We start from the raw sequence: 57,671 nt of genomic DNA, 5'->3' as shown, positions 1-57,671 counted from the left end.
GATTTTAAAATACTACTTTGTTTCTTTTTAACTAACATACTATATAGGATAATATTCGAAAATAACGTAAGTAGTGTTATTATAATTAAAGTTCTGTTTCCTAATACTACAGATGAAACCAATGAGAATATAGCCCCAAAAAACAATATGAACGAAAGCACTTTATATTTTCTATTTATCCAAAGAATAAAGCTAAAAAATAGCAGACTTGCTACCGGTGTAAAATGAGTGCCTTGCAGAGTAGCGGCCATACCAATATCTGTCCAAATATCAGGTACTCGTCTTTCATATGTATTGGCTCCAAATGTTTTAAAATAAAGTAGCATATTTATTGATCCGTATAGCATATTACCTAATACAATTGTAATAATCGTCTTGTAAATAAGTTGTGCTTCTTTCTTGAAAATTAAATAACCAATAAAAAAACATCCAATCGGCTCTACAACATATAAGAGTAAGACAATTAAATCAATAGTATTATAAATTCTAAATATCAATATATAACTAATAGAAAACAATGATATTAATATCATATCAGCAGTAAGTCTAAAAGTTGTTTTTTTGTATACAGAAATCAGCATTCCCAAAATAATCATTGCAATAACTATATAAATCTCTTTGTTATATAAATTAATTGAAAACAAAAAAAGGGGGACTATCCATAACCAATCAAGGTTCCTTTTTTCTGTTTCATTTATCTGTACTTTGTTTTCTTCAATATTATAAGACATAATCGAGTTCACTCAACACCTTTTATTGAAAATATTGGATATTCAAGTCTCTATTCATTTGAATGTATTTTTATCTATTCAACACATTCAAACTTTTCTCTTATAAATTCCACTATTCTTTTTGCCTGAATATCACTATTCTTTTCATTTAAGATAAACTCCCTTGCCCTCAATCCAAAATTCTTAAGTTCATATTCAGGTTTTGTAAATATTTCTTCTATCTTATGTTTTAATGATGTAGCATTTGTACTCTCAATTGTGTACAAGTAACTATAGTACTCTTCAGGGATCCCTTTCAATTTCGTTGTAAGAAAAGGTGTTCCAGATACCATATATTCGAAAGTCTTGGAAGGGAAGGAGTATGCCGTATACTCCTCATCTGAATTTCTAACATTTATTAACAAAGTAGCCATTTTCTCATATTTAAACACTTCTTCGTGTGGTCTAAATCCAAAAAATTGTATTCTCTGATCTCTTAGACAAATATCATTGATATATTTTTTCATATCACCATCACCGAAAAGCCATAATTCAATTTCATTATCTTCGAGTTGTTCAAAAGCGTCTAAAATATTTTTAATTCCATATTCATGTGATAGAGTGCCAGCGTACATAATTGCTTTTTTCTTTTGTACTTTTGATAACTCTAACTCATTATTATAAATACCTTCCATAACTAGATAAGGCTTATTTTTCGGGTTAACTCTTGTATTCATTGGTTTTGTAAATAGTATATATAGATCATAGTTAGACTCTATGTATTTTACTAATTTTAAATATAAAGGTAATAAAATTCTTTTAATGAAAACAATGTCTTTTTGCCTCTTGTTATTTATAATATCGGTAGATAGATCAGTAAAAAAGTTAGCCCTTTTTATCCCGAATAATTTTGAGATTATTAATATACCTAGAGATAAAGGACTATAATTAAATGAAGTAAGTACCATTTTTTCATTTGCTTTCCGATTTTTAATATGCCATTTCAATGTAATAATCATTGCTTTAATAAAGAAGTTAATTTCTTTAAATAGGGGTAAATTGATATTAGAGATATATGTTACAAAATACTTTTTGTTTATTTTTTTTTCCTCGAATAAAATTTAAGAAACTTTCCTTTCGGGTAATATGGCTCTTGATATAGATAGTAAAGATCCATATCGATATCATTCCTTGCTGAAAACCCAGTAATTAAAGCCATCTCAAACCTATACTGTGCAACGTGAGCAGGCATAGCTTTTATAGTTGATGCTTCTTCAAACCATTCTTTATCACAGGCACTTCCGAAATATAAGATTTTCATGTTATACCTCTAGTACTATCATGAATTGACAGTTGTTGAAATCACGAAAAGAATTCTCTTTTTTGGGCATCTTTAACCTTCCTTATTATACTGTAATATAATTTATGTGATATGAGGTAAACTATTGAGCTTGCTGCAACATAAATTTGGGGGTAGGTAATGAGCTTCCTCATATATTCTTTAGAATTGTATCTACTGGAGTTTTCCATAAATTTTTGATAATTATTGCTTGATAATGCAATCTGCCACAAAGTAGCCCATACCCATCTTGCTGTTCCATATTTCTCATATTTCTCATAAAAATCGGGACGCACCGTCTTGAAGTAGCCTTCCAACTCTTTCATCAACTTGAAGCCATCTATTCTCTTTTCATCTACAAGGCTCATAGCCGAACTTTTTCTTGTTCTATATATATATAGCTGACTCCGGCTGTAAGCTACAGTATCTGAGTGCGAAAGTATTTTCCACATTAGTTCTATATCTTCACTATAGCGATAACCTTCTGCAAATCGCAGTTTATTATTTTCAATAATTTCGCGTTTTACCATAATAAAACATACCCCTGAAACAATAACGTGATATAAAAATTTTTCTAGAGCTTCAAATGATTTTATTAATCTATACGGGTAATATTTTGGGGTGTAAAATCTAATATTCCAATCTTCGGGAACAGATACAGAACTGCACACTACTAAATCACAATTATTCTTAATAAAACTGTCCATCATCTGGCTAAGATACTCAGGACCTACCATATCATCCGCATCAACAAAGCATATGTAATCTCCGGACGCTTTGTCGATTCCTCTGTTTCGAGCACTACTAACCCCTGAATTTTCCTGGTCAATCAATATAATATTCATTTTACTTCTCGTAATGTAATTTCGAACAACAGATGTAGATTTATCCTCTGAACCATCATTCACAATTATTAATTCAAAATCTTTGTATTTTTGATTTTCAAGTGACTCTAAGCAATCTATAATATACCTTTCTACATTAAATAGGGGGATTATAACACTAACCATAATTCCCCCCCCAAACTACTTTGTTAATAATATTTACATAGCTTTGAATTATTTTAACAACTTTTGCTGAAACATTATCATCTATATAATCAGTTGCAAGAAGAGTTCTCTCCCTACTCTCCCACATACTCTTACTTAGTTCTACTGCTTGTACAATATCCCTTTCATTAATTCCACCAATTACAACAGTACCTTTATCTAAAACTTCCGGACGCTCTGTAGATGTTCTAAGTAATATTCCAGCAAATCCAAGCATAGCACTTTCCTCAGATAGTGTTCCACTATCCGATAAAACGCAGAATGAATTCTTTTGTAGCTTGTTATAATCAATGAATCCAAATGGTTGTAAATTCTGAACTAACGGGTGAAACTTAAACCCTCTTTGATTAATAAATTTCATACTTCTAGGATGAGTTGAGTATATTATCGGCATTTGGTATCGCTCAGCTATGTTGTTAATAGCATTCATAAGTGACAGGAAATTTTGCTCATTATCAATGTTTTCTTCCCTATGAGCCGATACTAATATATACTTGTTTGCTTCAAGATTCAGCCTTTCTAAAATATCAGATACCTCTATTTTGGATGCATGTTTTTGTAAGACCTCCTGCATTGGTGAGCCTGTTACAAAGATATGCTCTTTTCTAAATCCTTCTGATAACAAATACCGTCTACTATGTTCAGTATAAGGGAGGTTTATATCGCTTATATGGTCAACAATTTTCCGATTAATCTCTTCCGGAACATTCTGATCAAAACAACGATTCCCTGCTTCCATATGAAAGATAGGTACCTTTAAACGTTTTGCAGATATCGCACTTAACGCACTATTTGTATCTCCTAGTATTAAAAGCGCATCAGGTCTTTCTTTTTCAAGGACCTCATATGATTTTGTAATAATATTTCCCATGGTTTCTCCGAGATTTGAACCAACTGCACTTAAGTAATGATCCGGCTCACGCAGCCCCAATTCTTCAAAGAACACTTGATTCAATGAATAGTCCCAATTCTGACCCGTGTGAACTAATACATGATCAAAGTATCTATCGCAGGCCTTGATACATTCAGAAAGCCTTATTATTTCTGGGCGAGTACCTATTATAGTCATTACCTTCAACTTATCCATTTATTAAACCTCCATAAAATAGGTGTCTGGGTTTTGTTGATCAAAAATTTCATTTGCCCAAAATAATGTGAGTAGCTCTGTTTGCCCAGTGTTTGTTATCGAATGAGAATAACCTGGTGGAATGTCGATAACCTTGAGCTGTTCTCCCGATACCTTGTACTCTAGAACATTATCACCGCTAATTGGACGAAATTTTATTAATGCATCTCCTTCGACTACAAGAAATTTCTCTACTTTAGTATGGTGCCAGTGATTGCCGCGAGTAATACCCGGCTTAGTACGAGAGATGAATACTTGTCCAAAATTTTCGGATTTAATAAACTCAGCTAGCCAACCTCGATTATCATGTTTCATCTCAAGATTATATCCAAAAGTATCTTCGGGTAGATAAGATAGATAAGTTGAATACAAATACCGCTCGAAGTCATCCTGTAGATCCCCCATTACAAGAGTCTTCCTGCTCGTTTTAAATAATTCAATCTTATCTAGTAGTGCTTGTAAAGTTACTTTAAAGCTCCTTTTGATATAACAATATCCGTCAGTTTGCATATTAGCATTACCTATCATAGCATTAATAAACTCTTCAATTATTTCATCAATATAAACAAGGTTAAGTACATTATTTGGGTTATGAATTTCAATTGGAATATCACGAGTTATATTATAACACCAGGTGGCAATAACTGAGTTGTAGTTGGGTTTGCACCATTTGCCAAAAACATTAGGTAAACGATAAACATATACATCAACATCGGCTTCTTTACCATATTTAAAAATAGCTTCTTCTGCGTTTCTTTTACTATTTCCATATGGATTATCTAAAGAAGCTTGAACAGAGGATGTAAAAAGAATAGGTGTTCTTCTTTGATCTTCTTTTAGAATAGCAATTAGTTGATTAGTAAAGTGGGTATTTCCTTGAGAAAATTCTTTAACATCATTAGGGCGATTTACCCCAGCACAATGAAATACAAAATCTGCCTTTGAGGCAAACTCCCTTAGTTGCTCAATCGGTTGGTTAGAACCAAATTTTAGAAGCTCCACCTTCTCCTTTCTCTCCAACGTAGCAACTAAGTTTCTTCCAATAAACCCATTAGCCCCTGTAACTAGTATTGTTTTCATAGAATGGCCTCTATTTTTCTATTGCTCAGTTCTTCTTGAATATAATCAAGTTTTAGAAGCAGTTCGCGTATACGTGGAATATCGAGTTGTTCAGTATTGTGTGAATTATACTCCCAGCCTTGACTAATTCCTTGATCACCACTAATAAAATATTTATCATAGTTTAAATCTCGTGTATCAGCCGGAATTCTATAGTAATCCCCTAAATCTTCTGCATGGGCCATCTCTTCTCGTGTTAGCAATGTTTCATACAACTTCTCACCATGGCGTGTACCGATAATCTTCAACTCACTCTCTGAGTTAAATAGATCGTTTACTGCAACTGCCAAATCACCTATTGTTGAAGCAGGAGCTTTTTGAACAAAAGTATCCCCTTGATTAGCCTTTTCAAAAGCAAATAACACTAGTTCTACTGCATCTTCAAGTGACATTAAATATCTTGTCATATTAGGGTCTGTAACTGTCAAAGGCTGGTTGTTTTTAATTTGGTGGATAAACAAAGGAATTACTGACCCTCTTGAACACATGACATTTCCATATCTAGTACCACATATCAGTGTTTTTTCACCAGTAATAGTTCGTGACTTTGCTACCATCACTTTTTCCATCATTGCTTTCGAAATCCCCATCGCATTAATTGGATAGACTGCTTTATCAGTAGAAAGACAAACTACTTTTCTAACGTTATGAGCTATGGCAGCATTCAACACATTTTCAGTTCCAATAACATTCGTTTTTACAGCTTCCATCGGGAAGAATTCACAAGAAGGGACTTGCTTTAGTGCAGCGGCGTGAAATACATAATCCACCCCATGCATGGCTGCCACAATACTGTTATAATCACGCACGTCCCCAACAAAAAACTTGACCTTTTCGCTCTTAATTTCCTTACGCATGTCATCCTGCTTTTTTTCATCACGAGAAAAAATACGTATTTCTCTAATCTGGGTATTTAAGAATCGATTAAGCACTGCATTGCCAAATGATCCAGTACCACCAGTAATAAGAAGACATTTATCCGCGAACATTATTTATCGTCTCCAAACCATTTTTTAAATGTGTAGTAATAATTTCATAACCTCTCGAAACTGTATAATGCTTCTCCAGAAAACACCTTCCATTATCGCCCATTTTAATGCGAAGGTTTTTCTCAGATGCTAATGTATCAATTACTTTAACAAAATTTATTACATCTCCACTTTCTGCCCAGAGGCCACATTGGGCCTCACATAAAACATCCTTCACATCTGTATTAACATCGGTGGCTGCTGCGATTGGTAAAGCAGACTCCATATAAGCTATTAATCTTGAAGGAAAATTAGGTATGGTAAATCGCGAATCTAAAAAGATTAACCCTACGTCACAGCTCCCCAATACTCGATCGTATTCATCTTTAGGAAGATACTTAATTAATTTTACGTTTGTGTGTCCCTCTCGTCGAATATGGTTATTTATTCGATCATACTCAGTCCCCGAACCAACAATAAGAAAAAAAATATCATTTCTTGATTTCATAAAATCGAGCACTTCAAGGAGGAAACCCATTCCTTGAGGTCGCCCAAGATTCCCGCCATAGATAAAAGCTTTAGAGTCTTTGGGAATTCCATACTTTTTTCGAATCTTAGCCCTACTGGTTTCATAGAAATTTATTGTTGATGGTCTTATACTATTGGGGCACTCTTCAACTTTACTTTTATCTATTTCGGGATTGTGTTTTAAAACATACTCTACATTTGCTCTAGACATACAACCAATATGATCCGACACTTTATAAAGATGTTTTTCTTTTGCTCTAAAATAACGCCAAATTAAACTGTTCTTTTTTATCATTCCCATATCAACGGCATTCTGTGGGAATATATCTTTTAAAAGTAAATAAGTTTTACAATCATCACGCTTCTTTATGTATCTCACTACTTTTTCAAAAGTAATTGGCGGTGTCGAATAAATCACCAAATCAAAATGGATATCCGTCATGTATATTTTTATGGCCCTCAAAAATTGATTCTCTATGAGTAATGTAGAAATACCCTTCTCAAAAACATTAGTTTTGGTAAGATTACCTGTTCTAACCCTCAATACTTTTATACCATTTTCCTCTTTATATTCCGTAGGCTTGTTATAACGACGTTCACGTTGACAGACAACAAATACCTGATCGTTTCGCTCATTAAACTCCTGCATTAAATCGGAATAGATATTTCTATCATTTCCTTCTGGATAAGCAAGAGTTAAGAATAATACGTTCATTATATTTTCACCCTGTTAAAGATTTTTTTGAGAGAGTCAATAACCCTCTCTAATTCGTTATTCGTCATAGCAGACCCAGTTGGTAAACATATACCTCGTTTGAATAATTCTTCTCCTACACTTTTCTTATTGTCTAAATGTGGAAAAAAAGGGCACTCTTTAAAAATGGGCTGCAAATGCATTGGTTTCCATACAGGCCGGGACTCAATGTTACTTGCTTCAAGTGCATCAATAATCTCTTCCGTACTGAGGCTAGAATCCTCATCTAAAGTTATTACTGTGAGCCAATAATTAGGCTTCCCCGCATCTGAAATTGGCATAAATTTAACTGGCAAATCCTTGAGTTCTTCAATGTATCTTTGTCGAATAGCTTTGCGTAATAGAATATGATCGTCTAGTACCATTAGCTGTCCCAAACCAATTCCAGCACAAATATTAGACATGCGATAGTTATAGCCAAAATCTCTATGCTCATAATGTCTTGTCGCTTCCCTTGCTTGAGTCGACCAAAACCGCATTTTATTAATCATGTCTTCATCATTGGTGACAACCATACCGCCACCAGATGTTGTCATGATCTTATTTCCATTGAATGAGAATATACCAACATTACCAAATGAACCGCATTTCTTACCTTTGAAAGTGCTCCCTATTGCCTCAGCAGCATCTTCAATGACAGGAACACCATAATGATTACATATTTGAAGCAAGCTATCATAATCAGCGCTTTGACCATAAAGATCAACAATAATCACCGCTTTAGGCATATTGCATGTTTTTTTAGCCCACTCAAATGCTTCAACTAGAGCTTTCGGTGACATATTCCAAGTGTCTGGTTCAGAATCTATAAATACTGGATTTGCAAATTGATACTTTATTGGATTACAGCTACCTGAAAAAGTAAGACTTGAGCAAAAAACATAATCCCCAGGTCCAACCCCAAAATACCTTAGTGCAAGATGTATACCTGAGGTTCCAGAAGATAAGGCGAGACCATGATTTACCTGAACATATTGACAAATCTCTTTTTCGAATCCATCAACGTTTGGTCCTAATGGGGCTATCCAGTTTGAATCAAATGCTTCTTGTACAAACTTAATTTCATTTCCACTCATATGAGGTGGTGATAAGTAGATCCTCTGCATTTTATTCATCTCCAAGTTGCTTTTTTATTACCGCAGGCAATCCCGCTACCATTACACTATTAGGAACATCGTGAAGCACAGTTGCTCCAGCGGCAACAACAACGTTACTACCAATGTTTATATTATTAGCAATATTGCAGCCCGTACCGACCCAACTATTTTTACCTATATTGACAGTTCCGCATACATGGGTCCCTGGTGATATATGAACTCCATCACCAACAACACAATCATGATCTATACTTGAAGATGTATTTATAATGCAGCCTTCTCCAATACTGGTACCGGCATTAATTACAGTTCCAGCCATTACTACAGTGCCTCTTCCTATATGACTGAATTTACTAACAACACTTATAGGATGTATTAAGAACGGAAGATTAAATCCATCGGTCATTAATCGCTCAATCCATTTTTGTCTTACACTGTTGTTCCCTGTAGCTACAAATACATCAGAGAATTGATCTTTAAACATAATATAGTCCTCAAAACTACCAACGATCGGAAAGCCAAGCACTTCAGTAATATTCTGCCTATCATCTAAGAATGCTATCGTATCCCACTTACCAATCGTTACAGCAATATCGGCAACAACTCTCCCATGCCCGCCTGCACCAAAAATCAACAATCCCTTCATACAACACCACCGTTCTAAGCATTGTTATAATCATTGGAGCTTCCTGTAAACAAGGGCATTGTATTTCCTTGTGAATTATTTATTCCTTTTCTAAATATCACATTACAAATAGTCATATATAAAATCTTCATATCTAATAAAAAACTAATATGATTTACATACCAAACATCAAGTTGAAATTTTTCATCCCAACCAATTGTATTACGCCCGTTCACCTGTGCCCAACCGGAAATACCAGGAGTTACATCATGACGACGTTTCTGCGCTGGGGTATAGTGATTCAAATATTCAATTAGAAGCGGTCTAGGGCCGATGAAGCTCATCTCTCCACAAAGAATATTAAAAAGTTGTGGGAGTTCATCAATACTTGTTTTACGGAGAAATGAACCGACTCTAGTCATTCTTTCCATATCAGAGAGAGGCTCCCCATTTTTTTTTGTCTCAATTCTCATAGTCCGAAATTTAAAGATAGTGAAAATTCTACAGTTTTTACCGGGTCGTTTCTGGCTAAAAAGTATGGGACCCTTGGATTCTACCTTTATAGCAATAGTTGCACCTAACAAAATAGGAGAGACAGCTACAAGCAAGACCGCAGCAAAAAAAAAGTCAGTGGTTTTTTTTACAATAATGTATGGTTTCATTACAGACACCTTAATTGCCCTTAATAATTTCTTTATCAATTAATTTAGATAGGTACTCTAATAAATTATGTTTTAACTCATCATGCTGCAATGCATATTCAATCGTAGTCTTAATAAATCCCAACTTCTCTCCAACATCATACCTAATACCTTCAAAGTTATATGCATATACGGCTTCAATTCGATTCAACCCAGCGATTGCGTCGGTAAGCTGTATCTCTCCACCAGCCCCAGGTGTTAGGTTTTCTAAAATCCCAAAAATCTTTGGAGTAAGAATATAGCGTCCCATTATAGCCATATTAGAAGGCGCCTCTTCTTTCTTTGGTTTTTCCACCAAATCGCTCACACTATAAAAACGGTTATCAATCTCCTTACCATCTACAATCCCATACCTAGAAACATCATCTTCTGCAACACGTTGAACACCAATGACGGATGATTTATAACGTTCATATTGCTCCATCATCTGCTTTAAACAAGGTTTATCGGCCTTTACGATGTCATCACCAAGTAATACCGCAAATGGCTCATTTCCAATAAACTTTCTAGCACACCAGACAGCATGTCCCAATCCCCTTGCTTCCTTTTGCCGAATATAATGAATGTCGACCATCTTGGAAGACTTCTGGACTTCATTCAGTAGCTCGATTTCCCCTTTTTCTAAGAGGTTCTGCTCCAACTCAAAAGAATTATCGAAGTGATCTTCAATCGCTCTTTTCCCTTTACCGGTTACAATAATAATATCCTCAATACCTGACTCCACTGCTTCTTCCACGATATATTGAATCGTAGGTTTATCTACAATGGGCAGCATTTCCTTAGGCATAGCCTTGGTTGCAGGCAGAAACCTGGTTCCGAGTCCTGCTGCAGGAATAATGGCTTTTCGTACTTTCATCCTTTATTACCCCTCTTATTTTTCATTCATTCCTCTAACGAATCCTTATAACTCTTCCCTTGACTCAATCCATATTTGGCCGCAATGGAAATCAATTGATCATATTCCTCTTCGGTTAACTTCTTCAGAATAATTTTCTTTGCTTCCTTTTTCTCTTCAACAGATAATCCATTAGTGGCCATTTTGATGAAAAGCTGTAGCTCACTAGCGCTTAGCTTACTTATGAGCACAGTCATCACCTGAGTCTTTTCCTTGGTGGTAACCGATTGTTCAACATTTTTCGCTTTCTCAGGCGAAACTTCAGCGCTATATTTCAGCTTTTGTCCGGGATCCATCTCTTCCGCATCCGGCTTTGCCGAGGCCCGGATCGTTTGTTCCTGTTTATTCGGGCCGGCATCTTTGTTTGAATTTTCAGTCTTTTCATCCTTAGACGGTCCTTCTGCACCCGTTGTTTTGCTGGATGCTGAGGAAGTGCCTACCTTGCTTTTGGTTTCTTGGGGTTCGGGCAGCGGATCGCTGGAAGCATCCTTTTCAACTGCCGATGGTGAAGTAGCGATGCTTCTTAACACATAGTTCACAGCATAGTTGGAAGCTATATAACCCCCAACACCGAGAGTGACAACAAGAAAAATAACGATAACCAGTGCTTTTCTCATCATAATCCCCACCCTGTTCTTTAATCTGGCTGCTTAGGAAACATTCAAGAATGTAGGAACAATATGCTTTAATTCATCTGTCAACATCGTCCGGTCTGCAAATAATACTTTCTCAAGTTCTTTAATTTCTGACTCTAGTTGAACTTGATTAATTGCAACAGGCTTGCCGATAAAGATCCGGTTATGCTTGGTTGAGCTCAGGCCCTCTTCATTCGTGAGCAATTCTTCATACAGCTTCTCGCCCGGGCGAACGCCTGTAAATAGTATTTCTATCTCATCATAAGGCTCGAATCCCGAGAAACGAATTAAGTCTTCCGCCAACTGAACGATACGAACAGGGGTCCCCATATCGAGTATGAAAATCTCACTGCCTTGCGCAAAAGCCCCTGCTTGAATAACCAACTGTACCGCTTCCGGAATAGTCATAAAATAACGAATCATCTCCGGATGGGTGACGGTGACCGGTCCCCCCATGGCAATCTGTTCTTTAAATCGGGGAATCACACTACCTCTGCTGCCGAGTACATTACCGAATCTTACGGCAACAAATTTGGTCCGGCTTGTTTTATCAAGAGATTGTATGATCATTTCTGCGATTCTTTTGGTCGTCCCCATAATGCTGGTTGGATTCACCGCTTTATCCGATGAAATTAAAACGAATCGCTCACAGCTGTAGCGATCCGCCGCTTCAGCTACGTTCCTCGTGCCGAACACATTATTTTTGATCGCTTCCGCAGGATTGCGTTCCATTAACGGTACATGTTTGTGGGCTGCTGCATGAAATACGACTTCAGGTTGGAATTTAGCAAAAACCTCATTAATCCGTTCGCGATCCTGAATATCGGCAATGATCGATTCTATATGAAGATTAGGAAAAATCCTTTTCATTTCCATCTCAATTAAGTAAATACTGTTCTCTCCATGACCTAGCAGCAACAACTGTTTAGGTAGAAACGGGGCTATCTGCCTGCACAATTCAGACCCTATAGAGCCTCCTGCGCCGGTTACTAAGATCGTTTTATTTTCCACATAATTCGCAATGCCTTCCAAATCAACGTTAATAGGATCTCTGCCTAGCAGATCCTCGACTTCTACATCCCGGATTTCCTTAACTGTTATAGATCCATCAATGAGTGCATTAATCTTAGGAATGATCTTGATTTTCGCTTTAGTTTCTTTGCATAGTTCAATGATTTCTGACGTTGCTTTTCTTGTAAGAGATGGAATGGCAATAATAATTTCATCAATATGTAATTGCTCAACTGCATTAACGATATTCCCTCTGGACCCGACTACCGGAAGGTTGAGAATACGTTGGTTATGTTTATTTACATCATCATCAATAAACGCTACCGGATACAGCTTGGCTTCAGGGGTACTAGTCATTTCCTTGGCGATAAGCACTCCACAATCCCCTGCTCCTATAATAAGTGCTTTCTTGTAGTGAGTTACCGGCTTGTATAATTGATCTCTTACCAACCGCCATGTAAATCGGGACCCACCGACAAGCAGTAGCATGGTCTCATAATTCCGCAGTACAATAGCTAAAGTAATTTGTTCGAATGTTATAGCATAAACCGCAATATAAGAGATTAAACTCCCCATTGTAACTGCTTTGAATATCGTTACCAATTCACCCACGCTAGCATACTGCCAAACTCTATTGTAAAGCTTGAAATAGCTCATCATATATGTACAAAGGATCGTCGAGACTACCCCATACAACATTGCCTGAACTAATAATTCTTGGGGAACGTATACACCATAACGAATATAGTATGAAGACAAAATACTCATCCATATGATAAATATATCAATTAAAATCATCGCCGATATTCGTCGTCCCTGGCCCATGTCCATCCCCCGTTATTGTTCTCTCTTATTCTTTGGTTCCGTAGTAATAGTAATAATAAGCTTCAGAGCTTTTGCGGTTCATATTGTTAAGTACTACGCCTAATATCCTTGCTTTCACATAATCCAGATTCGCTTTTGCTTTCATCGCAATCTCACGCTTCACCTTGCCCGAATCAATAACCAAAACAACGCCGTCGCATCTGGATGCTACGATCTGCGCATCCGTCACGGCTAATGCCGGCGGAGTGTCGATTAATATCATATCGAACTGTTCCTTGAGCTCATCCAACAGTACTCCCATTCTTTTTGAAGCTAACATCTCTGAAGGATTAGGAGGAATAGGACCTGATGTAATTACAGATAAGTTAGGAATCTTCGTTTCTCTTATAACTTCATGGAGAATGCCTTTGGATGAAAGTGCATTGGTTAAACCCGCCCGATTCGTTAAGTTAAAAGTATGGTGCATAGTAGGCTTACGCAGGTCGGCATCGATAAGAACAACCTTCATATCCGATTGAGCATAGGCGACAGCCAAATTCGTAATGGTCGTCGATTTACCCTCTCCCGGACCTGCTGAAGTGACCATGATGGTCCTGATCTCTTCATCAATGGCCGAGAACTGAATATTCGTCCTCAACGTTCGGTAAGCCTCCGAAATGGGCGACTTGGGATTATCATGCGTAATGACAGGCCGATTATTGGTTGACGGTAACACGAGTCGCTTCACCTGCCTGTCGTGATTGGGATTTGGTAGAGCTATGGTTAATTAGATCCTCTTCTTCAATACGGGCAATCATAGCCAAAGTGGGCAGCTCGAGGAATTGTTTGACATCATCTTCTGTTTTGATAGAATCGTCAAAATATTCAAGCAGGAATACTAATCCGATTGCAGCCATTAAAGATACGACGAAGCCAATCGCTATATTAAGGCCCGGATTGGGTTTAACCGGAATCGGTTTGTCGATAGGCGTAGCTTCGTTCAACAAGGATACATTATCCACTTTCATAATGGACGGGATTTCTTTCTGGAACACCTTGGACACTGCATTCACTATATTAGCTGCCTTGTCATATGACAGGTCTTGAACGACCAAGGTCATGACTTGGGTATTGTTAACCGAGCTGACCTTCACCTTCTTGATCAGTTGCTCGGAAGTTAGATTAAACTCCGGGTAATCCTTCACCACTTTATCCATAATTCGTGGTGTCTTGATAACTTCTTTATACGTATCGATTAATCGAATATTCAGATTGATCGAGTTGATGTCTACCTGATCCAAGCCTGGTCTTTCATTGGATTTGTTCACTATGAGCTTGGTTGAAGCTTCATAGACCGGTTGTATAAAAAAATAACTTACAATCCCTGTTGAAACCGTGCACAGCAGCACAATGGTAATGATTATCCAGATCCTCTTCATGATGATCTTTATATAATCCTTAAGATCCAGCTCCATTATTGACCTCCATTCATCGAAAAACAGCCATTAAGCAACAAATCTCTTGTTGAATCGGCATTTTTTGCAAAAGCAAGAAAAAGAAACTGTAAACCTCCCCGCAATGAAGAGGAGGTTTACAATATTTAAAAGTTTATTTATTTAACAATCGATAAATAACAACAGCTGCTTGTGCACGAGTAGAGTCGGCATTCGGGTTGAATTTGTTGCCTTCTTCCCCCACAACAATCCCTTGTCCTACAGAAAGTGCTACACCCGCTTTTAAAGAATCGTGAATTGCTTTTGCATCATCGAAGTTTTTCAATGCGCTATCAACGTCTGCAGTAACCTTAACTCCATTTACAGCTTGCAATGCTCTCGCTGCAATAGTCGCCATTTCTGCACGGGTGATTTTACCGTTAGGATCAAACTTGCCTTCTTCTCTTCCGTTAACCAGACCGCTCTTAACAGCAGCTGCCACATACGGCTTAAACCAATCCGAATCGTTCACATCTGTGAAGCTCGCCTTAGCTGAGGCATCCTCAAGACCAAAAGTCTTGACGATCATTTTGGCGAATTCCGCACGGGTTACGGTACCGTTAGGTACGAACTCTTTATCGCCCCGGCCTTCCAAAATACCTTTTGCTGCTGCAACTTCAATCTGACGTCCTGCCCAAGCTTTTACAGAAGCCGTATCATTAAATACAACGTTATTTTCAACGACTGTATAAGTAGAGAAGGAGTTTCTGACTGCACGCAGCTGTTTGTCCTTAGCGTTATATTTACCGCCGTAGAACTCCAGTTTGCCGTCAACGATCTTGGCAAGCACTAGCTTCTCTGTATCCAATCTAGATGAATCTTCAATCGATAGACGAAGCTCAACCGGATTCGAGAAGGTAGTCACCTTCGAGCCATTCGATGTGAATTCAAATTCGAAGACACCAGATGCTAACGGGAGCTGAGTTACACTCGTAGCTGCAGACGTTTCCTTTTTGCCAACTGTTAATGTTGTATCCGCATTAAAAGTCCCAGGAGTCATTGCAAGAGCAAGACCATTCATGCTCAAAGCAAGCTTGTCAATTCCATTCTCCTTGGCTGTATTGAACAACTCCTTGGAAAGAGGAACTTCCAGAGATTTGGCCGTAATAGCGCCAAGATTAAGGTTCAATTCCAGCTTCGATGGAGTCGCGTTAGGATCCAGTTCTTTTAAAGAAGCAAAGAGTTTTTTGCTTTCATCTGCAATATCTTTGATTTGTTGAACAAGTGCTGCTACATCGAGTTTTGCAACCGCCTTATCTCCGGATACCGTAATTGCTGTCGAGAGATCCACGTTGGTGATTTTAGCAATTGTCTCCGCGACTTGTGCTTTAGCTTGATCCAGGAGCTGCTGTTTTTTGTCACCTGTTGCATCCTTCAGTTGTTTTTTCAAATCCTCCAAAGACTTTTGAGCATCTGCTACGGCTTGTCCTACGGAGCCTCCAGTGCTTGGGCTGATGGCGCCCCCACCTCCGCCTCCGCCACCTTTGCTTCCGCTACCGCTAGATGTAGGTGTGAAAGACAACGAAACTTCTTTTCTGACTAAGACCAAACCGTCAAGATGAGTACCTGGTAAATTTAATTTCCCTTCAAGAACCGTTGTTTCCAAACCGGACACGTTCATGCTGAGAGCAACTTTGCCCTCCTCATACGATGCTGAGATTCTGGCATTAGAAGACGTCCATTTAAGAATGTTCGGCAGCGCTTTCCCTAGGATTGTGAACTGGTATTTCTGTTTCAATGAGTTCTCGCTGTAATCCGATGTTCTAGCAAATGTAGTATTTGCTTCTGAACGAAGCAGAGCAATGGCGATATTCGTCGTGGCTGCACGATCCTTATCCACCGCTCCAACGATTTTATTCGTCACCGCTGTGACATCCTCTACTGTAATACCAATATTACTGAGCACTTTACTGAATTTAAGGGTTTTGTTATCCATCACATTGCTTGCTGCAGCTTTAATGATATCTTTCATATCTTTTTCTTTAGCTGCAAGCATAGCCAACTGTTCAAAGCTTAAATTAGCAATCTGCCCTTTCAAAGCCGCCTCTGTTGCTGTAGCGAATGCAACCGCATCATCGATAGTCAAATCCTTCGGGTTAACGCCGCCTAGAATAGCAAGCTGCTTAAGGATCGGTCGGAGCTCTTTACGGACCAGCGCATCTTGCAGGCCGGTACCGTCGCCCTTTTCGTCCGTTATTCCTTCGGCATTAAAGAACAAGCCAAGCGAACTGAACAGCTTCAAGATATTTTTTTCGGATAACTGATCAAACTGACCCGAATCATCAGATTCACTAATTTTCTTGTTTACTCTAGAAGTAACTTCGCTTACTAGAGCAAGATTAGAGTCATTATTCCCCAAAGCATTGAGTTCAGCCCTTGCTTGACTAATCGGAGCTTTCTCCTCATCTGTCCACAAGTAGCTGTAAATTTTATTCAATTCATCCGTAATGGTTTTCACACCTGTAGGCGCAGCAGCCTGGGCTGTACTAACACCGATCTTCTCCAACAAGCCTTGTGTACTCATTGGAAGGCCTGCCAACGAACTAAACACCAAGCTCGCAGCCATAGTGGAAACGACTAACTTCTTCTTCATTTTCATTCCTTTCATCACCCCAAGATCATAAGTTATGTATGTACGTTAATACGTTAAGGATTAGTTGGGCCTTTTCCAGAAAAATCAAAAAATAGGATGATCCGTAGATCCCCATGTGCTGAGAAGTTCAAACACTTATAGAAAATTAACCCAGTTAATAGTACCATTGACTCATTCAAATTGTCAATGATTTCCGTCTTTTTGATTATTAGTTCTAAATTACTATTAAAACCTTTCATTAGGTTTTGCCTTCGAGCAAAGGATCTTCTATATTCTCACTAAATACTAACCTGATTCTGCTTTTTAGAGCTCCGAACCCGAGCTCTCATTTAACGTTGAAAACTCCGCTATTAGTCCAAAAGACCTATTTTTAAACCAAATGATGACTACACATATCTAGGGACAGGTTTTGGACCTGGTTGTCTAATAATCCATTAGAAGTAGAACGTCCTTGAGCTACGACATCAGCTATAACTATAAAAATAAAAATGCACCGCTGCGTATGGGTAATCTGGTTGTAATGATACTCCCATTATCCCTTTCCTCACTGCGGTGCATTTTTGCTTTACACGCTTAATCAAAATATAGTCTACTAGCCCCAAAACTTCCACCACGTCTTCGTCTTCCATGCTGGCTGAGAGACATTAATGTCCTCATGACTTATAAGTTTTACGGCATTTTCTTTATAGCCATGGACCAGATCATCTCCGAATTTCTGGGCCAGCATGGAGTACGCCTGACGCAACCCGAATGCCCTATTTTCTATATTATGGGCATCAGATGCAACAAAATGTACCATACGATGCTCGCATAATTCGAATGATAGTTTTTGTATTTTTTTACCAAATAATCCGTTGATAGAGTGACTGGTTATTTGAGCGAGAGCACCCTGCTGAATCAGATGTTGCAGCTTCGAGGGGTCGGATGCCAATTCCATGTTTCTTTCTGGATGAGCTATGACGGGTACCAAACCCATAACTCGCAGCTCATGAAACAATGCTTCTGTTTTCTTGGGGATTTCTCTAGTAGGAAACTCAATTAATATGTATTTACTAGAATGTAGAGTGCCAGCCATATGGCTATGAAGATCCTCCAATAAGTTGTTGTAAACCCGAATTTCCTGTCCAGGCACCACAGTCAGCGGAATTCCCCGCCCTCTCAATACTTCGTTCACTTCATGAACGGCATGTTCCACCTGCGTCCAAGGATTATCATATTTACCATTGGCATGATGCGGAGTAGCAATCAGTGTATGTATCCCCTCCTCCACAGCAGCTTGCGCCATTTGCACTGTCTCTTCCATATCCTGTGCTCCATCATCTATACCAGGAATTATGTGTGTATGAATGTCGATCACGTGCTATTCCTTCCTTTCTTTTCATAGTAGTTCATGCTGCTAGTTGCTTCATATATTGAAAGAATTGCATACAGAAAAGATTTTCCTAAACAAAAGGAGCCAAATGGGATTGTATAATGGACACCTCCAGTACACACCCACATAGCTCCATTTGTCAAAAGTAGTAGACTAGGCTTCTTGTATCTTTTGTTTCCTTCATCATGTATTGTTATCGGCAGAAACAGTAGTTAATTGTATATGCAAATTATTGAACAGTTGCACTTATAAGAAAACCATGGGTATTCGTATTAATTCCCGTTAACTCTATCTGATAGGCTGTAATCTTAGAGCTTCATATACGCGATCGAATCATATCCTTACGCCGATATACACTGAACATAATCCCCATCGCTGCCATCTCTGCCAGCAAATGGCTTCCTCCGTAGCTAAGAAACGGGAGAGAAATACCCCCTAATATAGGAAGCACACCCGTCGACATCCCGAGATTCCAAATAAACTGTATAGCAATCATACTTCCTAGGCCACTGATAAGTGTTTTGCCGTAGCGTTCTCGTACATTGCCTATGACATGGAGCATTTGAACAGCAAACAAAACAGCGCATACCACAACCACCGTACCTCCAAGCCAGCCCAAGCTGTATACCAGATAGGTAAACAGATGATCCGTATGGATTTCAGGAAGCCTGGTATTCACTGCTCCCAAACCATGTCCCCACCAGCCTGCGGAACGAATAGCTTGATTCATTTGGATGTACATATACCCAGCACCATCAGGGTCTGCATAAGGGCCCCAAAAAGCGGAGAGGCGTCTCACAGCATTCCCCGATAAGCCGACTAGTGTTACAAAAAAAGCTACAAGCATTCCTACCGGAAGTAAAATATCGCGCAAACGTTTCGTCGCAGAGTAAAGCACTATCAGATAGGAAACAACATACAACAAAATAGAGGATAACGACGGGCCAAGCATGTACAGAAGTGTTGGTATGCCCAACAGAAGCAAGTGCTGCTTCCATGTGGAGCGCGGGCTCAGATCCCTATTGTGCAATAGGCCAGCGGCCGCAATAATAAATAAATACACACTGGTCGTCATCCAATCCAGTTGGATAGGACCGAGCGAAATATAGGCTTTCATCCCGTTAACCTGTCTACCGAATACAGCGGTACCTATCGAAATCAGTACTGTGCCTGCGTAGATAAACCATGAATAATGCAGCATCCGTCGATAATCAAAGAACAGGAGTGCGATCATAGCAACAAGTCCTATAGCAGTGAACTCCAGCTTTTTCAATAAAAAAGGAATCTCGGAACCAGCTCTATGCTTCCCCGCATAGCTCAATTCAACCGCATACATAGCAACGAATGAAATAAGAAGCAATACCGTCACCCAGCCAATAAGACCCCAAGGAATGCGAGGTTTATGTACCTTATTCAACTCCGCCCCTACAGCCGATGGTTCCCCCATCTGACTCACTGCCCAGCGGGCCGCGTCCTCTTCGCTGCTGCCTTCCTCAAGCTTCAAGCTAACCAGCTCTTCCAGATGATCCGCTATTTCCTGCCGTATGTCTTTGTGCAGCTCTCTTGCTTTGACCTGTCGAACGACCGAAGCCAAATAATCGTCGATGAGTGGATGGTTGTCCTTTTTGATCATCCTTGTCCCTCCCCAAGCACACGATCAACCGCATTGCGGAAAAACCGCCATTCCTGTTTTTTTTCTTTCAGCTGCTTCCTCCCGCTATCGGTTATTTTGTAATATTTTCTTTTGCGTCCTTCGGCTTCATGCCAATAGGCGTCCACCCACCGCTCTGCCTCCATTCCATGAAGAATGGGATACAGCGTCCCTTCTTTCAGTAAAAAGGTTCCGTCCGAGCTGCGCTCCAGCTCCTTGATTAATTCATAACCGTACCGATCCTGTCTTTCCAGCAAAGTGAGGATTAATGTTCCCGTACTTCCCTTCAGTAATTCTTTGTTGACATTACTCATGGTAAAAATGGCACCTCCAGTTCTCTCTTAATTTGTTTGTCAGTTAATACTTAGTTTATCTATGCATAGTAAATCTAGGTATATAATATCAAAGATAGGCGGCATATTCAATTCAACAAAAAAACAGCCGGTATATAAGGAATTCACCTTAAAATACCGACTGCTATTACATAAAAATTATTTCACCAGTTGTCCACGGGTTACGCCGAGCTGGTTCGTCGCTTTGAGCGTCTTCCAAACCTGCGTTCCGCTGATGGTACCTTGCAGAGAACGCTGATACAGATCAATAACTTCGAGCACTTTCTCTGGTGTCTCCTCCAAAAACTCCACTCGGAAGGTAGACACGCCAAGATCCATGAAATTACGTACATATTCCGCACCGGATTGTTCAATCGCATTGTATACCGTATTCCGGCAGCCTTCATCCACGCGAACCGGATGGGACATGCCCACACGGTCCTGCAGCGATACACTGTGATCCTCACAAGGGCGACCGCAGTTGGTATAGTCGGTTCCTTCGCTCAGGAATGTACAGTAAACACAGTGCTCTGTATGGAACATAGGCATATGCTGATGGATTACAACCTCCATCTTGGATGTGTCGGCTACCTGCAGCAAGTCAACCATTTGCTGAATGTTCAAATCGTATGACGGCGTCACTCGGCTTAAACCCGCTTCCAAGAACAATGCAGCCGTCTTATGATTGGCAATGTTTAAGGAAAAGTCTCCGATTAGCTCCGGATGGCGCTCATTCGGATGCTCCATGCGCTGCTTCATATAATAGTAAACAGCACCTGTATTGCGCACCAGAACAGCGTCAGGTTGTAAGTTGGTGATGTTTTTGAAATAGCCGGTTTCTCCCGGCATATGAATCCGCGGAGTAGCAAGCGCAATGCGTTTCCCTGCAGCCCGTGCCGCCTCTACCGCAGCTGGGAATTGTTTAATAAATTCAAAGTCTGCATATACCATATCCACATTGGTCCGCAATGCAGCTCGTACCTGTTCAAGATTACGGCACAATGCAGTTAGGCGCGGCGCCGTTGGAGCCTCCTGTTTAGACGGAGCATCTGACAGCACTTCAACTGGACGCTTAATATACTGACGCGGGTTCTGACGCAGCGATTCCAATTGTTCCACAGCGCGGCGGCGCATGCCGTTCAGCTCACGCATCGGTACGATCAGAGCTCCATCCAGCTGCACATCAAGCTGACCAAGCTCGAAGATCGTTCCACCCAGCCGGCCGAATTGATCTTCGAACAGCGCTGCATCCATCGGGCGTTTCTCCGCCTGTACGAGTGGCAGCTCGGAATCAATAGACACGGTATAGCCCGTTAACTCATCAGTCCATTCGCTCTGCAATAATCCTCCAAGCGTACCCTTTACTTTGATAGATACAGGAAAAGTACGGTAAGGCTTATCCGTCTCAAAGGACTGACGAAGCCGCTTGTCCAGATGCGGATCATTCGTTTTCCAAATCCGATCCCCTACATGCAGACGGTTCAGGTTCACATCGTTACGACCTGGGATAATCTCAATCAACCCGCCTGGCGCTTCGCCTTCTACCTTTATACCTTTACGGCGGATATCATAGACTCGCCCGCCCTCTTCTTTTTTCGTAGGATCCCCAGCATCGAAACAAATACCGTCGCCGCGTTTAACCGGAGCTTCCAGTTCGCAAACAACACCATCGCGCAATATTTGTTTTACACGCCCCAAATATACCCCGCGGCTCTTCGGATAAGTTCCCTCAACCAGCTTCTTGTTGTTCGTTCCTTTAAGGAAGCCGTAGGTGAAGCCGCGCGAGAAGCTCTGTTCAAGCTCACGCAGCTCTTCCTTCGTCGGCTTGGCGTTCCCGTCTTCAAAATAACGGTCGATAGCCTTTCGGTATTTGCTTACTACGTTCGCTACATATTCAGGGCTTTTTAACCGGCCTTCAATTTTGAAGGAGGTAACTCCCGCTTCGATTAATTCAGGTACGAGCTCCAGTGCCGCCAGATCCTTAGGTGACAAAAGATAGGCAATATCGCCCATCGGCTTTTGCTCTCCGTCCACCATCAAATCGTACGGCAAACGACAGGCCTGCGCGCATTCTCCACGGTTCGCCGATCGGCCTCCCCACATCTCCGAGGTCAAGCATTGACCGGAATAAGACACGCACAATGCCCCATGGACAAAAACTTCCATTGGAAGTTTGGCTTGGTCACCGATTTGTTTTATTTGCTTCAGGTTATTTTCGCGACCCAGCACGACCCGTTCTATATCAAAAGGTTTGGTAAATTCAACTGCCTCCGGCGAGGTTATCGTCATTTGTGTAGACCCGTGAATCGGAAAATCCGGCGAAATATCGCGGATCATTTTGACCAAGCCCAAATCCTGTACGATAACCGCATCAACACCTGCATCGACACAAGCTTCGATCAGCTTTCTAGCATCGTCAAGCTCATCCTCAAAAACGAGAATATTGAATGTCAAAAAACCTTTAACCCCGTACAAGTGCAGAAAAGACATAATGTCCGGCAATTCATCCGTAACAAAATTGTTCGCTCTTGCGCGAGCATTAAATTTCTCCACACCGAAAAACACTGCGTCCGCCCCATTGGCGACAGCCGCACGTAAACAATCCCAATCTCCTGCAGGCGCCAACAGCTCAACATCTGATTTTTTCAACTTCATATTATATTCATTCCTCCGAATGCTATTCCGCTTGTTCATTTTATCGCTTCAACTATATAGTGTACCAGAAATGGAGGCTATAAAGCTAACAAAACCAGCAAATGGCAGAGGAAAATAGCATTCTATTTTTTAACCAGTGTCTCCCATGATGTCATAACTAAACCGTTCGACTATCAAAATAACAACTATTTTACAAGCCAACCTGCTGTAAATACCAGAATACCTATAACGACAACAACAATCTCGGTCCATACTACAGAGCGTTTCATCAACCAAACAACAGACAAACTGAACAGGCTTTGTATTGGAATCATAACAATCAGAAGCGGTGGGTGATGGACTAATAACAGCATCGTAAAGTCAATTGAAACGCTCTTGAAGCTTCGTGTAACAGCCTTTAAGACACGATATCGGGCCTGCCGACAAAAGTTAACAAAGACCGCCATCCATGCTATAATTGCAAGGTAGTCCAACCCAGAAGTAATTGAGGGATTTCATGAAGTTAACAAAAGCCCGGATTGCAGGCGCCGTTATCGGTATTCTGCTCATCCTCGCAGCGTGGTTGGCCGTCTCCGACAAGGAACTGTCCGTTCGCATGCTCTATGTATCGAACGGCGACAGCTTCGACTCGGCAGCCTACGGTCAGTTTAAACAGTCGTTAGTCGCCAATTTGCAATTGGAACGGCGCAGTTTGGATAAGCTTTCTCTTAAGCAATTGAAAAACTACGAAGCCGTCTATTTGGATCCTTCCCTTCATGAAGCGATGACAGACAAGCAGCGTGAGCTGCTTCAAAGCTATGTATCGCAGGGGGGGCATTTGTTCCTTGAAAATGGATTGGCCGCGGATTTTCCGTTGGCCTTTATCGGCGCGAAGGAGCTCGTAGAGCTTTCGCCGCCCAAAGCCCTTGCCGTCAGTACGGCAAAAACGGCATCGCCTGCAGCAGAGGCATTCACTTATCCTGATGTCGAGCTGAATTTGCAGTCGATGCAGCAGTTGTTCAGGCAGTTCATGGACAACTATATTAATCATGACGGATTAACCGATCTGCAAAAATTCTCTTGGGGGAAGGGTTTGATCCCTTCAACCGCAGAACCCATGGTATCGTTAAATGATAAGGCGCTGTACGCCTTGAATCGATATGGCAAAGGAACTGTGTTTTTCAGCAGCGCTCTTCTGCCGAATCGCTTCTACATTACTGGTTATGACATGAGCAGCGGCATGGACCCGAGCCTTGGATTCACCAAGCTCGCGGAAGAAACGAATCAAGCCAAGAAGCCGACCGCGGGCGCGCTATATTACGATCGCGGACAGCTCCCGCTTGAGCCTTACTTTCATTTCACCTTTAGCGCAGGGAGCGCGCTGTTCCGGAGCGAATACGTATCCTTCGTTTCCAAAGAAACGCTTGGCTACAGCGTCAAAAAAGTGCTCGGACCTTACGGCCGACCAGCTATGTCTCATCAAAATCACTTCGAAGCTATAGAAGCGATTCGGGACGGAGAAGGCATTCAATGGGCGGAGCTGTTGAAAAAGTATAATCAAGTGCCGTCCTTTACACTCGTTCGTTCCTCCTTCCATTGGGGACGCTGGCAGGAATCGCTGGCCGTCCACTTGAATACGGGAACGAACGACAAGCCCGCCTTCATCGGGGAAACGCCGAACTCGTTTTATTCGAGCGGCACTCGCGTCATAAGTGAAGGTATGCCGATTCAGCTCGCGCTGTATCCGGACTATCGTTCGCTTGGCGATCCGATCGATAAAGCTTTTAGAGCTTATCCTGCGATAGCGGACTTGAACGGAGACGGCAAGCTGGACCTGATCGTCGGCTCAGCCGATGGCACCATCTCCGCTTACACGAACACCGGGCTGAAGCCGGACGCCTACGCCGGGCAAATGCTGCCCGACGGCATGACCGCGCCCGATGCCTTCGGCAAGCGCGAGCCGCTGCGGCTGAAGAACGGTCAGCCGCTCAAGACCGATGCGTACGCCAGCGTCGCGGCGTACGACCTCACCTGCGACGGCCAGCCCGACCTGATTCTCGGGCTGGCCGACGGCACGCTCGCGGTCGCCTATGGCGAAGCCGGCGGCACGTTCACGGAGCCCGCCCCGCTATTGGCGGGCGGCAAGCCCATCCGAGCCGCGGCGCCAGTGGCTCCGGCTCTGGGTGACGTCACCGCCGACGGCGTTCCCGACCTCGTGGTCGGGGATGCGGATGGCGGTGTGACGCTCTATCGCGGCCACCGCACAGCGGGCCGCGGCGGCGCCGCAGGCGCTGGCTCGGGCTCCGGCACAGCCGGGGAGCCCATTGCCTTTGACGCCGGCAGCTTGCTGTTCAAGCTGCCCGCTCGATTCGCCGCGCCGTCGATCCGTGACATGAACGGCGACGGTCGGCCCGACCTCGTGGTCGGCAATCTCGAAGGCGACCTGCGCATCTACTTGCAGCAGGCTGATGGAACGTGGAAGCCTTCCGGTGTAGTAGAAGGCGCTACAGTGAACCAACTCGGCAATCATGCTCTCGTTGGCGGTCACAACTCCGTACCGCTATGGTACGATTTGAATCACGACGGCAAAGACGATCTGATCGTCGGCCAATTGGAATTCGGTATGCCGATTACCGTCGACGATCCGAAGTTCCCTTATGCAGAGCAGCTGAAAGCCTTTATACAATACAATAAAGATCATTACCTTGAATTGTTCCCGCATACGTTTGTCCATAATTTTACGAGCGACCAGCAGGAGAAGGAAGAGATTGCTCTACAGCAAAAGTCGTTCAAGACATTAGACATTCCGTGGAACATGCCGGGAACGAACCAACACACTTGGCGGATCAATAACCCTGACCGCACGCAAACGTTGAACAACGAGCGCGGCGCCGGGATTTGGTACAATTTCGGTTTCCGTCCATCTAATATTCCGAACGAGCCTCGGCTTGGCGTTCAGTACAATTGGGGCTTCCCATTCCTGATGACGGATCAAGGATCGTCCGAGCCATCGAATCCGCCGATGCTATTAAGCACTCCGGCACCTGTGCTTCGGCTCGGGCAGTATTCAACCGAGGATTTGTTCCAATCGTATATTAATATGGACTTGCCTATCGATTATTTCGAGCATATCGAGTACAAACTTCCAAATGGCGTAGCCGGTCCAGGTGGGTTGCTGGAATTCGTTAAATATTTGGACCAGATTCGCAATCAATATAGCTATAACTTTATGAAGGAACCACAAATGGCTCGAACGGTCCTTAATACGTTAACGACGCAAACTACGGTGTACCGTCCATGGATCGAAGTAGTACTGGATCATATGAAACGCATAGTTGGAGTACACACGGAGCCATCCATTCGGATCAAACCTTCAACGAATAACGTGCCTGCTCAAGCAGCGGAATACAAAGGTACACTTGGAGTCGTTATCGAACGGGGACAAGCTTACGTGGACCGTCCAGTTTCTACGGATGCCGACGTGTTTAATTCGCTTAACAATAAGCTGTACCTGGGTGTGCCGCAGGCAACAAAAGTATGGTTCGGCAGCAGTGATGAGAACCGACTGCATCTGCTTCGTTCCAATGTGCCTTACAAGCTGGATAAACAGCAAGGCCAATGGAAGCTGGAGTGGCTATCGGACGGCATGCAGCAAATTCAGCTGCAAAGCTCGAAACCTCTCACTATCGAAGGTGACCAGCTCCAAGTAGACCACAAGGAGGGTGAGGGCACGTATACTGTGACCCATTTTGGCCCGCCGACAACGATTACCATCCGTTACTAATGATACAAGTAGGCTTAATCGACTTAAATTAAGGCAGATAACTTCCAGCTATGCGGAAGAATCCTGCACTGATAGCTTCAAGAAATGACCCGCCTACTTTCTCGTTACCGAAAGATTCCCGCAAAGCTCCGGCTATAGCGGGAATTTCTCGCGTTACGAACCCAAAATCCGATGTTCTTACAAAACTTAAATAAGTGAATCCAAGGGGGACTTTTTATGCAAGATTTGCTCCAACAGCTCGAAGAGCATATCCGCAACCGCTACGAAATTGAAGCGGACGATGATGATTTTACCGTTGACGTACACTTGTTCGATTACGGCTATGTTGATTCTATCGGGGCTACGGCGCTGATTGCTCATATCGAGAAAACCTACAATATCCAAGTAACGAATCAAGACCTAATGCTTTATTCTATGAATACAGTGCGAGAAATCGCCGATTTCATTCAGACTAAGACTGCGAGGTAATAAACTATGGAATGCGTCGTATCCCTAGAGGGATTGGCTTCAAGCCAACACGGACAACTGAAATACGCCGCCGCCTTCATCGACGAGCAAATCAGCGAAATCCGAATTGATGATAGCAACATCTACATCACCCACGAATCGACAAAAGGCAACGAAGCGATTGAAGCGCACGTACGCCGCTTGATTACCCGTTTTTCACAAGGTGATTTCGGCTTCAAAGAGAACATCTTATTCGAACATAAAGTAGACACCCCTTATGAGGGCGATATTATTTCCGAGCTTGTAGACCGTAAAATCATTAAAGTGCTAGAGCCGGGATTGTTCATTTTCCGTGAGCCGTTCTCGAGTCTGATGCGCTTTTTCGACTATTCCTTTGTGACCAAAGTGGCTAACCGCTTTGCAGGTGTCAAAGAAGAATCCTACCCTGCGGTCATTCATGCGGATACATTGAATAAAACGAACCACTTTACCTCGTTTCCTGAGCATATCCATTTCCTTACCCATCTTCGCGAGGACCTCGACATTATCGAGACATTCTCCCAATCGATCCGTGAAGCCGGAGGCTGGAAGCAAGACGGTCCTTTGGATCTGAATGCAACGATGCCGAAGCCGAAGTTTACAATGAATCCATCGACATGCTACCACTGCTACGAAGGACTTCAAAACGAAACTTTGGAAGGCGAAGGCGTTATCGTTTCCGCTATCTCCAAATGCCACCGTTTTGAATCTCGTAATCATAGCGATTTTGGTCGTTTGCTCGACTTCAGCATGCGCGAAATTATTTTCGTAGGGAAACCGGAGTTTGTCAAAGAAAACCGTCTTCGCTCTATCGAGTACATTAAGGAGCTTGCCGTTGAATGGAATGTAGATAGTATGCTGGAAATCGCTAATGATCCATTTTTCACTAATGATTTTCAAACAAAAGCTTCCTTCCAACGGAATCAGGAAATGAAATATGAGCTTCGTTTGACAGTTCCTTACGTGAACAAGTCGATCGCCTGCAGCTCCATCAACTTCCACAGCAATACGTTCGGTACAGCATTTAATATTAAAATGGGCAAACGCAATGCGGTTACCGGCTGTGTCGGCTTCGGAATTGAACGTTGGGCATTTGCATTCTTGGCTCAATACGGGCTGGACGAATCGAACTGGCCTGCCACCTTCCGTGAGCAGTACCACACTTGGCAGCAAAAATCGTTGTAAAGATGTAGGTTCCTTATGAAACTGAGCGCTTTTTTTCGCAAAAACAGCTTTGTGCTGCTGCTGCTCGTCGTCTTCGTTCTGTCGGATCTTCTCATCAGCATGTGGGATCCGATGGCGACGTCGCGTCGATTTTATAAAAACGACTTTACCAAAACGTTATATCACCATCAGTGGCTGGATCATGGTCCCACGTTCTTTGGCAACTCGGCGGTTACCGGTGCTTATATCGAGGAGAAGTCGAATGCCAAACTAATAGAAATGGGACTCTCCTATGGCAAGCTGACCGATCTGAAAGCAATTTTGGAGCGGCAGCTTTTCCATGTTGATGACGAGCTGGTGATCGGTATCGACGTCCACACGATGATCGATAGCTTGGACACCGACCCTACCTACCAGTGGTTCAAGCCATGGTACCAGCCCTATGTGTATGCCTACCGTGATTATTTCCGGGACACAGGAACGGAATTCGCTTGTGCGATGTATCAAGGCCTTCTGAAGCAGGATGCTGCAAGTCTCAAAGGCTGCGCCGCTTTTCCAGAAACGTTGAAGCTGAGTCAGCATCATCCATTGGCTTACCAGCCGCGTTGGATTGATAAAGAGCTCTATTTCGGACAAACAACCGATGAAGAGCTGAAAAAGAAATGGACGGAATACGACCAGCGCTTCGGTTGGATGTCACAGAACGATTATAAAGACAACCTGCAAGCACTCGACTGGATTTTGGCTTACGCCAATGAGCACCAGCTTAAGGTCCGTGTTATTTGGATGCCGTGGAATAAGGGGTATGAGCTGCCTAGGTACATGCCTGGATTGCAAGAAGAGGTTAATCGACGACTAGCTTCCTATAATGTCCCTGTACTGGATTTGCTGCAAAAATACGACAAATCACTCTTTCACGATCTTGTTCATTTAAGCCGCCAGGAGGGCGCACCGGTATTTACGAAGGAGGTAGACGCATGGCTCCTTTCGCTCGCAAAATCATCGAAGTGATTGTTTATACGGCAATGCTGATTATGGTGCTGATCTATTTTACCGGAAAAGGTTTGTTTATCTACGAGGGATTTTAAACGGAGTGCTTCCTTAAGGAAGCTCAACCTATGCTTTCGAAGTTAGTTTTACTACGGAAAGCTCTGTAGTGCTTACGAAGTTAGCTTTCCTATCGGAAAGCTCTAAGGAGTAAACCTATGTTTTTTATGAACATGAACGCGGTCATGGCGCTCATCGGAATGATCATCGTCCTGGCCCTCACCCGTTGGTGGCCGCATAACAAGCGAATCCTGCTGCTGGCGTTCAACCTTTGTTTCTTGCTGCTGTTCAGCAAGAAGCTTTTTCTCTTTTACATCATCTATACGTTGTTGAACTATATGAGCTTCTTATGGCTGTGCCATGTGAAAAAGTGGCGTTTATTCTGGTTCATTCTGCTGATCGTTCTGAACGTAGGTGCTGTTTCGGGGATAAGGCTCCTCGGCATGCAGTCGACGGAGAGTCCTCTTTTTGATGCCGTTATTGCACTTACCTTGATCTATAACGTGCTTAAGGTCATCGACGCTCATTATTTCGCTTACTTTTTCGGCAAGGATGCCCGAGCTTCGGTCATTGACTATGTGAACTACATTTTGTTCGTTCCCACCTTTACTTCTGGGCCGATCCTGAAGTTCCGCGACTTTATGGCCGATGCCAAGAAGCCTTATCAGGTTAACTCTAGTCAGGTAGAGGAAGGGATTAAGCGAATTATTCTCGGCTTGTTCAAAAAGCTCGTTGTCGTCACCTGGATGACAGATGTGTTCCATCATGTGCAGAACCAGGAGCTTTACACACACCAATCCATCTTTTTGATGATTTGGTTCTATATTATGCTATTCTTCGACTTTTCGGGGTATTCCGACATTGCTATTGGGTTTGGTCGGCTCATGGGTTACACGATACCGGAAAACTTCAAGAAGCCCTTTCAATCGCCCACGCTCACCCAATTTTGGCGCAACTGGCATGCAACTCTCGGCGATTGGTTCCGCGACCATATCTTTATGTTCTTTACGCGAAAAGCCCCAACAAAGTGGATGGGCGCAGCCCTGTCGATTCTCATTATGGTGCTCATAGGTCTGTGGCATGGCTTCGGCTGGATCTATTTTTTCTATGGACTTTATCATGGTATTGTCATTGCCGTAGAGACTTTACTGGGCAAATCGACCGTGAACAAGAAGAAAGTATCCCGAGCCTACTTCCTCTACCGCTGTGCCCTTACCCAGGCTATTGTAACGCTCTCCGTTATCGTATACAGCGGCAACATCGATACCGTGTTGAAAATTTACCGTGGGTTGTTCCACCTGCCTTTTTAAATGAAGGCTATTCGCCTCGAACTTAAAAAGAGTCTTTCGTTCACTCACAGGAACGTCAGACTCTTTTCTTTTACTCTAGTACAGGGCCAAGTAGCGTTTGCCCGGATTCGCTTTGGAATATAAGTACGCTTCCGTTCCGACGACCTCAATCCGTTCCAAAGAATCCACATCCAAGGAACCGCCCTGCTTCTCATCCCCTTTTGCTTTCAATGCATAAATTAACTGCGGAATCATTTTGTGGTCGCTTGAGACGAAAGTAACCGGAATTTCCTTATCTTGCAGCCGGATTCTCAAGCTGATTCCTCCTTTTCTAACGTTTCAGCATTTTGAACATTTCCTGTCTGCAGCAGACCGGAGAATACAGTATCCATTTTCTCACTGCTTGGTGTTTGCGAAACATGACAATGAATTTGATTATTGCCTGACGCCGAAATAAATACATCGCCGATATGCTGGTACACTTGGTTATGGTCCTTCTTATGAATGTGTACATTGCCCGACTTGATATCGATATTAAGCGAAATTTGATTGGACAATTCGACCAAGCATGTGGACTTTTTAAAGTGATTAGGGAAACGAAGCCATTGGCCAGAAACCGTTTCAACGATTTGGGTATCTTTGCTATACATATTTGATCCGCCCTCTCTTCAAAAAGTTTTGACATCCCGCGATCGACCGACACCGCCGCTGCCTCGGCTGCTCTATGCACCTCTTTTCCTCCGGATTTTGGCGCCTTCATTATTGTACTGGATACGCCATGCAAAGAAATGGGAACGCTGTCGAGACAAACTGTCGAAGTTTATTTTTTTACTGTAATTTCCACGTATCTTGGCTTGTCCTCAACTTGCACTAGGAGTGGAGGCCAAACAATGCTATAATCGAAATTAATCGCGTACACGCGTACATTTTTTATTTTTTCGGAGGTGTCACATGAAATTAGGCGTTTTTACGGTACTTTTTGGCCAAAAGCCTTTCGAAGAAGCATTAGACTTTATTGCATCTAAAGGACTGGACGCGGTTGAATTGGGGACTGGGGGATATCCTGGCAATGCTCATTGTGATCCGGATACGCTCCTTGCTGATGATAGCAAATTGAAGGCGTTCAAAAAAGCGATTGAGTCCCGCGGTTTGTTCATCAGCGCTCTGAGCTGTCATGCAAATCCACTTCATCCCCAGAAAGCCATTTCTGAAGAGCATCAACAATTGATTCTAAAAACCGTTGAGTTGGCCGAGAAGCTGGAAGTACCTGTCGTCAATACATTCTCCGGCTGCCCTGGCGATCATGAAAATGCTAAATATCCTAACTGGCCTGTAGCTCCTTGGCCGCCTGATTATCAAGAAATTTTGGATTGGCAGTGGACTAATAAAGTCATCCCTTATTGGACCGAGACCGGTAAATTTGCTTCGGACCGTAATGTGAAATTTGGATTGGAATTGCATGGTGGCTTCTCCGTTCATACTCCAGCAACTCTACTGCGTCTTCGTGAAGCGGCAGGAGACGTTATCGGAGCGAATCTGGATCCAAGTCATATGTGGTGGCAAGGGATCGATCCGGTTCAAGCCATTCAAATCCTTGGCCGTGCAGGCGCCATTCACCACTTCCATGCCAAAGATACGACCATTGATCCAATCAACGTCAATAAGCACGGTGTGACCGATATGCAGCCTTATACAGCGATGCTGGATCGCGCTTGGCAGTTCCGTAGTGTTGGCTTTGGACATGATCTTAAAACGTGGGCGGATATCATTAGCACTCTTCGCTTGGTTGGCTACGATTACGTTGTCAGTATCGAGCATGAGGATGGTTTAATGTCCGTGGAAGAAGGATTTACCAAAGCAGTACAAAACCTGCAGCAAGTCCTCATCAAAGAACCACTTGGTGAAATGTGGTGGGTGTAGCCCGTCTTCGCTGTCATCTCAAACGAAAAGCCCTGGTCTCCATGAGATCCAGGGCTTCTTTACCTTATAGAGCGTTCCTATAGGCTTGTGATAAAACTACACATGCATTACAGCCGCCGCTTATTTCGCCGCAGCAGTTGAAGTTATTGCTCGATTCCGTTCGATGATTACAATTTGTCCATCCAGTTCATGACCATAACGACGTCCATTATCAAAAACACGATCAAGCTGATCGAGCCGAAGCCGATGGCAAAAGGATTTTTCTTAGCAGCACTCAATAAACGTACTACGCCGATAGCAATAACAATCGTAAATAAAATTACGAATATGTCAAAACTGTCAAATTTACTCGCTGCTTGCGCTGCCTCTTCAGCCAAAAACATCGAGAGACCTCCTTCAATGTACAAAAATGCTTATTTTCTATCTTATCTTGAGTCGACATGAAGTGCAAGCCATAAATAGGAAGTGTAACAAGTTTGTCAACATTTCCTGATTTTATAGTTCTTTTGCTTACCCCTAGTCGATTAAAACTAACATTATTGGATGCAATAACAACACAACCGCTCCTATTGGATACCTAGTCCCAACAATTCGTTATCGATTTACGTATTCTCGTAAAAATGTTACTATTATGGTATTCTTTTTCATACTAAATTAATCGGATTTACGCTTTAAAGGAGGAGCATTTACAACATGGCTTATGAAGCAATTTGGGCGGCCGACCCATCCAAGCTCAGTAAGGTTGAGCTGCAAAAGCTGGAAAAAGACGGTCTAGACGTTATCCGCACCATCATTGAACAATACGCTCACGAAGGCTACGATGCCATCACAGAAGACGATATGAACCGCTTCAAATGGGCCGGTGTGTATGAGCAGAAACCAAAAGACGGTCATTTCATGATGCGTGTTCGGATTAATTCCGGCATCATGACATCCGATCAAGCCCGTGCAATGGCATCCATCGCAAAAGATTACGGACGAGGTCTTGTAGACGTTACGACTAGACAAGCCATCCAGTTTCACTGGCTTCGTGTTGAGAACTTGCCCGATATTTTCAAACGTCTGGAATCGGTAGGCCTCTATTCTTTCGAGGCTTGCGGCGATTGCCCGCGTACCGTTGTTGGGAATCCTTTAGCAGGAATCGACAAAGATGAGCTTATGGATACAACGCAGTTGGTTAATGAAGTCAACGACTTTTTCTTAATGAACCGTGATTTCTCTAACTTACCGCGTAAATATAAAATGTCCATTTCTTCTAATATTTATAACTCCGGTCATGCGGAAATTCAATGTTTGGCGTTTACTCCTGCTACCAAAGTTATTGACGGTCAAGAAGTAGTCGGATTCCATGCATGGGTTGGCGGCGGTTTATCAGCCAAACCACATTTGGCCAAAAGATTGGATCTATTCGTAAAACCGGAAGATGTTTTAAAGGTTGCTACTGGTGTAACCACCATTTATCGTGATCACGGTTACCGTGAAAAACGTCATCATGCCCGTCTGAAATTTCTTGTGGCTGACTGGGGTCCGGAGAAATTCAAAGAAGAGTTAATTAAGCTTATCGGCGACATGCCTTCTCTTGGAGAAGATAAGGTTGTAGGCTGGAAAGCCGCCTATTTCGATGGTGTTCATCCACAAAAGCAAGATGGCTTGAATTATATCGGACTGAGCGTTCCGGTTGGACGTCTGGATGATGCAGAGCTTACGGAGCTGGCTCGTATTGCTGATGAATACGGCGACCAAACGATCCGTACTACTGTATCGCAAAACATTATTTTGTCCGGTGTACCGACAGAGAAAGTGGAGGCAGCATTAGCCGAGAAAATTTTCGAGCGCCTTACGCCGAATCCAAAACATTTCTTAAGCCGTACCGTATCCTGTACCGGCAACGAGTTCTGCAATTTGGCTGTTGTAGAAACCAAGAAAAGAGCCGTTCTCGTTGCTGAATATTTGGATGCACACGTTGAGTTGGACGAAGAAGTTCGTATTCATTTTATCGGCTGTCCTAACGCTTGCGGTCAGAAGCATATCGCTGACATTGGCCTTCAAGGTGCCCTCGTTAAGACGCCTGAAGGTATGGTAGAAGCGTTTGATATCGCGGTAGGTGGTATTCTTGGCCCAGGTGCACAATTTAACCAGGTGTTGAAAGGCCGCGTTAAAGGCGATAATGTAGGGCCTGTCCTAGCTCAGCTGATTTTGTATTATAAAGAAAATCGCAGTGATGATGAAACCTTCCATCAATTCGTTACCCGAGTAGGCATTCCTACCTTCCAAGACAAATTGACTTCGATTCTGGCTTCCTAATTACTGCATCATAGAAAGCTTGGTTCTCTTCTATGGGGACCAAGCTTTTTTGTACACAAAAAATCGCTCAGACCCGTTAAAGTCTGAGCGACAATTCGTTTTATACCACAACGTCTTCCATCTGCTTGACTCGCTGTGCATAATCTTCCGATCTTGCCTTATCTCTCTCAAGAATCGGCTTCAAATACCGTCCAGTATAAGAGCCTTCCACCTTCACTACTTCCTCCGGTGTTCCTGTGGCAACAATCGTTCCACCCTTACTTCCGCCTTCCGGACCCAGGTCGATCATGTAGTCCGCGGTTTTAATAACATCCAGGTTATGCTCGATGACAAGAACCGTTTCCCCGCTCTCTACCAAGCGATGCAAAACCTTTAACAGCCGATCGATATCGTGAATATGAAGTCCCGTTGTAGGCTCATCCAGTATATAGATCGTCTTGCCAGTGCTTCTACGATACAGCTCAGCAGCCAGCTTCACGCGCTGTGCCTCACCACCGGACAATGTGGTCGCCGGTTGTCCCAAATTCATATAGCCTAAGCCAACATCCAGTAGCGTTTGCAGCTTACGATGAATACGCGGAATGTTTTTGAAGAATTCGCACGCGTCCTCGATAGTCATATCCAGCACTTCCGAGATATTCTTCCCTTTGTAGTGAACCTCCAGCGTTTCTCGGTTATAACGCTTGCCCTTACATACTTCGCATGGGACATACACGTCAGGCAAGAAATGCATCTCAATCTTGATAATACCGTCACCGCGACAAGCCTCGCAGCGGCCGCCCTTGACGTTAAAGCTAAAACGGCCTTTCTTATAGCCGCGTACCTTCGCTTCATTCGTCGCCGAATACACGTCACGAATATCATCGAAGACACCTGTGTACGTAGCCGGATTAGAGCGAGGGGTCCGTCCAATCGGAGACTGGTCAATATCGATCACTTTATCGATATGCTCTAGTCCGACGAACTCTCTGTACTCACCAGGACGTACCTTAGCCCCGTTCAGTTCCTTGGCTAATGTTTTATATAACAGCTCATTGATGAGCGTACTTTTACCAGATCCAGATACGCCGGTGACGCATGTAAATACACCTAAAGGAAACTTCACGCTTACGTTACGCAGATTGTTTTCTTTAGCACCCTTGATTTCAAGCCATTTGCCGTTAGGCTTACGTCGTTCTGCACCGACAGGGATAAATTTCTTGCCGCTTAAATATTGGCCGGTTAGCGATTCCGGATCGGCCATAATTTCCTTCGGAGTCCCCTGCGAGACGACATTGCCTCCGTGAATACCAGCCCCTGGCCCGATATCAATAATATAATCGGCTGCCATCATCGTATCTTCGTCGTGCTCAACGACGATCAAAGTATTACCCAAATCGCGCATATGCTCGAGTGTCTTGATCAAGCGATCATTATCTCGCTGATGAAGGCCGATACTCGGCTCGTCAAGAATATACAGTACGCCCATCAAGCTGGAACCGATTTGCGTCGCTAAGCGGATCCGCTGAGCCTCACCGCCAGAAAGCGTTCCTGCTGCCCGGTGCATCGTCAGGTAATCCAGCCCTACATTGACTAAGAATCCGAGCCGAGCATTAATCTCTTTCAATATTAAATGAGCGATCTGAAGCTCTCTATCATTCAAGCTCAAAGATTCGAACCACTCTTGTGAGTCTCCGATCGATAAGGAGGTCACATGGGCAATATTTTTACCGTTGATCGTAACCGCGAGTGTCTCCGGCTTCAAACGCTGACCTTTGCATTTCCCGCACGGCTTGGAGCTCATATAAGTCTCAATATGCTCTCTTATTCCTTCTGAGAACGTATCGCGATAGCGGCGCTCCAAATTCGGAATAATCCCTTCAAAGGCGACCATAGCCTCTTTCTTATGGCCCATATCATTTTCATAACGGAAGCGAACCTTCTCGCCGCCTGTACCATGGAGAAGCTTCTTCATTTGTTCCGCTGTAAGCTCGCTTACCGGCACATTCCTAGGAATCCCGTAATGCTCGCAGACGGCTGCCAGAAACTGAGGATAGTAGTTGGACGTACTTCCTGCCCAAGCTTCAAATGCGCCCTCTTCAATTGTTAATTTTGGATTCGGCACTAATAGATCTGGATCTACGATCATTTTACTGCCTAATCCGTCACAATCGGGGCAAGCCCCGAACGGGCTATTGAAGGAGAACATTCTCGGAGCCAGCTCTTCCATACTGAAGCCGCACTCCGGACAAGCCAGGTTTTGGCTGAACAGAAGCTCTTCTTGCTCCAATATATCGACGATAACGCGGCCGTTACCTAGCTTGAGTGCAGTTTCCAGTGAGTCTGCCAGCCGCGCCTGCACATCGGCTTTGACAACAATACGATCCACAACGACTTCAATGCTGGACTTTTTGTTTTTATCGAGTTCGATTTTATCCGATAAGTCCATGACTTCTCCGTTAACACGGACACGCACAAAGCCCTGCTTCTGAATATCCGCAAGCAGCTTCGTGTGTTCACCTTTACGTCCGGAAATAATAGGAGCCAATATTTGCAGACGTGTTCGCTCCGGATACTCCATAATCCGGTCTACCATCTGTTCTACGGTTTGTGAAGTAATTTCGATCTTATGATCCGGGCAATGAGGACGGCCAATCCGAGCAAAAAGCAGCCGGAGATAGTCGTAGATTTCCGTCACCGTCCCTACAGTTGAGCGCGGGTTGCGGCTGGTCGTTTTTTGATCAATGGAAATCGCCGGAGATAGTCCTTCTATAGAATCAACGTCAGGCTTATCCATCTGCCCGAGGAACTGCCGCGCATAGGCGGACAGCGATTCTACATACCTACGTTGGCCTTCTGCATAGATCGTATCGAATGCCAGCGATGACTTACCGGAGCCGCTAAGCCCCGTCAATACAACAAATTGGTCGCGTGGAATCGTTACATCAATATTTTTCAAATTGTGCGCTCTCGCGCCCTTGATTACTATATTGTCTCTGGCCACTTACCTTCCACCATCCTTCATATTTCAACGGAGCTGACATCTGCTTAAATTCCGTACTCACTTTGATGGAGATCCGCCATTTCCGAGTTCTTATAAATCCATACCCTACCCAAACTTTGCAGCAAATAAAACAATCTATTTCAACATTATACCCACTATAGCTCTGCCTTTAACTCCATAACGGCATCACGGAGCTCAGCGGCACGTTCAAACTGCAGGTTTTTGGCCGCTTCTTTCATTTCCTGCTCCAAACGATCGATTAGAGACATACGATCTTTCTTAGACATCTTCGCCTGCTTCACATCAGTTAAATAATCCGCCTTGGTCTCGGCTACCTTAACTGCCTCGATGACGTCGCGTACTTTCTTTTGTATCGTCTGTGGAGTAATTCCATGCTTCTCGTTATATGCAGTCTGGATTTCACGACGACGACTCGTCTCACGCATCGCTTTATCCATAGAGTCGGTTATCTTATCGCCGTACATAATCACTCGACCATTGGCATTCCTTGCCGCACGACCGATAGTCTGAATCAGCGACCGCTCTGCACGGAGGAAGCCTTCTTTATCTGCGTCAAGAATCGCTACCAGCGATACTTCCGGCAGGTCCAGCCCTTCTCTCAGCAGGTTGATACCGACAAGCACATGAAATACGCCAAGCCGCAGGTCACGCAGTATTTGCATTCGCTCCAGCGTCTTAATATCGGAGTGCAAATAACGTACCTTAATGCCGATCTCCTTAAAGTAATCCGTTAAATCCTCCGCCATCTTCTTGGTTAATGTGGTAACTAATACACGTTCGTCCTTACGAATCCGGTCCTGAATTTCTCCAAGCAGATCGTCTATCTGCCCTTTGGTCGGACGAACCTCAATCACAGGATCTATCAAGCCCGTCGGACGAATAATCTGTTCCACCATGTCCGGGCAGTGCTCCAATTCATACGGTCCTGGGGTTGCTGAAATATACAGTGCCTGGGTCACTTTCTTCTCAAATTCCTCGAATCGTAGCGGCCGGTTATCCATCGCAGAAGGAAGACGAAATCCATGCTCTACTAGTACTTCCTTACGTGCTCTATCCCCGTTATACATCCCTCGGATTTGCGGAAGAGATACGTGCGACTCGTCTACAACAATTAGCATATCGTCTGGGAAGTAGTCGAACAAGGTGTACGGCGTCGCTCCACGTTCTCGGAACGTCAGTGGTCCTGAATAGTTCTCAATCCCCGAGCAGAAGCCCATCTCTTGCATCATTTCGATATCGTAGCGAGTCCGCTGCTCCAAGCGTTGAGCTTCCAGCAGCTTGCCTTTTCCGCGAAGTTCCTCCAGCCGTTCCTCCAACTCGCGTTCAATATCTACAAGTGCCCTTTTCATCGTATCCTCATGGGTTACGAAGTGAGACGCCGGGAAGATGGCAATATGATCTCTCTCGCCCAGAATTTCGCCCGTTAGGACATCAATCTCCGTAATCCGTTCGATTTCATCACCGAACAGCTCCACACGAACCGCATGCTCGCTATGTGAAGCCGGGAATATTTCTACGACGTCGCCCCTTACACGGAACGTGCCACGGACAAAATTCATATCATTACGCTGATATTGAATGTCGATCAGTCGATGCAGTATTTCATTACGCGAACGTTCCATTCCAACACGCAGCGACATGACCAGATTGCGATACTCCATCGGAGAACCCAAGCCGTAAATGCACGACACGCTCGCAACGATAATGACATCGCGGCGCTCGAACAACGAGCTGGTAGCCGAATGTCGCAGTTTATCTATTTCATCATTTATACTCGAGTCTTTTTCAATAAACGTATCGGATGAAGGAATGTAGGCCTCTGGCTGATAATAATCGTAGTAGCTGACAAAATATTCAACCGCATTATTTGGAAAAAACTCCTTCAGCTCACTGCACAGCTGCGCAGCCAACGTCTTATTGTGAGCAATTAACAGTGTAGGCCGATTTAACTTCGCGATAACTTGAGCCGCGGTAAAGGTCTTCCCCGTTCCTGTCGCTCCGAGCAGCGTCTGATGCTTATTCCCCGCCTGGATGCTTTCTAAAAGCTTCTCTATAGCCTTCGGCTGATCTCCCTGAGGAGAGAACTCGGATACCAGCTCAAAGCGCTTATCACTCATCACTACATCGTTCATTTCGTCACCGCCTATTGAAAAAGATCATTTTCTATAAACTTTTGCCCAGATGTTTCCGATAAATACTATGCGCCTCATCGACGCAGGTTGACTCCGTTCGACTTTTTCCTTAATAGGAATATTTGTTCCCATATATTATACCTTTTTTCAGCTTATGTTGCAAACGCATAAGTCTTCCACTTATACGCTGCATCTACAGCAGGAAGAACGGATTTTTAAACAAAAAAGCATTCTCATTTACTCGAAGCAGGGGTGGTACGAAAATGGATTTGACAACAATTATAGGTATTGTATTCGGCGTGGGGGCCCTAATCGGCGGGTATATGTGGGATGGCGGGCACATTTCTGCACTGATAGTCCCAAGCGCCATGCTGATCGTTTTCGGGGGGACCATTGGGGCTGTAGTTGTAAGCTTTCCGATGTCTACATTGAAAGAAACGGGTAAGGCGCTTAAAATGGCGTTTAAAGAAACGAAACGTGATCCAGGCACTATTATTGATGAACTCGTCGATATGGCTACCGTTGCCAGACGTGAGGGCGTGCTTGCTTTGGAGCAGCGTGCACAAGAGCATTCCAACGATTTTTTGCGTGATGGCCTGATGATGGTTGTTGACGGTACCGATCCTGAATTAACAAGACAAATTTTAGAGCTCGAAATGGATGCTTTGGAGCATCATCATGAAGGCTGGGCCAAAATTTTTGAATCCGCTGGCGGTTTTGCGCCAACCATGGGGATCATCGGTACGGTAATGGGCCTTATCCACGTATTAGGTAACCTGTCCGAGCCGAGCACGTTAGGCCCTGCTATCGCGGTTGCTTTTGCAGCTACCTTGTATGGTGTAGCATCCGCGAACGTTATTTATATGCCGCTTGCCCAAAAGATCAAAGTCCGCAGTAAAGAGCAAATCTCCGAAATGGAGCTTATGCTGGAGGGGATTTTGGCGCTGCAAGCTGGTGAAAATCCACAGCTGATCAAGAAAAAATTGAAATCGTTCCTACACCAAGAGCAGAAGAAACCGGAAAGCGAAGGTGATACCGGTGGCGAGGAGAAATAAAAAACACGCACCGCATGAGAATCATGAACGATGGTTAATTACTTATTCTGACCTGATCACACTTCTGTTGGTTTTCTTTATTATCATGTACGCTATGAGTAAAATCGATAATGAAAAGTATACCGTGCTAGCCTCTGCGCTCAGCTTTGAATTTAAAAAGTCCGATACGGTCATGCCTCAGGGCGAGGGCGTTCTCGGCCGTGTAAGTACGGCTAAGGCTCAAGAAGGCGAAAAAACCGAGAACAACGACAAGGATAAGAAGGAACGCGAAGAAAAGGAACAGCGTGAAAAACAGCTGGAGAACCTGCTCGAGAAAATACAGCAGTACATTCAGCAGAACAACCTGCAAGCTCAGGTGTTTGCCGCCAATACGCCTCGAGGTGTTGCGGTTACGTTGAACGATTTGTTCCTATTTGATCTCGGGAAAGCTGAGCTTAAGAAAGACGCGTATCCGATTCTGAATCAGTTAGCCAGCTTGTTCCCGACTTTACAAGACACAACCATCAGCATTGAGGGGCATACAGACAATCTGCCATTGGCAACCGGTTCGCTGTATAAGGATAACTGGGGGCTCTCGAATGAACGATCCCTTTCCGTTCTCCGCTATTTTGTATACAACGATGGATTGGATCCTAAAAAATTCATGTCTACCGGATATGCGGACACACGCCCTGTCGCAGACAATGATACGGTGGAGAACCGCTCCAAAAACCGTCGTGTTGAAATTGTCGTGTTGAGAGACAAAAACTGATTCCATCCTTTATTGAATCTACCTTGCTAACAAAAAACATGCTGCATAAAAAAGAGCTGTCGGAATGAAATCCGGCAGCTCTTTCTTTTGTTCATTAACTTTACATCGGTTTTGTACCGGAAGGCTTGCTAAGCAGGCCGACCAGCTTTTTCCGCATATAAGCAAATATATGAGTATGCTTCTCTTCAGCATAATACATGGCATCTTGATCCGGGGCCAACAAAATACCTAACTGATGGTGCTCCCCAGAGAACATAGCCCGCTTCAAAAACTTACTCTCGCCTTCTAAATTCAATACTTCCAGCTTACAAAAGGCCGAATTCATTTGCATCGCCTGATGCAGCTCGCTTTTCGTTCTTATAGATACGCCGTTGACCTTGTGAATGATCTCCCCCGGTACAATGTCGAGCTCAGCCGCAGCACTTCCAGGCAGCACAGCCAAAACCTTCAACCCTCGCTGATCGTGTACGAAAATCGGAGTACGCTTGGCCTCATCCCAACGACTGTACAATAGCAAACCTTCATGCAGCGCTATACAAAGGATAGAGGCTACCAGAGTCATTACAGGCCACTCATGAGCAATTATCGCAAACAACAAAACCAGACATGCATATACTGCCAAAAGCCGAGCGCTCATTCGCGCCTTCTGTTGGGGAAGTCTGGACATCGTTAATTCGGCAAAGCCGATCATGACAGGGAAGCCGACGATGGTCCAACCGCCGCTCCACAAATTTCCCCCTAGCAGTGGTGTCCAAGGGAGAGGATTTGCACTTCCTCCTTGAAGCGGTACAAGCAAGAACAAGGCAATGGGCCAAAAACCTTGCATGTGATAGCCGCCGACGATTTTGCCGCGCTTGCTCTCATAAAACATGGGTGTGGCTGTTCTAGCACCCTGCATTCGAACTAGTAGCGCCTCGACCAGATGAAGCACCGCTACAAGGGCAAGCAGCGCTGGCAGATTCAGGCTCAGTATAGGGTCCAGTAACCATGCTGGCATTACATTCGCCAATGCATCTATAGAAGAGCTTAGCACCTGAAGCACACCGATAACACCAACTGCGTAGGCCCAGCACAGAAAACGAACACGGAATAAGATGAGAAGCAACGACAGGATCCAAAGCAATATGACCGCCTCGGGCTGAATCGTGGCTCCGACTACAGCCATTAGCACAGAGGCTGCCAGCCCGCCTATCCATCCCCAAAGCAGTGTCCGCCAGGTTTCGGATATCAGCGAGTGCAGCTTAGTGTGGAACAGCTTGCGCTCAAACTGAATCTGCCTTCTATATTGAAGCACAATAAATAGAATCCCTACATAATAGAACGGATGCGCGAGCAATTGCAGCAGGGCCCTAAGCCCATGATAAGCTATATCGGCTAATATGTTCATAAGGCTGCTCCTTCTTGTAACAGGGATAAACTGATTCAAACAAAAAAAGAAAGAAAGCTGGACGAATCCAACCTTCTTTACCATTCGACGCTTATAACCCGTTTTCCTTCTGTATTCCCATTTTTCCCATCCAGCCCTTATTTGGTAATAGCTGTTTGGACTTGTTGAACTGCTGCTTTCAGCTGCAGATCGTTTTTAGGATCTTTGATTTCCGTCAAAATTGCTTTTTCCAGCTGATTAGCCGTCTCTACATCAACTTCACCGGTCACCGGCAAGTTATGAAGACGCTGGAACGATTTTACGGATGCCGCTGTTTTTTCACTGAAATAACCATCTGTGCGATCCGGGTTCAAACCGACTCCGGACAACATGATTTGCAGATTTTTAACGTCCTCGCCTGTCGTATCAGGCTTTAAGGTAGCTTTCTTGGTTAATGGAGCCACTTTAAAGAAGGTCGGCTGTTCGACAGGGATATCCGGTGTGATTCCTTTTTTATGAATCCATGTACCGTTCGGCGTCAGCCATTTGTATACGGTCATCTTAATATTGCTTCCATCGCCCATTTCCTTCTCGAACGGTACCTGTACTGTCCCTTTACCGTAAGAAGTTTCTCCAACCAGCTTACTATCAGCCGAATCATGAAGGGCTCCTGCCAATATTTCCGAGGCACTCGCGCTGCCTTTGTTCATAAGAACGGTAACGGGATAATTTTTGCCTGTTCCTTGAGAAGGAGTATCCTCCTGCTTACCTTTGCGATCCTCAATCTTCACAATCGGCTTCCCTTTAGCTATGAAAGGCTCTACGATCTCAACTACAGCCTGCAGCAAACCGCCCGGATCGTTACGAACGTCAATAACAAGCCCCTTCATCCCTTTGGCTTCCAGGTTCTTTAGCTCGTCCTTAAAGCGTTTAGCCGTATTGGTTGAAAATTGACGAATTTCAATTTTTCCGATGTTTCCTTGAAGCATCTCGGCATAGACCGTTTCTACATCAATGTCATCACGAACTACGATCATTTGAATAGGTTCCTGCGTACCTGGACGCATGATTTCAAGCTTAGCCTGCGTACCTTTTGGCCCGCGGATTTTCATAACAGCCTGATTCAACGTTAGCCCGTCCAATTTCTCGCCATTCACTGACATAATGACATCCTTCGCATGCAAACCGGCTTTTTCAGCAGGCGAGCCTTTGATAGGCGCCACAATCGTGACCTTGCCGTCTTCGGTCGATACTTCAGCACCAATACCTTGAAACGAAGAAGTAATGCTTTCATCGAACTGCTTAGCTTCTTTTTGATCCATATACACGGTAAAAGGATCTTCCAATGTAGCCAGCATCCCATTAATCGCTCCGTTGACGACCTTCTCATGATCGACCTCGGATAAAAACTTGTTCTCAATCAACTGATACGTCGTCGATATTTTGTTAATGTCCTTGGTTGTCAGCCCGGATTTCACCGTTCCTGAAGCGCCGCCATCCTTACCGACTCCGGCTAGCATAGATGGGTTTACAATCGTAAGCGTCATAATGCTGCTGGCGAACATAGCCAACAAAATAAATGCCAAAACGGTACGTCCCTTAAATGTCATTACCCTGTATACACCGCCTTTGTTCGTGCCTTGGTGAACTCGTCTTTGTATTATATGACAAGCTATTAGAAATTATTAACAGCGGTTTTATTTTAAGTATGGCTTCGGATCTACCGGTTCCTCATTAATACGTACTTCGAAGTGCAAATGGTTGCCAGTGGATTCGCCTGTGGAGCCGACTTCTGCTACTTTTTGGCCCCGTTTCACATGATCGCCTTTCTCTACCACCGTGCCTCCATTGCGAATATGTCCGTACAACGTCCAATAACCGTTTCCATGGTCTATAATAACCGTGTTTCCATAGCCGCTCCACCACGAAGCAACAATGACTTCGCCTTCGGCAGCTGCTAAAATATCGGTTCCGTTAGGAGCACCTAGGTCAATTCCCTTATGCAGCTTTTTAGCACCGGTGAACGGATCGGAACGATACCCGAAATCCGATGTCATTGGCGCCACTTTAGCTAACGGATAGCCGAATTTGCCACCGGAGGATGTCGCCGCAGGCGCAGAAGGAGCCGCCGTGCTGCCTCCGCCGCTGCTGCCGTTCGTTTTGGCCTTTGCAGCGGCGGCTGCTGCAGCTGCTGCCGCCTCAGCCGCCGCCGCTTTACGCTTGTCCGCTGCCAAAGCTGCCGATTTGCGGGCATATTGAAGAAGCTGCTGCTCCTGATCCTCGCTGATGTCTTCCAAATCCTTTTCTTTTTTGGCAAGACTAGCGATCTTGACTTCCTTATCCTTCTCCTTGGACACAAGACCCGCTTTGATCGTCGCAGACTGATTATAAAGGTCGCTTACCTTCTTTAACTCCTGCTCAATCTGGTTTTGTTTGACTTCCTTCGTTTCCCGGTCTCGCTGGTTGGCCTGCAATATCTCCTTATCCTGGTTGACAATAGCCTTTAATGCGTTCATTCGATCTAAAAAGTCTCCGAAGCTCGTAGAGCTCAACAGTACGTCCGCATAAGATACAACACCGTTCATATACATAAGGCGCAGACGAGATTTTAACAATACATCGCGGGCCTCAATTTGCTCTTTTAGTTCATCCAGCAGTTTGCTGTTTAGCTGCAAATCATCCTTAGTCGTGGATATTTGGTCATTCAGAGTATTCAGCTTGAGATTCTCAGCCTCGATCTGCTTAATGATACTTTTAACCTCGGCTTCCACCTGCTGCTTATCCTGCTGCACTTTACCAATTTCATTTTGCGTATCGGCAGCCTTTTGCTGAGTAGTATTCTGCTGTTTTTTCAGTTGATCCAGCTGCTGCTGAATCTTTTGCGATTCGGACAAAGCAAAGGACAGCTGCGGAACAAGCAGCGTGCTTGCCATCCCTGCGGTAACGATTAGTGACAGAACAGACTTCTTCAACTTTCGTTTCCTCCCCAACTAGATTCATACTTTAGCCAGGCACTGGCCCAAGCCCCTTCACGATTAGGTTACACTCGCAAAAACTTACGCACCGACAAGGTGCTGCCAAAAATACCAATCAATATACCGATTCCAAGCAGCAAACTCGGCATCGTGTAACATATTTGATTAAACGGAAGCAGCTTTATCATCAGTAAGTTTAAATCCAGCTGCGTTGAAGTCATCAATTCCCAGTAGCCATAGAGCAAAATGGATGTTGGGATAATAGAGCCTATAATACCAAGCAGCGCGCCTTCAATAAAAAACGGCCAGCGGATAAAGGAATTCGTCGCTCCGACAAGCTTCATGATGCCAATCTCTCGACGCCGTGCTACTATGGTCAGCTTAATCGTATTTGCGATAAGGAACATCGCCGTCAAAGCAAGGCCCGCCACAAGAATAAGGCCGATATTACGCACAATTTCGGTAACCTTAAACATCGTTTCGACGGTTCCTTGTCCGTAGCTAACCCTATAGATCGGCTTCGAAGCTTTCCCGTTATTTAGATCATTAATTTGCTGAGCTACCGTACCTACTTGACGGGGTTCTACCACTTCTACCGTAAAGGAGTCATTCAAGGGGTTGTTATCTCCATCGAAGCCTTCCAGCAGCTGCTTCCCGCTATCTCCCAGCTTCTCACGCAAGTAGTCAAGCCCCTCATCCTTCGAAATGAAGGTCACTCTGTCCACATTGGCAAGAGAGGAAATCTCTGTTTGCAATGAAGGAATTTGCTCCTTCGTAATGTTCACATCCAAATAGACACGAATTTCTACCTGCTGCTCAATTTGCTGAGCGAGGTAGTTCACATTTAACGTTAACAGCAAAAACACACCTAGTATTAATAGCGATATGGCAATCGAGCTTACCGAAGCGAACGTCATCCAGCCATTGCGGATCACATTCTTACCGCCTTCCCGTAAGTGGCGGAAGCCTGTGTTAATCCTCATAGCCGTATTCACCCCTAACTTCATCGCGGACAATTTGTCCATGCTCAATGGCCAGAACGCGTTTGCGCATCGTATTTACGATTTCTTTGTTGTGTGTTGCCATGATGATAGTCGTTCCACGAAAATTGATCTCTTCCATAAGCTTCATAATATCCCACGATGTATCAGGGTCCAGATTTCCAGTCGGTTCATCAGCAATAATTACCGAGGGATTGTTCACAATAGCTCTTGCAATCGCTACCCGCTGTTGTTCTCCGCCCGATAGTTGCGACGGCAAAGAACCCGCTTTTTCTTTAAGCCTGACAAGGTCCAGTACCTCTTGCACACGCTTGCGGATTAATTTCTTGGGAGCTTCGATAACCTCCATAGCAAAAGCGATATTTTCATATACAGTTAATTTAGGCAGCAGCCGAAAATCTTGAAAAATAACGCCGATATTCCGTCTTACATAAGGAATCTTGCGCTGCTTCAGCTTCTCCAAATTAAATCCGTTTACAAAAATACTCCCCTTAGTCGGTCTCTCTTCTCTATAAATCAATTTCATAAAGGTCGATTTTCCTGCGCCTGACGGACCTACGACATACAAGAATTCATTGCGGTCCACCTTGACATTAATGCTTTTTAAAGCCTGACTCCCATCGGGATACGTTTTCCAAACGTCATGCATCTCAATCACGGTATCACATCCTGAATTTTTCGCTAGCTTATATCCATTCGACATAAACAGGTAAAATCCTTTACACGTAAAAGATTTTCAACACTTTTTCACAATTACGCCAGCATTTTTTGTAGAAAACACGAATGATCCCGCAGGCAAATTTTCGAAATGTCGGCATATACATCAATATGTACGAGCAGAACTTGTCACACGGAACAATGGGTAAAAGGAGACGAAACCGATGACGCTTCAGCGTATGTTTTGGGTGCGGGTGCTGCTAGGCTTGCTGCTGTTTGCAGGCGCAGCTTGCGCGACTTTGGTCTGGTACGGCACACAGCGCACACTTCCCGCAGGGTTAACGGTAGATAACTGGGAGGTTGGCGGGATCCCGATTACCGAGTTCGGGCGACAGCTTGAGGATAAAAAAATGCTGCTTCTGCAGCAGCCGGTCCGTATGGTCAGTAAGCATCCTGATGTTCAACTGCAGCCGGCAGATTGGTTGCTGGAACAGCTGGGACTTGAGCTCCCTCTACAGGATGTGATTAATCGGCTTCAACCGTTGAAGACGGGTTCAGTATTTCAAAGGGCTGTCTACCGATGGCATATTCGAAATGAAGAATGGCCCCTCACCGCTTCGTTCGACGCAGCCAAGCTTCACGCGACTTTAATGCGCGGTTTCCCTGCACTATACAATAAACAACCTGAAGACGCCCAAAGGATAATAGGTCCGAATGACATGATCAGCTATGTCCCCGAAACATCGGTCATGCGCATCAATGAGCCCGAACTGATGAATCAATTGCAGCGAATCCTCCCCTCTATGAGAATCATTGGTTGGACGGTTGGCGCGGATGGTCAACAGTTTGCAAACCATTCAGAAACGGAGGGGAACACCCCATCGGAAGCTGCGGTACAACGGGTTAAAGCGGGGGATACTGCCCTTACAGCCGTATCTCCAGCAAGCAGATCCCCGTTCCTCATTGCACTTCCTTTTGTAAAGGAGGAGCCTAAACTGAATGTTAGTATGCTTCAGGCACAAGGCATCGAGCGTAAGATCAGCGAATTTACAACGTCCTACCCACAAAACGGCGAAGGCCGGATTCACAATATACGTTCTACAGCCCAATCCATCCAAGACGTATTATTACAACCAGGGGAAACGTTCGATTACGCAACCTATATTACCCAGACAGAAGCTAAATTTGGCTTCAAGGAGGCTCCAGTCATTCTCAATGGCAAGCTGGTACCCGGTATTGGTGGCGGGATCTGTCAGGTATCCTCCACGCTGTACAATGCGGTGCTGCGGGCAGGCCTGCAAATCGTCGAACGGCGCAATCATTCATTGCCCGTCAGTTATGTGCCACTCGGGCAGGATGCCACGTTCGCCAGTGGTCATATCAACTTTAAATTTCGTAATAATACGGCGAAGTACCTTTTGATTCGCACTTACACGGACGACCAACGGATTACAGTAAAATTATTTGGGCAAGCTCCAGCCGATATTACCTACGCCATCGAATCAACTACTATCGAAAAGCTCCAACCCTCGATCAAATATGTATTGAATCCGACACTCCCTAAGGGAAGGAAACAAACCATCAGTACAGGTAAAACAGGTTATGTTGTGGATACGTACCGGATCAAAATGCAGAACGGAGTCGAGGTAAGCAGAGAACGAATATCCCGCGATACCTATTCCGCCCAGCCTACGATTATTGCGACGAATGAAGGTGGTGCTATCGAGCCAAACAATCGCCAGCCCGAAGCTCCTCTGATAGAGGATGGTGTAAAGGGGCCGACGTTTAGGTAAAAAACAAAAAGTGGTTGGACAGAATTAAAAACTCTGCCAACCACTTTGTTTTGACTACTCACTTAGACAGTTTATATTACTGGCTCTTATTACTAAACTGCTCGAACCATTCGTTCGTGCTGTTGAACACAACCTCGGCACGCGCGATAGCTTGGCTAACTTGGTTGCTCGCCGTACCGCCGTAAACATTACGAGCATTAACGACTTGTTCCGGCTGCAGTACGTTGTAGATGTCCTGTTCGAACAAGGTGGAGAATTGGTGGAACTCCTCTAACTTCATATCCAATAGGAATTTTTCGTTCTGGATACAGTAGAGAACCGTTTTACCAATGACTTCATGCGCTTGGCGGAAAGGCAGACCTTTATTAACCAAGTAATCAGCAATATCCGTTGCATTGGAGAAGTCCTGATTAACTGCTTGACGCATACGATCCTTATTTACCTTCATGGTGCTGACCATTGGGGCATACAACTGAAGGGCGCCTTGTAGCGTACGAACTGTATCCAGCATCCCTTCTTTGTCCTCCTGCATGTCCTTGTTGTAGGCCAGAGGCAAAGATTTAAGCACTGTCAACAAACCGAACAGGTTTCCGTATACACGACCGGTTTTGCCGCGAACGAGCTCCGGTACGTCCGGATTTTTCTTTTGAGGCATAATGCTGCTTCCTGTACAGAAAGCATCATCCAGCTCGATGAAATGGAACTCCGTGCTTGACCAAAGAATGAATTCCTCGCTCAAACGGGACAAGTGCATCATGATCATCGAGGCGTTGGATAGGAACTCGATGATGAAATCGCGGTCGCTGACTGCATCCAGGGAATTTTCATACACGCCATCGAAGCCCAACTGTTGAGCTACGAAGTGACGATCAATGGGAAATGTCGTCCCTGCCAAGGCTCCCGCTCCAAGCGGCAGCACGTTAATCCGTTTGTAGCTGTCCTGCAGACGCTCGATATCGCGTTGGAACATAGACACATAAGCCATCAAATGATGAGCGAACAAAATCGGCTGAGCACGTTGAAGATGCGTATAGCCTGGAATGATCGTATCCAGGTTGTTCTTGGCTTGCTCGATCAGCGCTTCTTGAAGCTTGTTCAGCAGACCTACAAATTCTACAACCCGCTTGCGCAAGTACAAGTGCATGTCCGTAGCCACTTGGTCGTTACGGCTGCGTCCCGTATGCAGCTTACCACCTACAGGGCCAACTTCTTCAATCAACGCTTTCTCGATGTTCATATGGATATCTTCATCGCTAACGGAGAACTCCATCTCGCCGCGGCGGATCGTGCCCTGTACTTTCAGCAGGCCATCCTTGATCTTCTCCACATCTTCTTGCGGCAAAATCCCGCATTTGCCCAGCATCGTTACATGAGCCAAGCTGCCTTGAATATCTTCTTCAGCCAGCTCTTTATCGAACATGATGGAAGCTGTATATTCCTCCACCAATTGATCCGTTTTCTTTGTAAATCGTCCACCCCAAAGCTTTGACACGGCTGCTGCCCCTTTCTAAGAGCTTTCCTTTAGGAAAGCTAACTTCGTAAGCATTACTGAACTTTCCGTAAGAAAGTTTTCATCGTAAGCATTACTGAACTTTCCGTAAGAAAGTTTTCATCGTAAGCATTACTGAGCTTTCCGTTAGGAAAACTAGCTTCTTAAACATTTGCTAGGCTTTCCTAACGGAAAGCTATCATCGTTCACCCTTTTACGTGATGCAGGGCTTCCCTATGGTTGTCCACAAGGAAGCCCGTTTCACCAAAGGCCGCGGTCTACACGGCCATAATCACCAATTACTTCTTCGCGTTTTGTTCAACGCCAGAGGACACTTTCAAGCGAAGCGCGTTCAGACGGATAAAGCCTGTTGCGTCGCCTTGGTTGTAAGCTTGCGTAGGATCAGCTTCCATCGTTGCGATGTCAGGATTGTACAAGCTTACCGGGCTTTGTACGCCCGCTCCGATTACATTACCTTTGTACAGCTTCAAACGCACAGTACCTGTAACGTTCTTTTGGCTTTCATCCACTAACGCTTGTACTGCCAAACGCTCAGGAGCAAACCAGAAGCCGTTGTACACAAGCGTCGCATAACGGGAGATCAAAGAGTCACGCAGGCTCATAACTTCACGGTCCATAGTCAAGGACTCCATTTTACGGTGAGCGGTGAACAGGATCGTTCCGCCTGGAGTCTCATATACGCCGCGGCTCTTCATGCCGACAAAACGGTTTTCAACCATATCCACACGGCCTACACCATGCTTGCCGCCCAATTCATTCAGGCGTTCCATGACTTGAAGAGGAGTCATGCTGTCGCCATTCAAGCCAACACAGTTCCCTTTTTCAAAATTCAATTCCACATATTCTGCTTGGTCCGGAGCATCCTCAGGATCAACGCTCAAAACGAACATGTCTTTGTTGGATGTCGCGCTTGGATCGAACCAAGGATCCTCTAGCATGCCGCTCTCAAAGCTGATATGCAGCAGGTTACGGTCAGTGGAGTAAGGTTTAGCAGCAGAAGCTGTTACTGGAATTCCATGCTTTTCGGCATATGCGATCATTTCCGCGCGTCCTGGGAACGTTTCACGGAACTCATCCAAACGCCATGGAGCGATAACGTCGAGCTCAGGTGCCAAAGCAGCTGCAGTTAGCTCGAAGCGTACTTGGTCGTTACCTTTGCCTGTTGCGCCGTGAGCAATAGCCGTTGCGCCTTCCTTGCGTGCGATTTCAACCATACGCTTAGCGATCAATGGACGAGCGATACTCGTTCCGAGCAAATATTGACCTTCGTATAAAGCACCCGCTTGGAACATCGGGAAAATGAAGTCTTTTGCAAACTCGTCACGCAGGTCATCGATATAAATTTTGGAGGCTCCGGTTGCCAAAGCCTTCTCTTCCAAACCATCGAGCTCGTCCTTTTGTCCGATATCCGCAGTAAATGCGATAATTTCCGCATCATACGTTTCTTTTAACCATTTTAAAATAATCGATGTATCCAAACCGCCCGAATAGGCCAGTACGATTTTTTGCTTTGCCATTGTGTTCCGCTCTCCTTTATTATGCAAGTCCGCACACAGTGGACATGAACGGATCATGCCCACCGCTTCTCAACAGACTCATTATAGTAAAAAATTACATGATAGCAACCATAATTGCTTTTTGCGCATGAAGACGATTTTCAGCTTGGTCGAAAATAATCGAGTTCTCCCCGTCAATAACGCCTTCGCTTACCTCTTCACCGCGATGTGCAGGCAAGCAGTGCATGAACAGGTAATCCTTTTTCGCTAGCTGCATCAGCTCTTCATTGACTTGATAATTTTTAAAGGCGATCTCACGCTCTTTTTGTTCTTCTTCAAAGCCCATGCTCGCCCATACGTCTGTATAAACAACATCCGCTCCGGCAACAGCTTCCTTCGGATCATTGCCAACGTACAGCTTGCATCCGTTTTGGCTAGCCACTTCCTTAGTAGATTCGACGATACCTTTATCAGGCTCGTACCCTACTGGAGATGCGGAAGCAAAGTCGACACCAAGCTTGGCAGCCATCATCATCAAGGAATGCACCATATTGTTGCCATCCCCAATGTAAGCTACCTTCAAGCCTTTCAAAGTACCTTTATGCTCTAGAATCGTTTGGAAATCCGCCAATGCCTGGCAAGGATGCGTACGATCTGTTAATCCGTTAATAACCGGAATCGTAGCTCCTCTTGCCAAATCGATTACCTTGCGATGCTCGTAGGTACGAATCATGATGCCGTCCAAATAACGGGACATCACTTGAGCCGTATCCCAAATGGATTCGCCGCGTCCGATCTGCAGATCGTTTTTACTCAAAAAGAGCGCGTGTCCTCCCAGTTGATACATACCTACTTCAAAAGATACACGTGTACGTGTCGACGATTTCTCAAAAATCATCCCCAGCGTCTTTCCCTTAAGCGGTTGGTACACTTCCCCTGCTTTTTGCTTCCGTTTCAATTCGATTGCCAGATCAATCAAATATTGAAGCTCTTCCGATGTGTAATCGGCAACGGCCAGGAAGTCCCGTCCTCTCAAGTCGATTGCAACAGGCTGTTCGGTTCCTGCCAATGTAATCGCCCCTTTCAATTATGAATTTATTATCCGATAGCTATCTCATCGAGAAAGCTTATGTTTACCTAACCCATCGCTTATACAGCGGCTGCGGCTTGTTTGCTTAATACCGAGCAGACCACTTCGAGTCCACGATCGAGATCTTCTTTGGAAATGAGTAAGCTTGGCGCAAGACGAATGACATTAGGTCCAGCAGATACAACCAATACCGCTTGGTCTTGAATTGTAGTGATCAGGTCAGCCACAGGCTGCGTGCAGCCAATGCCGATTAGCATTCCCAAACCACGAATCTCTGTCACCAGTGGATTCCCTGCCAGCTTCTCTTTCAAGGTGTTGACGATATAATCGCCAAGCTCGGCTGCACGTTCAGACAGCTTCTCTGCAAGCATCGTTTCCATCGTAGCAATACCGGCTGCCGTAGACAAATAATTGCCTCCAAAGGTTGAACCGTGGCTGCCTGCGGAGAATGCGCTGCGCAGCTTCTCTTTACCCAGCATAGCACCGATTGGCATACCGCTGCCCAAACCTTTTGCCAGTGTAAAAATGTCCGGCTCTACGCCATAATGCTCGTAAGCGAACATTTTGCCCGTACGACCAACACCGGTTTGGATTTCATCAATGATCAGAAGCAGGCCATGCTGCTTGCACAGCTCTGCTACACGGGTTACAAATGCAGGCTCAGCCGGATTCACGCCGCCTTCCCCTTGCACCATCTCCAGCATAATTGCGCATGTTTTAGGCCCGATTGTTTTCTCCAGTGCTTCCGCATCATTGTATGGCGCGTAGACAAAACCTTCCGGTAGAGGCGCAAAGCCTTCTTTTACCTTATCCTGTCCAGTTGCCGTCAATGTCGCCAATGTACGTCCATGGAAAGAGAGGTGGAAAGTAATAATTTCGTATTGGTCCGGCTTACCGAGTACTTTATTAAAATAACGGCGTGCCAGCTTGATAGCAGCCTCGTTCGCCTCAGCTCCGCTGTTGCAGAAGAATACGGCATCGCCACAGCTATTGTCAGTCAGCAGCTTAGCCAGCTTTTCCTGATTCGGAATATGAAACAGGTTGCTCGTGTGCCACAGCTGGTCAACCTGATCCTTCAAGCGTTCCTTCACCTGTTTGGGGGCATGCCCCAGGTTCGTTACCGCCAAACCGCACATTAGATCGAGGTACTCTTTGCCATTCTCGTCCCAAAGACGGCTGCCTTCCCCTTTCACAAATGCTAGCGGGTAGCGCCCGTAATTCGGAAACAATGAATTAGCTCCTTCTCCCATGCTGAATCACTCCTTTTTCATATAGGTGATAACTTAACTATTTATTTCACAATTCGCGTTCCGATAGCAGCGCCCTTAATGACCTTGCTTAAAACCTCCGGCTCTGCTCCGTTCACGATAATGACCTCACGAACTTTTCCTTGAATGCACTGAACCGCTGCGCGAACCTTCGGAATCATTCCGCCATAAATTTCACCGCTAGCGATCATCGCGTCGATCTCCTGTACCGTTACGGAAGGAAGAACCTTCTTCTCGCCGTTCATAATGCCCGGCACATCCGTTACAACGATCATTCTTTCCACGCCCAAATACGATGCCACAGCACCTGCCGCCGTATCTGCATTAATATTATAACGCTGTCCGCCATCCGCTCCAAGACCGACAGGCGCGATAACCGGCATGTAACCCATTTTTACAATCCCTTGGATCAACTCTGCATTGACATTCGTCACGTCGCCCACAAGACCCACTTCGTGCGCGTTCGCCACAGGCTCCGCTTGAATAAGATGACCGTCTACTCCAGACAAGCCCATGGCGCGAGCGCCGGACAGCTGAATTTTGCGAACAATCTCTTTATTGATTTGGCCTGACAAAACCATCTCAACAACGTCAAGAACAGCTTCGTTCGTTTTACGCAAGCCGTTAACAAACTCGGTTTCGATACCCAGCTTCTCCAGCGTGGACGAGATCGCCGGACCGCCACCGTGGACGATAACCGGAATAATCGCCTCATCCTGAAGCCTCTTCATATCCAAGAAAAAAGAATCCGGCAGCGCCGCCAGCGTACTGCCGCCACACTTCATCACAAAACACATTGCGCTCATGTTTCGTTCCCCTTTATATGTACGGTTCGCCTCCCGAATTCTCTGAAGCCAATCGGAAGACGTCCCGTTTGCTTATCTTAATTTAGTGAAACTCCGTTTGGTGTTTAAGTCCGGTATGCCGCATTGATACGAACATAATCATAGGTTAAATCGCAGCCCCATGCCGTTGCTGTCTCAGAGCCCATGTTCAAGTTCACATGAATTTGCACCAGCTCGCCCTTCAAGTACTCCTCAGCGCGATCTTCGTCGAACTTCACTGGACGGGATTGCTCCAGCACCACAATATCTCCCAAGCGAATGTCGACTGTCTCTGTGTTAACCGGCTGTCCTGCGCGGCCTACCGCCGCAATGATACGGCCCCAGTTCGCATCTGCACCGTAGCAGGCTGATTTCACCAGGCTTGAGCCGACGACCGTCTTAGCAATCGCACGTGCAGCATTCTGTGACTCAGCACCTGCCACATTCACCTCGATCAGTTTCGTAGCCCCTTCACCGTCGCGAGCGATAGCTTTGGCCAAATACTCGCCTACGAAACGGAAGCCCGCTTCGAACGCTGCCCAATCGGGATGATCTGGCGTCAGGCTATCATTGCCGGCCATGCCGCTTGCCATAACGACAACCATGTCGTTAGTGCTTGTATCGCCGTCAACTGTAATCATGTTGAACGTAGAGTCTGTCACACCGTTCAGCAGCTTTTGCAGCTGAGCGCTCTCGATGTTTGCATCCGTCGTCATAAAGCCAAGCATCGTCGCCATGTTCGGATGAATCATACCCGATCCTTTAGCTGCGCCAGCGATATGTACCGTTTTGCCCGCCACCGTCAGCTTCACGCAGGTCATCTTCTGAACCAGGTCGGTCGTAAGAATCGCCTGACAAAAATCTTCTCCTCCGTCTACTTTCACTTCAGCAGGAAGATTCTCGACTCCGCTCAACACTTTAGGCATCGGAAGAAGTTCACCAATGACACCTGTTGACGTAACGCCAACATGATGCTCCGCTACGCCAAATGCTTTTGCAGCTGCCGCACGCATCGAGCGTGCATCCTCTTCGCCTTGTTTACCCGTGCAAGCGTTGGCGTTACCGCTGTTAACGAGCATGGCTTGCAGCTTGCCGTCTACGGCAATGCTGTCTTGTGTCACGCGCAGAGGCGCAGCCTGAAATGCATTCAGCGTGTAGACGCCCGCAGCCTGAGCCGGTACCTCGCACACAATGACGCCGAGGTCATAACGATTTGTTTTTTTCAACCCACAATGCAAGCCGCCTGCACGAAAGCCTTGTGGTGTTGTGATCGAGCCTTCCGGCACGACAATAAATTGATCTTTCACCTTCATCTTCTC

48 protein-coding genes (1 of these 48 only partly in view) are annotated in these 57,671 nt (G+C 44.6%); 10 read left to right on the top strand and 38 right to left on the bottom strand.

Features of this window, described 5'->3' with window-relative positions; translation table 11 throughout:
* The 22 genes from QMA13_RS00770 to QMA13_RS00665 all read right to left on the bottom strand — a co-directional run.
* Window positions 1–731: the 5' portion of a hypothetical protein gene (locus QMA13_RS00770; RefSeq protein WP_282938856.1), read on the bottom strand. 568 nt of this gene lie to the left of the window's left edge; 731 of the gene's 1,299 nt are visible here — the first part of the coding sequence; its start codon is at window positions 729–731; its stop codon lies beyond the left edge, outside the window.
* Window positions 732–805: 74 nt separating this feature from the next.
* On the bottom strand, window positions 806–1,729 hold the full coding sequence (locus tag QMA13_RS00765) for a glycosyltransferase (protein WP_282938855.1): 924 nt from the start codon (window positions 1,727–1,729) through the stop codon (window positions 806–808).
* A gap of 77 nt (window positions 1,730–1,806) precedes the next feature.
* A complete protein-coding gene (locus tag QMA13_RS00760) occupies window positions 1,807–2,031 on the bottom strand; it encodes a hypothetical protein (protein WP_282938854.1) in 225 nt (74 codons plus the stop codon).
* 41 nt (window positions 2,032–2,072) lie between these two features.
* A complete protein-coding gene (locus QMA13_RS00755; protein WP_282938853.1) occupies window positions 2,073–3,059 on the bottom strand; it encodes a glycosyltransferase family 2 protein in 987 nt (328 codons plus the stop codon).
* Window positions 3,052–4,185 (bottom strand): non-hydrolyzing UDP-N-acetylglucosamine 2-epimerase, encoded by a 1,134-nt coding sequence (wecB, locus tag QMA13_RS00750; RefSeq protein WP_282938852.1) that lies wholly within the window; start codon window positions 4,183–4,185, stop codon window positions 3,052–3,054. Before wecB ends, QMA13_RS00755 begins: the two co-directional genes overlap by 8 nt.
* A 3-nt stretch (window positions 4,186–4,188) precedes the next feature.
* A complete protein-coding gene (locus QMA13_RS00745; RefSeq protein WP_282938851.1) occupies window positions 4,189–5,304 on the bottom strand; it encodes a polysaccharide biosynthesis C-terminal domain-containing protein in 1,116 nt (371 codons plus the stop codon).
* Window positions 5,301–6,332, bottom strand: a complete 1,032-nt coding sequence (locus tag QMA13_RS00740; RefSeq protein ID WP_282938850.1) for a polysaccharide biosynthesis protein — start codon at window positions 6,330–6,332, stop codon at window positions 5,301–5,303. Before QMA13_RS00740 ends, QMA13_RS00745 begins: the two co-directional genes overlap by 4 nt.
* Window positions 6,319–7,554: a glycosyltransferase family 4 protein gene (locus QMA13_RS00735; RefSeq protein ID WP_282938849.1), complete on the bottom strand. Its 1,236-nt coding sequence runs from the start codon at window positions 7,552–7,554 to the stop codon at window positions 6,319–6,321. The genes QMA13_RS00740 and QMA13_RS00735 overlap by 14 nt, the downstream gene beginning before the upstream one ends.
* Window positions 7,554–8,708: a DegT/DnrJ/EryC1/StrS family aminotransferase gene (locus tag QMA13_RS00730; protein WP_282938848.1), complete on the bottom strand. Its 1,155-nt coding sequence runs from the start codon at window positions 8,706–8,708 to the stop codon at window positions 7,554–7,556. The genes QMA13_RS00735 and QMA13_RS00730 overlap by 1 nt, the downstream gene beginning before the upstream one ends.
* The gene (locus QMA13_RS00725) at window positions 8,701–9,336 is read right to left on the bottom strand and encodes an acetyltransferase (RefSeq protein WP_282938847.1); all 636 of its coding nucleotides are present in this window, start codon (window positions 9,334–9,336) and stop codon (window positions 8,701–8,703) included. The genes QMA13_RS00730 and QMA13_RS00725 overlap by 8 nt, the downstream gene beginning before the upstream one ends.
* 14 nt (window positions 9,337–9,350) lie before the next feature.
* Complete coding sequence (locus tag QMA13_RS00720) at window positions 9,351–9,977, bottom strand: sugar transferase (RefSeq protein ID WP_282938846.1); 627 nt, start codon at window positions 9,975–9,977, stop codon at window positions 9,351–9,353.
* Between the two features lie 10 nt (window positions 9,978–9,987).
* Window positions 9,988–10,872, bottom strand: coding sequence for a UTP--glucose-1-phosphate uridylyltransferase GalU (galU, locus tag QMA13_RS00715; RefSeq protein ID WP_282938845.1), 885 nt, complete (start codon window positions 10,870–10,872; stop codon window positions 9,988–9,990).
* Between the two features lie 26 nt (window positions 10,873–10,898).
* On the bottom strand, window positions 10,899–11,531 hold the full coding sequence (locus QMA13_RS00710; protein ID WP_282938844.1) for a hypothetical protein: 633 nt from the start codon (window positions 11,529–11,531) through the stop codon (window positions 10,899–10,901).
* A 30-nt stretch (window positions 11,532–11,561) separates the two neighbouring features.
* A complete protein-coding gene (locus tag QMA13_RS00705) occupies window positions 11,562–13,382 on the bottom strand; it encodes a polysaccharide biosynthesis protein (RefSeq protein WP_282938843.1) in 1,821 nt (606 codons plus the stop codon).
* A gap of 25 nt (window positions 13,383–13,407) precedes the next feature.
* Window positions 13,408–14,097, bottom strand: a complete 690-nt coding sequence (locus tag QMA13_RS00700) for a CpsD/CapB family tyrosine-protein kinase (RefSeq protein ID WP_282938842.1) — start codon at window positions 14,095–14,097, stop codon at window positions 13,408–13,410.
* A complete protein-coding gene (locus tag QMA13_RS00695) occupies window positions 14,078–14,836 on the bottom strand; it encodes a YveK family protein (protein ID WP_282938841.1) in 759 nt (252 codons plus the stop codon). Before QMA13_RS00695 ends, QMA13_RS00700 begins: the two co-directional genes overlap by 20 nt.
* Window positions 14,837–14,969: 133 nt before the next feature.
* Window positions 14,970–17,453 carry an S-layer homology domain-containing protein gene (locus tag QMA13_RS00690; RefSeq protein WP_282938840.1) on the bottom strand — a complete coding sequence of 828 codons (2,484 nt, stop codon included), beginning with the start codon at window positions 17,451–17,453 and terminating at the stop codon, window positions 14,970–14,972.
* Window positions 17,454–18,039: 586 nt separating this feature from the next.
* A complete protein-coding gene (locus tag QMA13_RS00685) occupies window positions 18,040–18,804 on the bottom strand; it encodes a tyrosine-protein phosphatase (RefSeq protein ID WP_282938839.1) in 765 nt (254 codons plus the stop codon).
* Window positions 18,805–19,135: 331 nt separating this feature from the next.
* On the bottom strand, window positions 19,136–20,452 hold the full coding sequence (locus QMA13_RS00680) for an FtsW/RodA/SpoVE family cell cycle protein (protein WP_282938838.1): 1,317 nt from the start codon (window positions 20,450–20,452) through the stop codon (window positions 19,136–19,138).
* On the bottom strand, window positions 20,449–20,784 hold the full coding sequence (locus tag QMA13_RS00675) for a PadR family transcriptional regulator (protein ID WP_282938837.1): 336 nt from the start codon (window positions 20,782–20,784) through the stop codon (window positions 20,449–20,451). Before QMA13_RS00675 ends, QMA13_RS00680 begins: the two co-directional genes overlap by 4 nt.
* 177 nt (window positions 20,785–20,961) lie before the next feature.
* The gene (locus QMA13_RS00670) at window positions 20,962–23,457 is read right to left on the bottom strand and encodes a U32 family peptidase (RefSeq protein WP_282938836.1); all 2,496 of its coding nucleotides are present in this window, start codon (window positions 23,455–23,457) and stop codon (window positions 20,962–20,964) included.
* A gap of 185 nt (window positions 23,458–23,642) precedes the next feature.
* The gene (locus tag QMA13_RS00665) at window positions 23,643–23,810 is read right to left on the bottom strand and encodes a hypothetical protein (RefSeq protein ID WP_282938835.1); all 168 of its coding nucleotides are present in this window, start codon (window positions 23,808–23,810) and stop codon (window positions 23,643–23,645) included.
* 143 nt (window positions 23,811–23,953) lie between these two features.
* On the opposite strand from QMA13_RS00665, the gene QMA13_RS00660 reads away from it, so the two are divergent.
* The 5 genes from QMA13_RS00660 (at window position 23,954) to QMA13_RS00640 (ending at window position 31,227) form a co-directional block, all read left to right on the top strand.
* The gene (locus tag QMA13_RS00660; protein WP_282938834.1) at window positions 23,954–27,220 is read left to right on the top strand and encodes an FG-GAP repeat domain-containing protein; all 3,267 of its coding nucleotides are present in this window, start codon (window positions 23,954–23,956) and stop codon (window positions 27,218–27,220) included.
* A 216-nt stretch (window positions 27,221–27,436) separates the two neighbouring features.
* Entirely contained in the window at window positions 27,437–27,688 is a 252-nt protein-coding gene (locus QMA13_RS00655; RefSeq protein ID WP_282938833.1) for an acyl carrier protein, read from the top strand.
* Window positions 27,689–27,694: 6 nt separating this feature from the next.
* On the top strand, window positions 27,695–28,891 hold the full coding sequence (locus tag QMA13_RS00650) for a hypothetical protein (protein ID WP_282938832.1): 1,197 nt from the start codon (window positions 27,695–27,697) through the stop codon (window positions 28,889–28,891).
* Between the two features lie 21 nt (window positions 28,892–28,912).
* Entirely contained in the window at window positions 28,913–29,881 is a 969-nt protein-coding gene (locus QMA13_RS00645) for an SGNH/GDSL hydrolase family protein (protein WP_282943190.1), read from the top strand.
* A gap of 194 nt (window positions 29,882–30,075) precedes the next feature.
* Window positions 30,076–31,227, top strand: coding sequence for an MBOAT family O-acyltransferase (locus QMA13_RS00640; RefSeq protein WP_282938831.1), 1,152 nt, complete (start codon window positions 30,076–30,078; stop codon window positions 31,225–31,227).
* Window positions 31,228–31,302: 75 nt separating this feature from the next.
* Here QMA13_RS00640 and QMA13_RS00635 read toward each other — a convergent pair whose 3' ends face one another.
* Both QMA13_RS00635 and QMA13_RS00630 read right to left on the bottom strand, forming a co-directional pair.
* Window positions 31,303–31,521, bottom strand: a complete 219-nt coding sequence (locus QMA13_RS00635; RefSeq protein ID WP_282938830.1) for a hypothetical protein — start codon at window positions 31,519–31,521, stop codon at window positions 31,303–31,305.
* A complete protein-coding gene (locus QMA13_RS00630) occupies window positions 31,518–31,856 on the bottom strand; it encodes a hypothetical protein (protein WP_282938829.1) in 339 nt (112 codons plus the stop codon). The genes QMA13_RS00635 and QMA13_RS00630 overlap by 4 nt, the downstream gene beginning before the upstream one ends.
* 301 nt (window positions 31,857–32,157) lie before the next feature.
* Here QMA13_RS00630 and QMA13_RS00625 point away from each other — a divergent pair, with 301 nt between their 5' ends.
* On the top strand, window positions 32,158–33,126 hold the full coding sequence (locus QMA13_RS00625; protein WP_282938828.1) for a sugar phosphate isomerase/epimerase family protein: 969 nt from the start codon (window positions 32,158–32,160) through the stop codon (window positions 33,124–33,126).
* A 167-nt stretch (window positions 33,127–33,293) separates the two neighbouring features.
* Here the strand turns inward: QMA13_RS00625 and QMA13_RS00620 are convergent, their stop codons facing one another.
* Complete coding sequence (locus QMA13_RS00620; protein ID WP_282938827.1) at window positions 33,294–33,509, bottom strand: hypothetical protein; 216 nt, start codon at window positions 33,507–33,509, stop codon at window positions 33,294–33,296.
* A 310-nt stretch (window positions 33,510–33,819) separates the two neighbouring features.
* On the opposite strand from QMA13_RS00620, the gene QMA13_RS00615 reads away from it, so the two are divergent.
* Window positions 33,820–35,430, top strand: coding sequence for a nitrite/sulfite reductase (locus QMA13_RS00615; protein WP_282938826.1), 1,611 nt, complete (start codon window positions 33,820–33,822; stop codon window positions 35,428–35,430).
* A gap of 100 nt (window positions 35,431–35,530) precedes the next feature.
* Here the strand turns inward: QMA13_RS00615 and uvrA are convergent, their stop codons facing one another.
* Both uvrA and uvrB read right to left on the bottom strand, forming a co-directional pair.
* Window positions 35,531–38,413, bottom strand: a complete 2,883-nt coding sequence (gene uvrA / locus QMA13_RS00610) for an excinuclease ABC subunit UvrA (protein WP_282938825.1) — start codon at window positions 38,411–38,413, stop codon at window positions 35,531–35,533.
* Window positions 38,414–38,568: 155 nt separating this feature from the next.
* Entirely contained in the window at window positions 38,569–40,566 is a 1,998-nt protein-coding gene (gene uvrB / locus QMA13_RS00605) for an excinuclease ABC subunit UvrB (RefSeq protein WP_282938824.1), read from the bottom strand.
* A gap of 263 nt (window positions 40,567–40,829) precedes the next feature.
* Here uvrB and QMA13_RS00600 point away from each other — a divergent pair, with 263 nt between their 5' ends.
* Both QMA13_RS00600 and QMA13_RS00595 read left to right on the top strand, forming a co-directional pair.
* On the top strand, window positions 40,830–41,621 hold the full coding sequence (locus QMA13_RS00600; RefSeq protein WP_282938823.1) for a flagellar motor protein: 792 nt from the start codon (window positions 40,830–40,832) through the stop codon (window positions 41,619–41,621).
* A complete protein-coding gene (locus QMA13_RS00595) occupies window positions 41,605–42,372 on the top strand; it encodes a flagellar motor protein MotB (RefSeq protein WP_282938822.1) in 768 nt (255 codons plus the stop codon). The genes QMA13_RS00600 and QMA13_RS00595 overlap by 17 nt, the downstream gene beginning before the upstream one ends.
* A gap of 100 nt (window positions 42,373–42,472) precedes the next feature.
* Here the strand turns inward: QMA13_RS00595 and QMA13_RS00590 are convergent, their stop codons facing one another.
* The 5 genes from QMA13_RS00590 to ftsE form a co-directional block, all read right to left on the bottom strand.
* Window positions 42,473–43,759, bottom strand: a complete 1,287-nt coding sequence (locus QMA13_RS00590; protein ID WP_282938821.1) for a PDZ domain-containing protein — start codon at window positions 43,757–43,759, stop codon at window positions 42,473–42,475.
* 137 nt (window positions 43,760–43,896) lie between these two features.
* The gene (locus tag QMA13_RS00585) at window positions 43,897–45,348 is read right to left on the bottom strand and encodes a S41 family peptidase (protein ID WP_282938820.1); all 1,452 of its coding nucleotides are present in this window, start codon (window positions 45,346–45,348) and stop codon (window positions 43,897–43,899) included.
* 87 nt (window positions 45,349–45,435) lie between these two features.
* Window positions 45,436–46,710: a murein hydrolase activator EnvC family protein gene (locus tag QMA13_RS00580; protein WP_282938819.1), complete on the bottom strand. Its 1,275-nt coding sequence runs from the start codon at window positions 46,708–46,710 to the stop codon at window positions 45,436–45,438.
* A 68-nt stretch (window positions 46,711–46,778) separates the two neighbouring features.
* On the bottom strand, window positions 46,779–47,696 hold the full coding sequence (ftsX, locus tag QMA13_RS00575) for a permease-like cell division protein FtsX (protein WP_282938818.1): 918 nt from the start codon (window positions 47,694–47,696) through the stop codon (window positions 46,779–46,781).
* Window positions 47,686–48,372, bottom strand: a complete 687-nt coding sequence (gene ftsE, locus QMA13_RS00570) for a cell division ATP-binding protein FtsE (RefSeq protein WP_282938817.1) — start codon at window positions 48,370–48,372, stop codon at window positions 47,686–47,688. Before ftsE ends, ftsX begins: the two co-directional genes overlap by 11 nt.
* Before the next feature lie 223 nt (window positions 48,373–48,595).
* On the opposite strand from ftsE, the gene QMA13_RS00565 reads away from it, so the two are divergent.
* Window positions 48,596–50,164 (top strand): VanW family protein, encoded by a 1,569-nt coding sequence (locus QMA13_RS00565; RefSeq protein WP_282938816.1) that lies wholly within the window; start codon window positions 48,596–48,598, stop codon window positions 50,162–50,164.
* Between the two features lie 76 nt (window positions 50,165–50,240).
* On the opposite strand, the gene argH is transcribed toward QMA13_RS00565, so the two are convergent.
* The 6 genes from argH to argJ form a co-directional block, all read right to left on the bottom strand.
* Window positions 50,241–51,656, bottom strand: coding sequence for an argininosuccinate lyase (gene argH, locus QMA13_RS00560; protein ID WP_282938815.1), 1,416 nt, complete (start codon window positions 51,654–51,656; stop codon window positions 50,241–50,243).
* A gap of 296 nt (window positions 51,657–51,952) precedes the next feature.
* Entirely contained in the window at window positions 51,953–53,191 is a 1,239-nt protein-coding gene (locus QMA13_RS00555; RefSeq protein ID WP_282938814.1) for an argininosuccinate synthase, read from the bottom strand.
* A gap of 94 nt (window positions 53,192–53,285) precedes the next feature.
* On the bottom strand, window positions 53,286–54,239 hold the full coding sequence (gene argF, locus QMA13_RS00550; protein WP_282938813.1) for an ornithine carbamoyltransferase: 954 nt from the start codon (window positions 54,237–54,239) through the stop codon (window positions 53,286–53,288).
* Between the two features lie 80 nt (window positions 54,240–54,319).
* Window positions 54,320–55,510 carry an acetylornithine transaminase gene (locus QMA13_RS00545; protein ID WP_282938812.1) on the bottom strand — a complete coding sequence of 397 codons (1,191 nt, stop codon included), beginning with the start codon at window positions 55,508–55,510 and terminating at the stop codon, window positions 54,320–54,322.
* 41 nt (window positions 55,511–55,551) lie between these two features.
* On the bottom strand, window positions 55,552–56,334 hold the full coding sequence (argB, locus tag QMA13_RS00540) for an acetylglutamate kinase (protein ID WP_282938811.1): 783 nt from the start codon (window positions 56,332–56,334) through the stop codon (window positions 55,552–55,554).
* Between the two features lie 104 nt (window positions 56,335–56,438).
* On the bottom strand, window positions 56,439–57,665 hold the full coding sequence (argJ, locus tag QMA13_RS00535) for a bifunctional glutamate N-acetyltransferase/amino-acid acetyltransferase ArgJ (RefSeq protein ID WP_282938810.1): 1,227 nt from the start codon (window positions 57,663–57,665) through the stop codon (window positions 56,439–56,441).
* Between the last annotated feature and the right edge of the window lie 6 nt (window positions 57,666–57,671).

It is taken from the genome of Paenibacillus sp. RC67, assembly GCF_030020805.1.
GTDB lineage: Bacteria > Bacillota > Bacilli > Paenibacillales > NBRC-103111 > Paenibacillus_S.
This window is presented reverse-complemented; position numbering and strand designations above follow the sequence as displayed.

Coding starts and splice junctions, on each gene's coding strand:
- QMA13_RS00765 (WP_282938855.1), bottom strand. CDS start 1,729: ATGATTATTACATTGAAATGGCATATTAAAAATCGGAAAGCAAATGAA.
- QMA13_RS00760 (WP_282938854.1), bottom strand. CDS start 2,031: ATGAAAATCTTATATTTCGGAAGTGCCTGTGATAAAGAATGGTTTGAA.
- QMA13_RS00755 (WP_282938853.1), bottom strand. CDS start 3,059: ATGGTTAGTGTTATAATCCCCCTATTTAATGTAGAAAGGTATATTATA.
- wecB (WP_282938852.1), bottom strand. CDS start 4,185: ATGGATAAGTTGAAGGTAATGACTATAATAGGTACTCGCCCAGAAATA.
- QMA13_RS00745 (WP_282938851.1), bottom strand. CDS start 5,304: ATGAAAACAATACTAGTTACAGGGGCTAATGGGTTTATTGGAAGAAAC.
- QMA13_RS00740 (WP_282938850.1), bottom strand. CDS start 6,332: ATGTTCGCGGATAAATGTCTTCTTATTACTGGTGGTACTGGATCATTT.
- QMA13_RS00735 (WP_282938849.1), bottom strand. CDS start 7,554: ATGAACGTATTATTCTTAACTCTTGCTTATCCAGAAGGAAATGATAGA.
- QMA13_RS00730 (WP_282938848.1), bottom strand. CDS start 8,708: ATGAATAAAATGCAGAGGATCTACTTATCACCACCTCATATGAGTGGA.
- QMA13_RS00725 (WP_282938847.1), bottom strand. CDS start 9,336: ATGAAGGGATTGTTGATTTTTGGTGCAGGCGGGCATGGGAGAGTTGTT.
- QMA13_RS00720 (WP_282938846.1), bottom strand. CDS start 9,977: ATGAAACCATACATTATTGTAAAAAAAACCACTGACTTTTTTTTTGCT.
- galU (WP_282938845.1), bottom strand. CDS start 10,872: ATGAAAGTACGAAAAGCCATTATTCCTGCAGCAGGACTCGGAACCAGG.
- QMA13_RS00710 (WP_282938844.1), bottom strand. CDS start 11,531: ATGATGAGAAAAGCACTGGTTATCGTTATTTTTCTTGTTGTCACTCTC.
- QMA13_RS00705 (WP_282938843.1), bottom strand. CDS start 13,382: ATGGGCCAGGGACGACGAATATCGGCGATGATTTTAATTGATATATTT.
- QMA13_RS00695 (WP_282938841.1), bottom strand. CDS start 14,836: ATGGAGCTGGATCTTAAGGATTATATAAAGATCATCATGAAGAGGATC.
- QMA13_RS00690 (WP_282938840.1), bottom strand. CDS start 17,453: ATGAAAATGAAGAAGAAGTTAGTCGTTTCCACTATGGCTGCGAGCTTG.
- QMA13_RS00680 (WP_282938838.1), bottom strand. CDS start 20,452: ATGATCAAAAAGGACAACCATCCACTCATCGACGATTATTTGGCTTCG.
- QMA13_RS00675 (WP_282938837.1), bottom strand. CDS start 20,784: ATGAGTAATGTCAACAAAGAATTACTGAAGGGAAGTACGGGAACATTA.
- QMA13_RS00670 (WP_282938836.1), bottom strand. CDS start 23,457: ATGAAGTTGAAAAAATCAGATGTTGAGCTGTTGGCGCCTGCAGGAGAT.
- QMA13_RS00665 (WP_282938835.1), bottom strand. CDS start 23,810: ATGCTGTTATTAGTCCATCACCCACCGCTTCTGATTGTTATGATTCCA.
- QMA13_RS00660 (WP_282938834.1), top strand. CDS start 23,954: ATGAAGTTAACAAAAGCCCGGATTGCAGGCGCCGTTATCGGTATTCTG.
- QMA13_RS00655 (WP_282938833.1), top strand. CDS start 27,437: ATGCAAGATTTGCTCCAACAGCTCGAAGAGCATATCCGCAACCGCTAC.
- QMA13_RS00650 (WP_282938832.1), top strand. CDS start 27,695: ATGGAATGCGTCGTATCCCTAGAGGGATTGGCTTCAAGCCAACACGGA.
- QMA13_RS00640 (WP_282938831.1), top strand. CDS start 30,076: ATGTTTTTTATGAACATGAACGCGGTCATGGCGCTCATCGGAATGATC.
- QMA13_RS00630 (WP_282938829.1), bottom strand. CDS start 31,856: ATGTATAGCAAAGATACCCAAATCGTTGAAACGGTTTCTGGCCAATGG.
- QMA13_RS00625 (WP_282938828.1), top strand. CDS start 32,158: ATGAAATTAGGCGTTTTTACGGTACTTTTTGGCCAAAAGCCTTTCGAA.
- QMA13_RS00620 (WP_282938827.1), bottom strand. CDS start 33,509: ATGTTTTTGGCTGAAGAGGCAGCGCAAGCAGCGAGTAAATTTGACAGT.
- QMA13_RS00615 (WP_282938826.1), top strand. CDS start 33,820: ATGGCTTATGAAGCAATTTGGGCGGCCGACCCATCCAAGCTCAGTAAG.
- uvrB (WP_282938824.1), bottom strand. CDS start 40,566: ATGAACGATGTAGTGATGAGTGATAAGCGCTTTGAGCTGGTATCCGAG.
- QMA13_RS00600 (WP_282938823.1), top strand. CDS start 40,830: ATGGATTTGACAACAATTATAGGTATTGTATTCGGCGTGGGGGCCCTA.
- QMA13_RS00590 (WP_282938821.1), bottom strand. CDS start 43,759: ATGAACATATTAGCCGATATAGCTTATCATGGGCTTAGGGCCCTGCTG.
- QMA13_RS00585 (WP_282938820.1), bottom strand. CDS start 45,348: ATGACATTTAAGGGACGTACCGTTTTGGCATTTATTTTGTTGGCTATG.
- ftsX (WP_282938818.1), bottom strand. CDS start 47,696: ATGAGGATTAACACAGGCTTCCGCCACTTACGGGAAGGCGGTAAGAAT.
- QMA13_RS00565 (WP_282938816.1), top strand. CDS start 48,596: ATGACGCTTCAGCGTATGTTTTGGGTGCGGGTGCTGCTAGGCTTGCTG.
- QMA13_RS00555 (WP_282938814.1), bottom strand. CDS start 53,191: ATGGCAAAGCAAAAAATCGTACTGGCCTATTCGGGCGGTTTGGATACA.
- QMA13_RS00545 (WP_282938812.1), bottom strand. CDS start 55,510: ATGGGAGAAGGAGCTAATTCATTGTTTCCGAATTACGGGCGCTACCCG.
- argB (WP_282938811.1), bottom strand. CDS start 56,334: ATGAGCGCAATGTGTTTTGTGATGAAGTGTGGCGGCAGTACGCTGGCG.
- argJ (WP_282938810.1), bottom strand. CDS start 57,665: ATGAAGGTGAAAGATCAATTTATTGTCGTGCCGGAAGGCTCGATCACA.